The 55,261-nt window shown below is 60.5% G+C and carries 57 protein-coding genes (2 of these 57 only partly in view); 37 read left to right on the plus strand and 20 right to left on the minus strand.

What is annotated here, in order from left to right; genetic code table 11:
* From AC1RR7_RS27920 to AC1RR7_RS27950, 7 genes are all read left to right on the plus strand, one after another.
* Positions 1-191 carry the end of a protein-glutamate methylesterase/protein-glutamine glutaminase gene (locus AC1RR7_RS27920; RefSeq protein WP_192560100.1) on the plus strand. It extends 940 nt beyond the left edge of the window, so only the last 191 of its 1,131 coding nucleotides appear in the window; the start codon falls outside the window, past its left edge; the stop codon is at positions 189-191.
* Positions 191-931 (plus strand): flagellar motor protein, encoded by a 741-nt coding sequence (locus AC1RR7_RS27925; RefSeq protein WP_096822161.1) that lies wholly within the window; start codon positions 191-193, stop codon positions 929-931. Before AC1RR7_RS27920 ends, AC1RR7_RS27925 begins: the two co-directional genes overlap by 1 nt.
* Before the next feature lie 12 nt (positions 932-943).
* Positions 944-1,834 carry a flagellar motor protein MotD gene (motD, locus tag AC1RR7_RS27930; protein ID WP_096822160.1) on the plus strand — a complete coding sequence of 297 codons (891 nt, stop codon included), beginning with the start codon at positions 944-946 and terminating at the stop codon, positions 1,832-1,834.
* Between the two features lie 43 nt (positions 1,835-1,877).
* A complete protein-coding gene (locus AC1RR7_RS27935) occupies positions 1,878-2,666 on the plus strand; it encodes a ParA family protein (RefSeq protein WP_085710493.1) in 789 nt (262 codons plus the stop codon).
* 2 nt (positions 2,667-2,668) lie between these two features.
* Positions 2,669-3,634 carry a CheW domain-containing protein gene (locus AC1RR7_RS27940; protein WP_493158823.1) on the plus strand — a complete coding sequence of 322 codons (966 nt, stop codon included), beginning with the start codon at positions 2,669-2,671 and terminating at the stop codon, positions 3,632-3,634.
* A gap of 84 nt (positions 3,635-3,718) precedes the next feature.
* A complete protein-coding gene (locus tag AC1RR7_RS27945; RefSeq protein WP_007959223.1) occupies positions 3,719-4,204 on the plus strand; it encodes a chemotaxis protein CheW in 486 nt (161 codons plus the stop codon).
* Positions 4,205-4,600 carry a DUF2802 domain-containing protein gene (locus tag AC1RR7_RS27950; protein ID WP_102620347.1) on the plus strand — a complete coding sequence of 132 codons (396 nt, stop codon included), beginning with the start codon at positions 4,205-4,207 and terminating at the stop codon, positions 4,598-4,600.
* A gap of 64 nt (positions 4,601-4,664) precedes the next feature.
* Here the strand turns inward: AC1RR7_RS27950 and AC1RR7_RS27955 are convergent, their stop codons facing one another.
* Together AC1RR7_RS27955 and fliK are read right to left on the minus strand one after the other, a co-directional pair.
* Positions 4,665-4,994 (minus strand): EscU/YscU/HrcU family type III secretion system export apparatus switch protein, encoded by a 330-nt coding sequence (locus AC1RR7_RS27955; RefSeq protein ID WP_493158824.1) that lies wholly within the window; start codon positions 4,992-4,994, stop codon positions 4,665-4,667.
* On the minus strand, positions 4,991-6,568 hold the full coding sequence (gene fliK, locus AC1RR7_RS27960; RefSeq protein ID WP_493158825.1) for a flagellar hook-length control protein FliK: 1,578 nt from the start codon (positions 6,566-6,568) through the stop codon (positions 4,991-4,993). Before fliK ends, AC1RR7_RS27955 begins: the two co-directional genes overlap by 4 nt.
* Positions 6,569-6,765: 197 nt before the next feature.
* Here fliK and ccmA point away from each other — a divergent pair, with 197 nt between their 5' ends.
* The 10 genes from ccmA (at position 6,766) to AC1RR7_RS28010 (ending at position 14,146) form a co-directional block, all read left to right on the plus strand.
* Positions 6,766-7,401 carry a cytochrome c biogenesis heme-transporting ATPase CcmA gene (ccmA, locus tag AC1RR7_RS27965; protein ID WP_096822154.1) on the plus strand — a complete coding sequence of 212 codons (636 nt, stop codon included), beginning with the start codon at positions 6,766-6,768 and terminating at the stop codon, positions 7,399-7,401.
* Complete coding sequence (ccmB, locus tag AC1RR7_RS27970) at positions 7,398-8,066, plus strand: heme exporter protein CcmB (protein ID WP_096822153.1); 669 nt, start codon at positions 7,398-7,400, stop codon at positions 8,064-8,066. Before ccmA ends, ccmB begins: the two co-directional genes overlap by 4 nt.
* A 78-nt stretch (positions 8,067-8,144) precedes the next feature.
* Entirely contained in the window at positions 8,145-8,900 is a 756-nt protein-coding gene (locus tag AC1RR7_RS27975; RefSeq protein ID WP_096822152.1) for a heme ABC transporter permease, read from the plus strand.
* Positions 8,897-9,073: a heme exporter protein CcmD gene (gene ccmD / locus AC1RR7_RS27980; RefSeq protein ID WP_008055370.1), complete on the plus strand. Its 177-nt coding sequence runs from the start codon at positions 8,897-8,899 to the stop codon at positions 9,071-9,073. Before AC1RR7_RS27975 ends, ccmD begins: the two co-directional genes overlap by 4 nt.
* Entirely contained in the window at positions 9,070-9,525 is a 456-nt protein-coding gene (ccmE, locus tag AC1RR7_RS27985) for a cytochrome c maturation protein CcmE (RefSeq protein WP_096822151.1), read from the plus strand. The genes ccmD and ccmE overlap by 4 nt, the downstream gene beginning before the upstream one ends.
* A gap of 3 nt (positions 9,526-9,528) precedes the next feature.
* Positions 9,529-11,517 (plus strand): heme lyase CcmF/NrfE family subunit, encoded by a 1,989-nt coding sequence (locus AC1RR7_RS27990; RefSeq protein ID WP_102620350.1) that lies wholly within the window; start codon positions 9,529-9,531, stop codon positions 11,515-11,517.
* Entirely contained in the window at positions 11,514-12,050 is a 537-nt protein-coding gene (locus AC1RR7_RS27995; RefSeq protein ID WP_007959246.1) for a DsbE family thiol:disulfide interchange protein, read from the plus strand. The genes AC1RR7_RS27990 and AC1RR7_RS27995 overlap by 4 nt, the downstream gene beginning before the upstream one ends.
* The gene (locus tag AC1RR7_RS28000) at positions 12,047-12,517 is read left to right on the plus strand and encodes a cytochrome c-type biogenesis protein (protein WP_011333089.1); all 471 of its coding nucleotides are present in this window, start codon (positions 12,047-12,049) and stop codon (positions 12,515-12,517) included. Before AC1RR7_RS27995 ends, AC1RR7_RS28000 begins: the two co-directional genes overlap by 4 nt.
* The gene (ccmI, locus tag AC1RR7_RS28005) at positions 12,514-13,713 is read left to right on the plus strand and encodes a c-type cytochrome biogenesis protein CcmI (RefSeq protein WP_102620351.1); all 1,200 of its coding nucleotides are present in this window, start codon (positions 12,514-12,516) and stop codon (positions 13,711-13,713) included. The genes AC1RR7_RS28000 and ccmI overlap by 4 nt, the downstream gene beginning before the upstream one ends.
* 25 nt (positions 13,714-13,738) lie before the next feature.
* Complete coding sequence (locus tag AC1RR7_RS28010; protein WP_493065507.1) at positions 13,739-14,146, plus strand: hypothetical protein; 408 nt, start codon at positions 13,739-13,741, stop codon at positions 14,144-14,146.
* A 52-nt stretch (positions 14,147-14,198) separates the two neighbouring features.
* On the opposite strand, the gene AC1RR7_RS28015 is transcribed toward AC1RR7_RS28010, so the two are convergent.
* The 4 genes from AC1RR7_RS28015 to AC1RR7_RS28030 all read right to left on the minus strand — a co-directional run bounded on the left by AC1RR7_RS28015 (position 14,199) and on the right by AC1RR7_RS28030 (position 16,951).
* On the minus strand, positions 14,199-14,774 hold the full coding sequence (locus AC1RR7_RS28015; RefSeq protein WP_493158826.1) for a PIN domain-containing protein: 576 nt from the start codon (positions 14,772-14,774) through the stop codon (positions 14,199-14,201).
* Positions 14,771-15,238, minus strand: coding sequence for a helix-turn-helix domain-containing protein (locus AC1RR7_RS28020; RefSeq protein ID WP_096822147.1), 468 nt, complete (start codon positions 15,236-15,238; stop codon positions 14,771-14,773). The genes AC1RR7_RS28015 and AC1RR7_RS28020 overlap by 4 nt, the downstream gene beginning before the upstream one ends.
* Before the next feature lie 84 nt (positions 15,239-15,322).
* Positions 15,323-16,210 (minus strand): LysR family transcriptional regulator, encoded by an 888-nt coding sequence (locus AC1RR7_RS28025; protein WP_493158827.1) that lies wholly within the window; start codon positions 16,208-16,210, stop codon positions 15,323-15,325.
* Between the two features lie 21 nt (positions 16,211-16,231).
* A complete protein-coding gene (locus AC1RR7_RS28030; RefSeq protein ID WP_493158828.1) occupies positions 16,232-16,951 on the minus strand; it encodes an SDR family oxidoreductase in 720 nt (239 codons plus the stop codon).
* Positions 16,952-17,170: 219 nt separating this feature from the next.
* Here AC1RR7_RS28030 and AC1RR7_RS28035 point away from each other — a divergent pair, with 219 nt between their 5' ends.
* Complete coding sequence (locus tag AC1RR7_RS28035; RefSeq protein WP_096822144.1) at positions 17,171-17,383, plus strand: type II toxin-antitoxin system HicA family toxin; 213 nt, start codon at positions 17,171-17,173, stop codon at positions 17,381-17,383.
* Complete coding sequence (locus tag AC1RR7_RS28040) at positions 17,383-17,787, plus strand: type II toxin-antitoxin system HicB family antitoxin (RefSeq protein ID WP_096822143.1); 405 nt, start codon at positions 17,383-17,385, stop codon at positions 17,785-17,787. The genes AC1RR7_RS28035 and AC1RR7_RS28040 overlap by 1 nt, the downstream gene beginning before the upstream one ends.
* Positions 17,788-17,833: 46 nt before the next feature.
* On the opposite strand, the gene AC1RR7_RS28045 is transcribed toward AC1RR7_RS28040, so the two are convergent.
* On the minus strand, positions 17,834-19,021 hold the full coding sequence (locus AC1RR7_RS28045) for an MFS transporter (protein WP_096822142.1): 1,188 nt from the start codon (positions 19,019-19,021) through the stop codon (positions 17,834-17,836).
* Positions 19,022-19,264: 243 nt separating this feature from the next.
* On the opposite strand from AC1RR7_RS28045, the gene AC1RR7_RS28050 reads away from it, so the two are divergent.
* Positions 19,265-19,885, plus strand: coding sequence for a hypothetical protein (locus AC1RR7_RS28050; RefSeq protein WP_493158829.1), 621 nt, complete (start codon positions 19,265-19,267; stop codon positions 19,883-19,885).
* 255 nt (positions 19,886-20,140) lie between these two features.
* Here the strand turns inward: AC1RR7_RS28050 and AC1RR7_RS28055 are convergent, their stop codons facing one another.
* From AC1RR7_RS28055 to gcl, 8 genes are all read right to left on the minus strand, one after another.
* On the minus strand, positions 20,141-21,139 hold the full coding sequence (locus AC1RR7_RS28055; protein WP_102620357.1) for a sulfate ABC transporter substrate-binding protein: 999 nt from the start codon (positions 21,137-21,139) through the stop codon (positions 20,141-20,143).
* A 105-nt stretch (positions 21,140-21,244) separates the two neighbouring features.
* A complete protein-coding gene (locus AC1RR7_RS28060) occupies positions 21,245-22,069 on the minus strand; it encodes an ion transporter (RefSeq protein ID WP_102620358.1) in 825 nt (274 codons plus the stop codon).
* 21 nt (positions 22,070-22,090) lie between these two features.
* Positions 22,091-23,005: an urea transporter gene (locus AC1RR7_RS28065; RefSeq protein ID WP_096822138.1), complete on the minus strand. Its 915-nt coding sequence runs from the start codon at positions 23,003-23,005 to the stop codon at positions 22,091-22,093.
* Between the two features lie 145 nt (positions 23,006-23,150).
* Positions 23,151-24,566: a pyruvate kinase gene (gene pyk, locus AC1RR7_RS28070; protein WP_096822137.1), complete on the minus strand. Its 1,416-nt coding sequence runs from the start codon at positions 24,564-24,566 to the stop codon at positions 23,151-23,153.
* A complete protein-coding gene (locus tag AC1RR7_RS28075; RefSeq protein WP_493158830.1) occupies positions 24,563-25,837 on the minus strand; it encodes a glycerate kinase type-2 family protein in 1,275 nt (424 codons plus the stop codon). Before AC1RR7_RS28075 ends, pyk begins: the two co-directional genes overlap by 4 nt.
* A gap of 177 nt (positions 25,838-26,014) precedes the next feature.
* Positions 26,015-26,908, minus strand: a complete 894-nt coding sequence (locus AC1RR7_RS28080) for a 2-hydroxy-3-oxopropionate reductase (RefSeq protein ID WP_493158831.1) — start codon at positions 26,906-26,908, stop codon at positions 26,015-26,017.
* A gap of 43 nt (positions 26,909-26,951) precedes the next feature.
* Entirely contained in the window at positions 26,952-27,734 is a 783-nt protein-coding gene (gene hyi / locus AC1RR7_RS28085; protein WP_007959286.1) for a hydroxypyruvate isomerase, read from the minus strand.
* Between the two features lie 177 nt (positions 27,735-27,911).
* The gene (gcl, locus tag AC1RR7_RS28090) at positions 27,912-29,687 is read right to left on the minus strand and encodes a glyoxylate carboligase (RefSeq protein WP_102620361.1); all 1,776 of its coding nucleotides are present in this window, start codon (positions 29,685-29,687) and stop codon (positions 27,912-27,914) included.
* A gap of 268 nt (positions 29,688-29,955) precedes the next feature.
* Here gcl and AC1RR7_RS28095 point away from each other — a divergent pair, with 268 nt between their 5' ends.
* On the plus strand, positions 29,956-30,396 hold the full coding sequence (locus tag AC1RR7_RS28095; RefSeq protein ID WP_085710524.1) for a GlcG/HbpS family heme-binding protein: 441 nt from the start codon (positions 29,956-29,958) through the stop codon (positions 30,394-30,396).
* Positions 30,397-30,491: 95 nt separating this feature from the next.
* Positions 30,492-31,562 (plus strand): alpha/beta hydrolase-fold protein, encoded by a 1,071-nt coding sequence (locus tag AC1RR7_RS28100; protein WP_493158832.1) that lies wholly within the window; start codon positions 30,492-30,494, stop codon positions 31,560-31,562.
* 81 nt (positions 31,563-31,643) lie between these two features.
* Here AC1RR7_RS28100 and AC1RR7_RS28105 read toward each other — a convergent pair whose 3' ends face one another.
* Positions 31,644-32,249 (minus strand): TetR/AcrR family transcriptional regulator, encoded by a 606-nt coding sequence (locus AC1RR7_RS28105; protein WP_096822132.1) that lies wholly within the window; start codon positions 32,247-32,249, stop codon positions 31,644-31,646.
* A gap of 134 nt (positions 32,250-32,383) precedes the next feature.
* Here AC1RR7_RS28105 and AC1RR7_RS28110 point away from each other — a divergent pair, with 134 nt between their 5' ends.
* Positions 32,384-33,298, plus strand: a complete 915-nt coding sequence (locus AC1RR7_RS28110; RefSeq protein ID WP_102620363.1) for a DUF808 domain-containing protein — start codon at positions 32,384-32,386, stop codon at positions 33,296-33,298.
* Positions 33,299-33,362: 64 nt separating this feature from the next.
* Here AC1RR7_RS28110 and AC1RR7_RS28115 read toward each other — a convergent pair whose 3' ends face one another.
* Complete coding sequence (locus tag AC1RR7_RS28115; RefSeq protein ID WP_096822130.1) at positions 33,363-34,151, minus strand: MlaA family lipoprotein; 789 nt, start codon at positions 34,149-34,151, stop codon at positions 33,363-33,365.
* Positions 34,144-35,442, minus strand: coding sequence for a serine/threonine protein kinase (locus tag AC1RR7_RS28120; RefSeq protein WP_096822129.1), 1,299 nt, complete (start codon positions 35,440-35,442; stop codon positions 34,144-34,146). Before AC1RR7_RS28120 ends, AC1RR7_RS28115 begins: the two co-directional genes overlap by 8 nt.
* A 223-nt stretch (positions 35,443-35,665) precedes the next feature.
* Between AC1RR7_RS28120 and AC1RR7_RS28125 the strand changes: the two genes are divergently transcribed.
* Positions 35,666-36,037 (plus strand): hypothetical protein, encoded by a 372-nt coding sequence (locus tag AC1RR7_RS28125; RefSeq protein ID WP_102620364.1) that lies wholly within the window; start codon positions 35,666-35,668, stop codon positions 36,035-36,037.
* A 49-nt stretch (positions 36,038-36,086) separates the two neighbouring features.
* On the opposite strand, the gene AC1RR7_RS28130 is transcribed toward AC1RR7_RS28125, so the two are convergent.
* The gene (locus tag AC1RR7_RS28130) at positions 36,087-37,682 is read right to left on the minus strand and encodes a glycoside hydrolase family 17 protein (RefSeq protein ID WP_493158833.1); all 1,596 of its coding nucleotides are present in this window, start codon (positions 37,680-37,682) and stop codon (positions 36,087-36,089) included.
* 287 nt (positions 37,683-37,969) lie between these two features.
* Between AC1RR7_RS28130 and AC1RR7_RS28135 the strand changes: the two genes are divergently transcribed.
* From AC1RR7_RS28135 to AC1RR7_RS28145, 3 genes are all read left to right on the plus strand, one after another.
* Positions 37,970-38,821: a glycine betaine ABC transporter substrate-binding protein gene (locus AC1RR7_RS28135; protein WP_096822126.1), complete on the plus strand. Its 852-nt coding sequence runs from the start codon at positions 37,970-37,972 to the stop codon at positions 38,819-38,821.
* Between the two features lie 230 nt (positions 38,822-39,051).
* The gene (locus tag AC1RR7_RS28140) at positions 39,052-39,363 is read left to right on the plus strand and encodes a DUF485 domain-containing protein (RefSeq protein ID WP_096822125.1); all 312 of its coding nucleotides are present in this window, start codon (positions 39,052-39,054) and stop codon (positions 39,361-39,363) included.
* Complete coding sequence (locus tag AC1RR7_RS28145) at positions 39,360-41,018, plus strand: cation acetate symporter (protein ID WP_096822124.1); 1,659 nt, start codon at positions 39,360-39,362, stop codon at positions 41,016-41,018. The genes AC1RR7_RS28140 and AC1RR7_RS28145 overlap by 4 nt, the downstream gene beginning before the upstream one ends.
* Positions 41,019-41,871: 853 nt before the next feature.
* Here AC1RR7_RS28145 and gltA read toward each other — a convergent pair.
* On the minus strand, positions 41,872-43,161 hold the full coding sequence (gene gltA / locus AC1RR7_RS28150) for a citrate synthase (RefSeq protein ID WP_007959044.1): 1,290 nt from the start codon (positions 43,159-43,161) through the stop codon (positions 41,872-41,874).
* A gap of 364 nt (positions 43,162-43,525) precedes the next feature.
* On the opposite strand from gltA, the gene sdhC reads away from it, so the two are divergent.
* The 10 genes from sdhC to brnQ all read left to right on the plus strand — a co-directional run.
* Positions 43,526-43,900 carry a succinate dehydrogenase, cytochrome b556 subunit gene (gene sdhC / locus AC1RR7_RS28155; protein WP_055137330.1) on the plus strand — a complete coding sequence of 125 codons (375 nt, stop codon included), beginning with the start codon at positions 43,526-43,528 and terminating at the stop codon, positions 43,898-43,900.
* The gene (gene sdhD, locus AC1RR7_RS28160; protein ID WP_085710546.1) at positions 43,894-44,262 is read left to right on the plus strand and encodes a succinate dehydrogenase, hydrophobic membrane anchor protein; all 369 of its coding nucleotides are present in this window, start codon (positions 43,894-43,896) and stop codon (positions 44,260-44,262) included. Before sdhC ends, sdhD begins: the two co-directional genes overlap by 7 nt.
* A 3-nt stretch (positions 44,263-44,265) precedes the next feature.
* Positions 44,266-46,038 (plus strand): succinate dehydrogenase flavoprotein subunit, encoded by a 1,773-nt coding sequence (gene sdhA, locus AC1RR7_RS28165; protein WP_085608857.1) that lies wholly within the window; start codon positions 44,266-44,268, stop codon positions 46,036-46,038.
* Positions 46,039-46,049: 11 nt separating this feature from the next.
* Positions 46,050-46,754 carry a succinate dehydrogenase iron-sulfur subunit gene (locus AC1RR7_RS28170; RefSeq protein WP_493158834.1) on the plus strand — a complete coding sequence of 235 codons (705 nt, stop codon included), beginning with the start codon at positions 46,050-46,052 and terminating at the stop codon, positions 46,752-46,754.
* 259 nt (positions 46,755-47,013) lie between these two features.
* The gene (locus AC1RR7_RS28175; protein ID WP_096822973.1) at positions 47,014-49,845 is read left to right on the plus strand and encodes a 2-oxoglutarate dehydrogenase E1 component; all 2,832 of its coding nucleotides are present in this window, start codon (positions 47,014-47,016) and stop codon (positions 49,843-49,845) included.
* Between the two features lie 42 nt (positions 49,846-49,887).
* A complete protein-coding gene (odhB, locus tag AC1RR7_RS28180; protein WP_096822974.1) occupies positions 49,888-51,105 on the plus strand; it encodes a 2-oxoglutarate dehydrogenase complex dihydrolipoyllysine-residue succinyltransferase in 1,218 nt (405 codons plus the stop codon).
* A gap of 97 nt (positions 51,106-51,202) precedes the next feature.
* Positions 51,203-52,639 carry a dihydrolipoyl dehydrogenase gene (gene lpdA, locus AC1RR7_RS28185; RefSeq protein ID WP_085732276.1) on the plus strand — a complete coding sequence of 479 codons (1,437 nt, stop codon included), beginning with the start codon at positions 51,203-51,205 and terminating at the stop codon, positions 52,637-52,639.
* Between the two features lie 199 nt (positions 52,640-52,838).
* Positions 52,839-54,005: an ADP-forming succinate--CoA ligase subunit beta gene (gene sucC / locus AC1RR7_RS28190; protein ID WP_007919879.1), complete on the plus strand. Its 1,167-nt coding sequence runs from the start codon at positions 52,839-52,841 to the stop codon at positions 54,003-54,005.
* Positions 54,005-54,886, plus strand: a complete 882-nt coding sequence (gene sucD / locus AC1RR7_RS28195) for a succinate--CoA ligase subunit alpha (RefSeq protein WP_017127973.1) — start codon at positions 54,005-54,007, stop codon at positions 54,884-54,886. The genes sucC and sucD overlap by 1 nt, the downstream gene beginning before the upstream one ends.
* 329 nt (positions 54,887-55,215) lie before the next feature.
* A protein-coding gene (gene brnQ / locus AC1RR7_RS28200; protein ID WP_102620367.1) for a branched-chain amino acid transport system II carrier protein crosses the window boundary here: on the plus strand, positions 55,216-55,261 show its 5' portion. It continues 1,268 nt past the right edge of the window; the window shows 46 of its 1,314 coding nt (coding positions 1-46); it begins with the start codon at positions 55,216-55,218; its stop codon lies beyond the right edge, outside the window.

Below are 55,261 nucleotides of genomic sequence, written 5' to 3' on the forward strand. Positions count from 1 at the left end.
TGACCGGCATGGGCGCCGACGGCCGCGAAGGCGCACGCCTGCTCAAACAGGGCGGCAGCACGGTCTGGGCCCAGGATGAAGCCAGCTGCGTGATCTACGGCATGCCGATGGCCATCGTCAAAGCTGACCTCGCGGATGCGGTGTACGGCCTGGACGATATCGGCAAGCACATCGTCGAGGCGTGTATCTGATGGATGTTCTAAGCCTTATCGGGATCATCATGGCGTTTGTCGCCATCATCGGCGGCAACTACCTTGAAGGCGGCCACCTCGGCGCGCTGGCCAACGGCCCGGCGGCGCTGATCGTGCTGGGCGGCACCATCGGTGCCGCGCTGCTGCAATCTCCGATGAGCGCGTTCAAGCGCGCCATGCAGATCCTCGCCTGGATTTTCTTTCCGCCGCGTGTCGATCTGGCTGGCGGCATCGACCGCGTGGTCAACTGGAGTCTCACCGCCCGCAAGGAAGGCCTGCTGGGTCTGGAAGGCGTGGCGGATGCCGAGCCTGATGCCTACTCGCGCAAAGGCCTGCAACTGCTGGTCGACGGCGCCGAGCCGGAAGCGATCCGCAGCATCCTCGAAGTGGATTTCTACACTCAGGAAGCCCGCGACATCGAGGCCGCCAAGGTCTTTGAAAGCATGGGCGGCTACGCGCCGACCATCGGTATCATCGGTGCGGTGATGGGCCTGATCCACGTGATGGGCAACCTGGCCGATCCGACGCAACTGGGCAGCGGCATCGCCGTGGCGTTCGTTGCCACCATCTACGGTGTGGCCAGTGCCAACCTGATCCTGCTGCCGGTGGCAGCCAAATTGAAGTCAATCGCGTTGCGGCAGTCGCGTTATCGCGAAATGTTGTTGGAAGGCATTTTGTCGATCGCCGAAGGTGAAAACCCACGCTCCATCGAGTTGAAGCTTCAGGGCTTCATGGATTAAGGGACTAACCTCATGGCACGTCGTCGCCAACATGAAGAGCATGTAAACCATGAACGCTGGCTGGTTTCCTATGCCGACTTCATCACCTTGCTGTTCGCTTTTTTCGTGGTGATGTACTCCATCTCGTCGATCAACGAAGGCAAGTACAAGGTCATCTCCGAAGCGCTGATCGGGGTCTTCACCGACTCCGACCGCTCGCTCAAGCCGATCCCGATCGGCGACGAGCGACCGAAGACCGTGACCCCGGCCAAGCCGCTGGTCAAGGACGCCGAACAGGTCGATGCCGGTATCGCCGGTGCCAGCGATCCGCTGAAAAGCATCGCCGACGATATCAGCGCGGCGTTCGGCGACCTGATCTCCTCGAACCAGATGACCGTGCGCGGCAACGAGCTGTGGGTCGAGATCGAACTCAACTCCAGCCTGTTGTTCGGCAGCGGTGATGCGATGCCGAGCGACATCGCGTTCAACATCATCGACAAGGTTGCAGCGATCCTCAAACCGTTCGACAACCCGATCCACGTCGAAGGCTTCACCGACGATCAACCGATCCGCACCGCGCAGTACCCGACCAACTGGGAACTGTCCTCGGCGCGTTCGGCGAGCATCGTGCGGATGCTGGCGATGCAGGGCGTCAACCCTGGCCGTCTGGCCTCGGTGGGCTATGGCGAATTCCAGCCGGTGGCCAACAACGCCACGGCCGAAGGCCGGGCGAAGAACCGTCGCGTGGTGCTGGTGGTGTCGCGCAATCTCGATGTTCGTCGCAGCCTCACAGGCACCGGAACCGCCAATGCGCAACCGGATGCCGCGTTGAAGCGTGCTGGCACACAAACTGCACCGACCCCGGTCAAGACGCCGGGACGCGAGAGTGCCGTCAATTCTCCGTCGCCCGCATTAATACGCTGAGCCATGTCTCGGCCGAGCATCTCGGCCGGGAGGAACAATCCGAATGAGAGTCTGGGCAGTCGCCAATCAAAAGGGTGGTGTTGGTAAAACCACTTCTTCCATCGCTTTAGCCGGTTTGCTGGCAGAGGCGGGCAAACGCGTGGTCGTGGTCGATCTCGACCCGCACGGCTCGATGACCAGCTATTTCGGTTACGACCCCGACAGCCTGGAACACAGCAACTACGACCTGTTCCTGCACAAGGGCAGTGTGCCGCAAGGCCTGCCGGGCCAGTTGCTGCTGTCGACCAGCGATGAACGCATTTCCCTGCTGCCGTCCAGCACCGCGCTGGCCACCCTCGAGCGCCAGTCGCCGGGGCAGAGTGGCCTGGGCCTGGTGATCGCCAAGAGTCTGGCGCAGCTGTGGCAGGACTTCGATTACGCAATCATCGACAGCCCGCCGTTGCTCGGCGTGCTGATGGTCAACGCACTGGCCGCGAGCCAGCAACTAGTGATCCCGGTGCAGACCGAGCACCTGGCCGTCAAAGGTCTGGAGCGCATGGTCAACACCCTGGCGATGATCAACCGCTCGCGCAAACAGGCGCTGCCGTTCAGCATCGTGCCGACCTTGTTCGACCGCCGCACCCAGGCGTCGATGGGCACCTTGCGCGTGCTGCGCGACAAATTTCCCGAAGAGATCTGGCAGGGTTACATCCCGGTCGATACCCGTCTGCGCGACGCCAGCCGTGCCGGTGTCACGCCTTCGCAATTCGACGGCAAGAGCCGTGGCGTGCTGGCCTACCGCGCGCTGCTCAAGCATCTGCTGGCGCAACAACTCGTTCCGCAGGTGGCCTGAGCATGAATCGGCCGATCAAACTGACTTCGCGTCCGCAACTGGCTTTGCAGTCCTATCTGGACAGCTTGCTGGAGGATGTGACGGAAGAGATCCCGCAGGAAATCGAAGCGCCTGTCGAGGTGGTTGAAAGCACCGCCGAGCTCGATGAGTTCCAGGCCGCGGTGCTTGAAGAACAGGCCCGCGATGCGCAGAAAGCCGCCAGGCCTGCTACTCCGGTTGCAGCACCCGCCGCTGTGGTGGCCAAAGCGCCGGCACCGCTGATCAAGGAACCCGAGCCGGTGCGTGTGGTGTCGACCCTCGCGCCGCTGCTGCAAACCCAGCTTCTGCAAGCGCAACCCGAGCCGGCCCCGGTGGAGCCGCCCGCGCCGGTGCCAGTCGTTGCGCCGGTCGAGCAGGTCGTCGAGCAGGCATTGGTTGCGCCGCTAGTGGAAGTGCATCTGCCACCGAGCAATACACCGCCACCGGTAGAGACTGATGGTCGCCCGGCCTGGGCGTCGGAAGCGTTCGAATGCCTGTTGTTCGATGTCGCCGGGCTGACCCTGGCGGTGCCGCTGGTGTGCCTCGGCTCGATCTATTCGCTGGCCGGCCATGAGTTGACGCCGCTGTTCGGTCAGCCGGAATGGTTCCTCGGCATCCTGCCAAGCCAGGCGGGGAACCTGAAGGTGCTGGACACCGCACGCTGGGTCATGCCGGATCGCTATCGCGATGACTTCCGTCAGGGCCTGCAGTACGTGATTTCGGTACAAGGTTACGAGTGGGGGCTGGCGGTGCATCAGGTCAGTCGCTCGTTGCGTCTGGATCCGAATGAAATCAAATGGAGGACTCACCGAGGTCAGCGGCCATGGCTCGCGGGCACGGTGATTGAACACATGTGCGCCTTGCTCGATGTCTCCGCTCTGGCCGAGTTGATCGCCAGCGGTGGGGCAAAGCACATGTCCGGCAGTAAGCCGAACCACAAACCGACATGACACTTACATAACAGACACGCACCGGCATGCAATGCCGGCACACGAGACACACACCGCCATTGCGGTATTTCGAGGGGCTAGGGTATGAACGACAAGGCGACGGCGGCAAAGGGTTCCGAAGATCCGATCCTGCAATGGGTAACCTTCAAGCTGGACAATGAAACCTACGGCATCAACGTGATGCGCGTTCAGGAAGTCCTGCGCTACACCGAAATCGCGCCGGTTCCGGGTGCGCCAAGCTACGTGCTGGGCATCATCAACCTGCGCGGCAACGTGGTGACCGTGATCGACACCCGTCAGCGCTTCGGCCTGATGAGCGGCGAGATCAGCGACAACACCCGTATCGTCATCATCGAAGCCGACAAGCAGGTTGTGGGCATCATGGTCGACAGCGTCGCTGAAGTGGTTTACCTGCGTCAGTCGGAAATCGAGACCGCACCGAACGTCGGTAACGAAGAGTCGGCCAAGTTCATCCAGGGCGTGTGCAACAAGAACAACGAGTTGCTGATCCTGGTCGAGCTGGACAAGATGATGAGCGAAGAAGAATGGTCGGAACTGGAGAATATCTGATTGATTCTCGAGGTAGCGGTCATTGTCCTGTTCCTGTTCTGGGCAGGCACGCTGGCGATGTTTCTGGCGTACATCAAGGCGCAGCGCGTGATCGCTGCGCAACAGGCCCAGGGCGATGCGCTGCGTGATCAGCGCATCAAGGACCTGGCCAAGCGTGTCGACGATTACCAGAACGGCAACGTGCGCATGGGCGAAGCCCTGCACGAACTGCGCGCGGTCGTCGGCCCGATTCCGGACAAACTCGCCCAGCTCGAACAGCGCGATCCTTCCAGCCTGTCATTCGCTCAAGCGGCGAAACTGGTCGGGATGGGCGCGAGTGTCGATGAGCTGACGCAGTCCTGCGGGTTGACCCAGGCTGAGGCGGAGTTGATGCGCAAGTTGCACAGAAGCAGCTAAGCGCTTCACGCGGCAAGTCAAAACGAAAAATCGCAGTCATCGATGACTGCGATTTTTTTTGCCTTCAGTAATCGTCGCCGCGCTCGGTGACGTCTTTCTCGACCTTCGGTGAATTCGGGTCCTGTCCCGCCGGGAACTTGCCCTTGAGGTTCCAGGCAAACGCGATGATCTCGGCAATCGTGAGGTACAGCTCCTGCGGAATGCTGTCGCCCAGCTCCATTCGCGCCAGCAACTTCACCAGCTCGGCGTTCTCGTAGATCGGCACTTCATAGTCGCGGGCAATCCGCAGGATTTCTTCGGCCAGCTCTTCGTCGCCCTTGGCGGTGAGGGTCGGGGCGTGGCTGCCATCGTATTTGAGGGCGATGGCCTGGCGTGGAGCAGTGGAATCGTTCATGCGGTTTCGTCGACCCAGCGGTGTTCGAGACGGGTTTGGTTGCCTTGCGGCGGGGTGCCGAGGTGGCAGTCGAGATCGCCGACGTTGAGGCCCGAATCCAGCAGGCGCTGGCGCAGGGCGCTCAGGTTGTTTTCGATCAGGCTTGCCGTGAACGGCCGCTCGGCCCAGAGCTGACTCGACAGGCTGCCACTGATCAGTTGCGCCTGAATCTGCATCGGCCCCAGCGGTTCCATGTCGAAGGCCAGATCGACGCGCCACAGTTGTTGCTTGGTTTCGCGTTCGCTGTCACGGCGATCGTTCTGTTGCTCTTGCTGCGGAGCTTCCTCGCGTTGGAACTTGACCTGCAACGGCACGATGTCCTGCATATTGCGCATCGGGATTTCCAGTTGCCAGGTGCTGAGCAGTCGACCGTCGTCGGTCACGCCGGTCTGTTCCAGGCTCGACAGCTGATGGCTTTGCAGGCGCGAGACAGCGGCGGCCGCCAGGCGCAGCAGATGTTCCAGATCACCTTCACCTTCCAGGCTTTGCAGCAGCCGGTCCGGCAACGGGAAGCTGCTCGGCACCGGTTTGGCGCTGACCTGACCGAGCATGCCGAGGGCATTGCGCACGAAGCTCGGCATCGCCTGGGCCAGGGTGTTGGCGGCGATGATGGCGTTCAGATTGGTATTGCCGGGCAGGCCGGGGGTGAGTTGCGCGATCAGCTTGAGCAGATCGGCTTTCATGTCCGGGGTCAGCGTCGGGTTTTGCCCGGTCAACAGTTTGGCTTCAAGAAACGCGCCGCTGTTGAGCAGTGCCTGGGCCAGGCCTTTGGGCGTGGTCAGTTGCTCGACGTCCGGCAGATTGGCCAGCAGCCGGTCCACGGCGGCGCGCAGATCACTGGAGGTCTGATCGTCGGCGGGCGGCAGGCTCTGGAGCATTTTCAGCAAACCGTCCAGCGAGCCCTGGCGGCTCTGCTGGCTGACCAGTTGCTGACTGACCGCCAATTGTTCCTGGCGATTGCTCAGCGGCAGGAATTTCAGGGTCTGGGAATCCTGTACCAGCGCCGACAGCAGGGTGCCGATGCGTAACGGTTGCGGGCTGTCGAGGCTCAGGGTGCTGCCGGTCAATACCGTGTTGAGCAGGCTGACCGTCGAGCGGAACACCGTCGGCTGCCCCGGCACCTGCGGCAAGGCCTGATTCGTCAGCACTTTGCCTTGCAGCAGCGTGCCTACCGGCAATTGCGCGGTATCGATGCGGGTTAGGGTGGCGACAGCCGTGGCGATGGCCTGTTGCACGGTGACCGCCAGATTGCCCGCCGACGGCTGGGTGACGGCCAGGTTGGTGCCTTGCGGCAGCGGCAGGGGGCTGGTCGCCTGCACGGTGGTCTGACGGCCGCTGTCGAGGGTGACCTTGAGCAGCACCTGAAAGGCCTGGTCCGCAGGCTTGAGCGACAACACCTCGGCCTTGGCGCTCTGGCCGGCGGCAATCAGTCCATCCATCGGCGTCAACAGCTTGAGCAGCTCACCGCTGACCTGCAAACGTGAGTTCGCCGGTGTGGGTTGCGGGAGCGGGAGGATGTTCATTTCGCCTGTCATACGCGGACACAACCTGAGGAAAATGCGCTCGGGAGAGGGAGAGACGCCATGTATAATGCCGCCCGTCTTTCCGTTCGTTCAAAAAACATAGCAATTGTTTGACGCAGCTCTCTGGATTGAGCCGTCATTGCATTTATGCTGCAACTCTTTAACGGCCGCCCCAGAGCCGACTTGAACCGTATAAGGCCCGTGAACCCTTGACCAGTCCTGTCCTGCAAACCGTTGGCCTCGCGTGTGAGCGCGATCTCAGGCTGCTCTTCGAAAATCTCGAATTGAGACTGGCCAGTGGCGATATGGTGCAGATCAGCGGTCCCAACGGCAGCGGCAAGACCAGTCTCTTGCGTTTGCTGTCCGGACTGATGCAACCGACCGACGGTCAGGTGCTGCTCAACGGCAAACCGCTGAGCGAGCAACGCAGCGAACTGGCGCGCAACCTGCTGTGGATCGGCCATGCCGCCGGCATCAAGGACCTGCTCACCCCGGAAGAAAACCTCGCCTGGCTCTGCGCCCTGCATCAACCTGCCGAACGCGACGCGATCTGGCAGGCACTGGCGGCGGTTGGATTGCGCGGTTTCGAAGATGTTCCCTGTCATAGCCTGTCCGCCGGTCAGCAACGCCGCGTGGCGTTGGCGCGCCTTTACCTCGACAGCCCGCCGCTGTGGATTCTCGATGAACCGTTCACCGCGCTGGACAAGCAGGGCGTGGCGCAACTCGAAGAACACCTGGCCAATCACTGCGAGCAGGGCGGTCTGGTGGTGTTGACCACCCACCACACGCTGAGCCGGATGCCGGCCGGTTATCGCGACATCGATCTGGGGAATTGGGCGGTATGAGTGTGTTCGGCCTGCTGGTTGCCCGTGAATCCCGACTGCTGTTCCGCCGCCCGGCGGAGCTGGCCAATCCGCTGATTTTCTTCGCCATCGTCATCGCGTTGTTCCCGCTGGCCGTCGGACCGGAAACTCAAGTATTGCAAAACTTGTCCCCGGGGTTAGTCTGGGTGGCGGCTCTCTTGTCGGTCCTGCTCTCGCTGGACGGGCTTTTCCGCAGTGATTTCGAAGACGGATCCCTTGAACAGTGGGTCCTTTCGCCGCACCCCCTGCCACTTCTGGTATTGGCCAAGGTGCTGGCACACTGGCTTTTTTCCGGGCTGGCACTGGTTTTGCTCTCGCCGTTACTGGCGTTGATGCTCGGGTTGCCGGCTGCGTGTCTGCCGGTATTGCTGCTTTCGTTGTTGCTGGGTACACCGGTGCTGAGCTTGCTCGGCGCGGTGGGCGCGGCGCTGACGGTCGGTCTGAAACGCGGTGGCCTGTTACTGGCGCTGCTGATTCTGCCGTTGTACATCCCGGTGTTGATCCTCGGCAGTGGCGCCTTGCAGGCGGCACTGCAAGGCATGCCGGCGATGGGTTATCTGTTGTGGCTTGGCAGCCTGACCGCCCTGGCGATAACCCTGACACCCTTTGCAATAGCTGCTGGCCTGAAGATCAGCGTCGGCGAATAATGAGGTCTGGTTAAAATTTAACCAGCAAAGACCCTGAGACTGCTCACACCGATGAGCGGCACCCGTGATGGAAACAGTATGAACTGGACCTGGTTTCACAAGCTCGGCTCGCCCAAGTGGTTCTATGGCATCAGCAGCAGGCTGTTGCCGTGGTTGAGCATTGCCGCGTTGTTGCTGATCACCGTTGGCGTCGTCTGGGGCCTGGCCTTCGCGCCGCCGGACTATCAGCAAGGCAACAGCTTTCGCATCATCTACATCCACGTACCCGCTGCGATGCTCGCTCAGTCGATCTACGTGATGCTGGCGGTGTGCGGTGTGGTCGGGCTGGTGTGGAAGATGAAACTGGCCGACGTCGCCCTGCAATGCGCCGCACCGATCGGCGCGTGGATGACCGCCGTGGCGCTGGTCACCGGGGCGATCTGGGGCAAACCGACCTGGGGTTCGTGGTGGGTCTGGGACGCGCGGCTGACCTCGATGCTGATTCTGCTGTTCCTGTATTTCGGCGTGATCGCCCTGGGCAACGCCATCAGCAATCGCGACAGCGCCGCCAAGGCCTGCGCGGTGCTGGCCATCGTCGGCGTGATCAACATCCCGATCATCAAATACTCGGTGGAGTGGTGGAACACCCTGCACCAGGGCGCGACTTTCACCCTCACCGAAAAACCGGCGATGCCCGCCGAAATGTGGCTGCCGTTGCTGCTGACGGTGCTGGGTTTCTACTGTTTCTTCGGCGCCGTGCTGTTGCTGCGCATGCGCCTTGAAGTGCTCAAGCGCGAGGCCCGCGCCAGTTGGGTGAAAGAAGAAGTGCAGAACAGCCTGGAGGCCGCTCGATGAGTTTCGCGTCATTCGGCGACTTCCTCGCCATGGGTCATCATGGCCTGTATGTCTGGTCGGCCTACGGCATCTGCCTGGCAGTGCTGGCCCTCAACGTGGCGGCGCCGATCCTGGCCCGCAAGCGGTATCTGCAACAAGAGGCGCGTCGTCTGCGCCGGGAGAACGGCAAGTGAATCCGCTGCGAAAAAAGCGTCTGATCATCATTCTGGCGATTCTGGTCGGGGTCGGCGCTGCCGTCGGCCTGGCCCTGAGCGCCCTGCAGCAGAACATCAATCTGTTTTATACCCCGACCCAGATCGCCAACGGCGAAGCGCCGCAGGACACCCGCATCCGCGCCGGCGGCATGGTCGAGAAAGGTTCGCTGCAGCGCTCCTCGGACTCCCTGGACGTCAAATTCGTGGTCACTGACTTCAACAAGTCCGTGACCATCACCTACCGTGGAATCCTGCCGGACCTGTTCCGCGAAGGGCAGGGCATCGTCGCACTGGGCAAGCTCAACGCCGACGGCGTCGTGGTCGCCGATGAAGTGCTGGCCAAGCACGACGAGAAATACATGCCGCCGGAAGTGACCAAAGCACTGAAGGACAGCGGTCAATCCGCGCCAACCCCTGCGAAGGAGGGTTGATCGATGACATCCAGCATTTTCATTCCTGAGTTGGGCCATCTGGCCATGATCCTGGCGCTGTGTTTCGCGCTGGTGCAGGCCGTGGTGCCGTTGCTCGGTGCCTGGCGCGGCGACCGTCTGTGGATGGGCCTCGCCCAGCCAGCCGCGTGGGGGCAGTTCGCGTTTCTGTTGTTCGCCTTTGGCGTCCTGACCTACGCGTTCATGACCGACGATTTCTCCGTGGCTTACGTCGCGATGAACTCCAACAGCGCGCTGCCGTGGTACTACAAGTTCAGCGCGGTGTGGGGCGCCCACGAAGGGTCGCTGCTGCTGTGGGCCTTGATCCTCGGGGGCTGGACCTTCGCGGTGTCGGTGTTCTCCCGGCAACTGCCGCAAGTCATGCTCGCCCGCGTGCTGGCGGTGATGGGCATGATCAGCACCGGTTTCCTGTTGTTCCTGATCCTCACCTCCAACCCGTTTTCGCGGATCCTGCCGCAGATCCCGGCCGACGGTCGTGACCTCAATCCGTTGCTGCAGGATATCGGCCTGATCGTCCACCCGCCGATGCTGTACATGGGCTATGTCGGTTTCTCGGTGGCGTTTGCGTTCGCCATCGCCGCACTGCTCGGCGGCCGTCTCGATGCGGCATGGGCACGCTGGTCGCGTCCGTGGACGATTGTCGCCTGGGCTTTCCTCGGCATCGGCATCACCCTCGGTTCGTGGTGGGCTTACTACGAACTCGGCTGGGGCGGCTGGTGGTTCTGGGACCCGGTGGAAAACGCCTCGTTCATGCCTTGGCTGGTGGGCACGGCGCTGATCCACTCGCTGGCAGTCACGGAAAAACGTGGCGTGTTCAAGAGCTGGACGGTGTTGCTGGCAATTGCCGCCTTCTCCCTGAGCCTGCTCGGCACCTTCCTCGTGCGTTCCGGCGTGCTGACGTCGGTACACGCGTTTGCCTCCGATCCGGAGCGCGGCGTGTTCATCCTGATCTTCCTGCTGTTCGTGGTCGGTGGTTCACTGACGCTGTTTGCCTTGCGCGCGCCGGTGGTCAAGAGCCAGGTCGGTTTCAACCTGTGGTCTCGGGAAACCCTGCTGCTGGGCAACAACCTGGTGCTGGTGGTGGCTGCGTCGATGATCCTGCTCGGCACGCTGTATCCGCTGATTCTCGATGCCATCAGCGGCGCCAAGCTGTCGGTCGGTCCGCCGTATTTCAACGCGTTGTTCATTCCGCTGATGGCCTTGCTGATGGTGGTGATGGCGGTCGGTGTGATCGTGCGCTGGAAAGACACGCCGGTGAAATGGCTGGTCAGCATGCTCACTCCGGTGCTGCTGGGCAGCGTGGCGCTGGCCGTGGTGGCCGGTGTTGCCTATGGCGATTTCAACTGGGCGGTGCTGGCGACGTTCCTGCTGGCGGCCTGGGTGTTGCTGGCCGGCGTGCGCGACATCTTCGACAAGACTCGCCACAAAGGCCTGATCAAAGGTCTGCCAACTCTGACTCGCAGCTACTGGGGCATGCAACTCGCCCACCTCGGGATCGCCGTCTGCGCCCTGGGCGTGGTGTTGTCGAGCCAGAACAGTGCCGAACGCGACCTGCGTCTGGCGCCGGGCGAGTCGATGGAACTGGCCGGTTATCAGTTCGTGTTCGAAGGCGCCAAACATTTTGAAGGCCCGAACTTCACCTCCGACAAAGGCACCATCCGGGTGATCCGCGATGGCCGGGAAATCAGCGTGCTGCACCCGGAAAAGCGCCTGTACACCGTGCAGAGTTCGATGATGACCGAAGCCGGGATCGACGCCGGTTTCACCCGCGACCTCTACGTCGCACTGGGTGAACCGCTGGGCGATGGCGCCTGGGCAGTGCGGGTACACGTCAAACCGTTTGTGCGCTGGATCTGGTTCGGCGGCCTGCTGACCGGTTTCGGTGGTTTGCTCGCAGCGCTGGATCGGCGCTACCGGGTCAAGGTCAAAGCCAAGGTGCGTGAAGCGCTGGGCATGGAAGGAGCCGCTGCATGAGACGTTGGTTGATGCTGGTGCCATTGGCGATTTTCCTGCTGGTGGCCGTATTCCTTTATCGCGGTCTGTACCTGGATCCGGCGGAGCTGCCGTCGGCGATGATCAACAAACCGTTCCCGGAGTTTTCCCTGCCGGCGGTGCAGGGCGACAAGACCCTGACCAAGGCTGACATTCTCGGCAAACCGGCATTGGTCAACGTCTGGGGCACCTGGTGCATTTCCTGCCGGGTCGAGCACCCGGTGCTGAACAAACTCGCCGAGCGCGGCGTGGTGATCTACGGCATCAACTACAAGGACACCAACGCCGATGCGTTGAAGTGGCTGGCCGAGTTCCACAATCCGTATCAACTGGACATCCGCGACGACGAAGGCTCCCTGGGCCTGAACCTCGGTGTCTACGGCGCGCCGGAAACCTTCTTCATCGACGCCAAGGGCATCATCCGCGACAAGTATGTCGGGGTGATCGACGAGCAGGTCTGGCGGGAAAAACTGGCGGCCAAGTATCAGGCGCTGGTTGATGAGGCCAAGCCATGAAGCGCTTTTTAGCCGCCATGGTGTTGGGCTTGAGTCTGGCCGGTGTGGCCCACGCCGCCATCGACACCTACGAGTTCGCCAAAGAAGGCGATCGCGAGCGTTTCCGTGAGTTGACCAAGGAACTGCGCTGCCCCAAATGTCAGAACCAGGACATCGCCGATTCCAACGCGCCGATTGCCGCCGACCTGCGCAAAGAGATTTTCCGCATGCTCGGCGAGGGCAAGGACAATCAGCAGATCATCGACTTCATGGTCGACCGCTACGGTGATTTCGTGCGCTACAAACCGGCGCTCAATGCCAAGACCGCGCTGCTGTGGTTTGGCCCGGCCGGATTGTTGCTCGGCGGTTTTGTCGTCATCGCCGTGATCGTCCGCCGCCGTCGCGGGCAACGCGCCGAGACTCCGCAATCGCTGTCTCCTGAAGAGCGTCAGCGCCTCGACCAACTGTTGGATAAAAACCAAGAATGATTGATTTCTGGCTTGCCGCAGGGCTGTTGCTTCTGGTCGCCCTGAGTTTTCTGCTGATCCCCGTTCTGCGTGAACGTCGCGCCCAGCGTGAAGAGGATCGGACTGCCCTGAACGTCGCGCTGTATCAGGAACGTGTCGCCGAGCTGCAATCGCAGCAGGCCGAGGGTGTTCTCGATGCCGCGCAAATGGACAGCGGCCGTGCCGAAGCGGCACGGGAACTGCTGGCCGACACCGAAGGCGTGGCGCCGGCGCGGGTCTCGCGTCTGGGCAAACCGCTGCCGTTGCTGGCGGCCGTGCTGGTGCCGGTGTTGGGCCTCGGTCTCTATATGCATTTCGGTGCCGCCGACAAAGTCGAACTGACCCGGGAATTCGCCCAGGCGCCGCAGTCGATGGAAGAGATGACCCAGCGTCTGGAACGCGCCGTGGCCGCGCAACCGGATTCCGCCGAAGGCCTGTACTTCCTCGGTCGTACCTACATGGCTCAGGATCGTCCGGCGGACGCGGCGAAGATGTTCGAACGCGCCGCCAACCTGGCCGGTCGTCAGCCGGAACTGCTCGGCCAGTGGGCGCAGGCGCAGTACTTCGCCGATGGCAAGAAGTGGTCGGACAAGATTCAGGCCCTGACCGACGAAGCGCTGAAGGCTGATCCGAAAGAAGTCACCAGCCTCGGCCTGCTGGGGATCGCCGCGTTCGAAGGCGAGCGCTATCAGCAAGCCATCGACTACTGGAACCGTCTTCTGGCGCAACTGCCGCCGGAAGACAAATCCCGTGAGCCTCTGCAAGGCGGCATCGCCCGCGCCACTGAAAAACTTGAGGCTAGCGGCGGTAAGGTCGCCCAGGCTCCGGTCGCGAAAACCGCGCTGCTCAAGGTCAGCGTCGATCTGGCCGCCGAGCTCAAGGGCAAGGTGCAACCGGGTGACAGCGTGTTCATCTTCGCCCGTGCAGTGTCTGGCCCTCCAGCACCGTTGGCTGCCAAGCGACTGACCGTCGCCGACCTGCCGGTGACTGTCGAACTGGGCGATGCCGACGCAATGATGCCGCAATTGAAACTGTCGAACTTCCCCGAAGTCCAACTGGTTGCGCGCATCTCCCGAGCCGGTCAACCGACTGCCGGTGAGTGGGTCGGCCGCAGCGGGCCTCTGGCCAGCAGCACCACCGCGCCACAAAAACTGACCATCGACAGCCCGGACAAATAGCCGGAACCAACAGGAAAGCACCGCCATGAACGCCATCGCCCGAATCACAGTCCTCACACTGGCCCTGGGCTTGAGCGCATGTGCGGTGCAACGGCCGGAACCGACGACACGGCTGCCGCCGATCCCGCCGTCACAACCCGGCCCGACCCCGTCGACCACCCCGACGCCGGGCAAGCCGGGCATCCCGGCCAAACCCGCGAAACCGGCCCCACGCACCTCCGCCAGCTTCGCCCCGCCACCGGGCGGCAACAGCCACTGGGATCAGAAGCTGGGGGTGTACGTGCTGGATGACCAGACCAACACCTTCTACCGCCAGCGCACCTACTACCGCTGGAACAACGGCTGGAGCCGCTCGATCAGCCCGAACGGGCCGTGGGAAGAAACCAACATCCACGGTGTACCGGCGGGGTTGGGCAAGCAGTTCGGGGAGTAATGAAAAACGGCGATCTTTGGATCGCCGTTTTGCTGTGTGGGGTAATGAACTTTCAAAGGATCACGTGATAGCCGCTGAGTGCCTGGACCGACTTAACCAGGCCTTGTCGTTGCAGTAGATCAAGAAAGGTTTCGACGTCCATGGCAGGCATTTTCAGCTGGCGACGCTGCTTTGGGGCCGCAGCAACCACAGCTGCAGGATCAAGCCCAAAGAGGTTATCGACGAACTCGTCCGGATGCTGCGCCTCGATGCCGAAAGGCTCCAGCGTTTTGCATGGAAAGTCTTTCTGGTTGAAGGTCACTATCACACTTGCGCCGCAACGGATGGCCGCTGCCAGAACATGACGATCATCGCAGTCAGGCAACGTGAGTCCGGTAATCAGATCTTCATAGTCATGGACGCAGGCGTCGGGTATCGCTTGATCCATCAGGCCGGACGTACGATCCAGCTGTTCCATCGTCAGGTCAGGGCGGTTCTTCAGCAGATTGCGTTTCCATTCGCAGTGAATCTCCTGAGTCCATCTCGCCCGAAATCGTCCTGAGAGCGCAAGCCACATCAGAAAATCTCTCAAGGGAGCGGGGTACAAGACGCATGCATCGTATACAACTGTGAAAGAGGAATGCCTCACTCGTATCCTGTCCTTAACGCCTGGGCTTGTTCCGCGAGAAGCGCCATTGCCTGCTCGCTGGCGGTGGTGCGCCGGTTCTTATAGTCCATCAGATCGGCAAAGCGCACACGTCGGTGCTTGCCTGTTTTGTGGTAGGACAACTCGCCGCTTTCCAGCAGTTTTATGAGGTGTGGACGTGAGACGTTGAGCAGGTCGGCGGCTTCCTGGGTCGTCAATTCGGCATGCACCGGAACGACCTGGACCGCGTTGCCGGCTGCCAGCTCCGCCAGAATGTCGATCAGCAGGCGCAGGGCCGAGGTGGGAAGTTCGACGCGATGAGCTTCGTTCCGCTCGTCGAAAATCTGGATGTGCTGAGTCTCGAAATGGGTCGCGAGGTAAGCAGCCAGAGCGCGCTGTCCTTCAATGGCGGCTTTTACTTCGCGTTCTACAGGGAGGCTGATCGAGGGATGGATAACGGTCGACATGGCGAGTCCGGCTTTGGGAATGAGGAATGCCGGAACGTTATTCGAAATAAGCGAAAATCGCAATAAACGAAACGAATGCTGGTTTTACGACATTTCCGCCAACACCCCCTGCACATATTCAACAAACGCCCGTGCCTTTGCGCTGGCCATCCGTCCCGTCGGAAACACCGCCCACAATTCCTGCTTCGGCAACACCCAATCGCTCATGACAGCCTTCACTGCGCCACTGGCCAGTTCCGGCGCAAACATCCACTCCGAGCCCAGCCCCAGGCCCTGATGGGCGAGAACCGCCTCACGCAAACCTTCGGCAGCACTGACACGCAGGCGGCCATAGACGGTCACGGACTGTTCTTCGCCATCCTTGTTGAAATGCCAGGTCGCGCCACCGCCGCGGTTGTAGATGACGGCGCGATGTTGAGGCAGATCGGCAGGGCAGGCGGGTTCACCGTGACTGGCGAAGTAGGCCGGAGTGCCCAGCACGACGCGCCGGCATTCGGCGATCTTGCGTACGGTCAGGCCGGAGTCGCTGAGCGGGCCCAGGCGCAGGGCGATGTCGATGCCTTCTTCCACGAGGTTGATGTTCTGGTCGTCGAGCAGCAGGTCGACATTGAGCTGCGGGTGTTGATCGAGGAACGGCCCCAGGTGTGGAACCACATGCATCCGGCCGAAGGTCACGGCGGTGCTGATGCGCAGGTTGCCACTCAGGCCGCTGGCGGCGCCGCGAGCTGCATTGTCGGCCTCGTCGGCTTCTTCGAGGGTGCGTTTGGCCCGTTCGAAAAACGCCAGCCCGGCTTCGGTCGGCGTCAGGCCTCGGGTCGAACGCAACAGCAGGCGCACGGCGAGTCGGGTTTCGAGTTGGGCGATGGTTTTCGACACGGCCGGCTGACCGATATTCAGCCGCCGGGCGGCAGCGGAAAACGAGCCGGTTTCCACGACGTAGACAAAGGTTTCCATGGCGGCGAGGCGGTCCATCGGGTGTCCTTGTGCCAGTGATCAGAACGCGGCTTTGCCCACCGAGGCGCCGCCGTCGACAAACAAGGTCTGCCCGGTGATGAATCCGCTTTGCTCGGACAACAGAAAGGCAATGGCCGAAGCGATCTCTTCCGGTTGCCCGAGACGGCCCATCGGCACCCCGGCCAGATACCGCGCTTCACCTTCGCTGCCCGGCGGGTTGTTGGCGCGAAACAGTTCGGTCTCGGTCGGCCCCGGCGCGACGGCGTTGACGGTAATCCCGGTCTGCGCCAGTTCCAGCGCCCACGAGCGCGTGAAACTGACCAGCGCCGCTTTCGCCGCCGCATACGCGGTGCGCTGAGCGATACCGAGCACGGTCAGACTGGAAATGTTCACCACCCGGCCCCAGCCGCGCATGCGCATGCCCGGCAACAACGCCTGAGTCGCCTGCAAGGCCGAATGCAGGTTGACCCGCATCACATCGTCGAACGCATCGAGATCGATATCCCCCAACGCTTGCGGCCGCACCAGCCCGACATTGTTCACCAGTCCGTCGAACTCATAAGTGCGCGCCAGATCCGCCAGCACTTCACCGGCGAGCTTGCGATCACTCAGGTCCAGCGGAAACAGGATCCCCGGAAAGCTCAGGTCCGGCTGGCGGGCAATCCCCACCACCCGATGCCCGGCCCGATCCAGATGCTCGGCCAGCGCCCGCCCGATACCCTTGCTGGCGCCGGTGATGAGGAAGGTACGACGGGTCATGGCAACTCCTTGGGGGACGGACTGTTCGGGCAGTTTTGATGGGGTAAGGGTGCTGAGTGTAATGCGGGTTGTGCGTGGCGTCCTCTAACGGCATGAGGCGATTGCAACGGTTCTGGAAAACACGCTGCAACATTACCGAACGTCGTCCTGCGAATTTCTGTGCTTGAGTAAATATAACTCTAGGGTTACTTTTGTTTGGCCGAAGCAAGGAGACGCTTGGTGCAGAGCAGGTTATTGATCAAGGAGCTGGAGGAGGCAGGCTGGACGCTGGATCGGGTTACCGGCAGTCATCACATCTTCACGCACCGTTACAACCCTTACACGATTCCCGTTCCTCACCCGAAAAAGGATTTGCCGGTCGGAACGGTCAAGAGCATCAGGAGGCGTGCCGGGTTGCACAACCCGCCAGCCAGTTACAAAGGAGATCCGTAATGCAATATCCAATCTGCATCGAGTGGGGCGACGAGAACACCGCCATCGGTATTCAGATCCCCGATATTCCCGGCGCTGTGACGGCCGGAGATACGTTTGAGGATGCCTACAACGCTGCCGTCGAGATTGCACACATCATGCTGCAGGAGATTGCAGCGGAAGGTGATTCGATTCCGATGCCGACTTCTGCGGCTGCTCATCGCAACAATCCAGAGTTCGCGGACATGGGTTGGGGCATGCTGGAGCTGGACATCTCGCCCTACATGGGCAAGACCGAAAAGGTCAATGTGACACTGCCCGGTTACGTCATCCAGCGGATTGACCGCTACGTGCGAGAACATAATGTCAAAAGCCGCTCTTCCTTTCTGGCGGATGCCGCCATGGAAAAACTGGTTCGGCATTGAGCATCAGGCACTGTCGGATCAGCGATCCGACAGTGCCTTCAAGTTTCTAGGCAGTCGCCAAAACACCCTTTTGCGAAACACTCAAGAACCGCACCAGCGCCAGTAACGGGAACACGCTGCCGACGATCACGATCCACAGCCAGCCGCCGTGCTCATACACCGCGCTGGCGATCGATGAGCCGAAGGCACCGCCGATGAAGATGCTGGTCATGTACAGCGCGTTGAGGCGACCGCGGCTTTTGGCGTCGAGGGAGTAGACCGCGCGCTGGCCGAGTACCATGTTCATTTGCACGCAGAAGTCGAGCACGACGCCGGTCACGGCCAGGCCTATCACGCTGTAGGCCGGGTGGATGAAGGCGGGCAGGAAGCTCAGGCTGGCGAACAGCATGGCCAGCAGCGAGGCGACGCGAGTGTGGCCGGCGTCGGCCAGGCGTCCGCTGATCGGCGCGGCAATCGCACCGATGGCGCCGACCAGGGCGAAGATCGCGATTTCACTCTGGGACAGGCCATGGTTGCGCGCCAGTTCCAGTGGCACGGCGGTCCAGAACAGGCTGAAGGTGGCGAACATGCAGGCCTGGTAGAACGCCCGCTGACGCAGCACCGGTTGCTTGCGCAGCAGTGTCCACAACGATCCGAGCAACTGGCCGTAGGAAGCGCTGTGATCCGGCTGGCGTTTGGGCACGGTCAACGCCAGCACCACGCTGATTGCCGCCATCAACCCTGCCGCGATCATGAACATCGCCCGCCAGCCAAAATGGTCGGCGACTACGCTCGACACCGGACGCGCCAGCAGAATGCCCAACAGCAGGCCGCCCATGATTCCGCCGACGACACGTCCGCGAGATTCCTCCGGCGCCAGGTGCGCCGCCAAGGGCACCAGCACCTGCACCGACACCGAACTGAAACCTACCAGCAACGAAATCAGCAGGAACACATTGGGCTGATCGGTGAACGCCGCCCCGAGCAGACTGGCAATCGCCACCACCGTGGTGATGATCATCAAGCGGCGGTTTTCCAGCAGATCCGCCAGCGGCACCAGGAAGAACAGGCCCAGCGCATAACCGATCTGGGTCAGCGACACGATGAAACTGGCCATGGTGTCGGTCAGGCCGATGTCCGGGGCAATCAGGCCGATGATCGGCTGGGCGTAGTAGATGTTGGCAACGATGGCGCCGCAGCAGAAAGCGAACAGCAGCACCATGCCTCGGGTCATTGCGTGAGTTGTGGCGGTCATAGGGTTTCTCGATCCAGCGAAAAGGAATGCGGTGAGGCTAAGGGACGAACCGGGCCGGCGGTAGAAGCCTTGGATCGATATCAGTTATTCCGTTGCGGAATAGGTGGCGGCCGGTGAGGTGTCGTCCATCGGCGAACCTTGCGTCCGACCGGGGAGGGGCGATGATACATTCACTTACATCTTGTTCGATAGCGTGCTTATGTTGTCAGTGGATTTCCACCTGCAAACAACCGGAGGATTGCGATGTTTCGTCAGCTGCTTCGCCACACCACGACTCTTGCATTGATCGGCGTGCTCAGCGCCGGCAGCGTCTACGCCGGTGACGCCCCGGGGATGCGCATTGGCGTGCGCGGCGAAATCACCGGGGTCAGCCCCGAGTCGCTCAAGGTTCACGTCAACAGCGGTGAAAACGTGGTGGTTCAGTTGACCCCGGACACCAAGGTCCGCGCGGTTACCCTGGCCAATATCGAAGACATCAAGCCCGGCAGTTACATTGGCTCGGCAGCCATTCCCCAGGAGGATGGGACACTCAAGGCGTTGGAGGTGCATGTCTTCCCGCCGGAGTTGGCGGGCAGCGGCGATGGCCATCGGCCGTTCGACCTGGCCAAGGGCAGCAGCATGACCAATGGCAGCGTCGGCGATCTGGTGGTGAGCAACGGCCGGGTGCTGACCGTCAATTACAAGGGCGGCCAGCAGAAGATTCTCGTGCCGGAGGACGTGCCGATCGTCAACCTGACGCCGGGCGATCGCAGCCTGCTCAAGGTTGGCGTGAAGATCGTCACCTTCGTGACCCAGAGCGCGGACGGCACGTTGACCGCGCAATCGATCTCGGCGGGCAAGGATGGCGTGAAACCGCCGATGTAAAAGCCCCTCACCCTAGCCCTCTCCCAGAGGGAGAGGGGACTGATTGGGGGATGCATGAGAGGTACGCCGACCTGAACGTGCTGTGGTGAATCCATAATCGATAAGGTCTTTCAGGTCGATGTAACTCGCCAGACACCTCGGTAGGCCCCCTCTCCCTCCGGGCGGTCCGACGTTTCGGGAGGGCTGGGGTGAGGGTAAAGCGGCCACAAAAAAAGGCGACCACTGAGGGTCGCCTTTTTCACGCCAGCCTAAACTCTACTGCCCGCTATAAATCTGGTCGAAGATCCCGCCATCGTTGAAGTGGGTCTTCTGCACGGTGCGCCAGTCGCCGAAGGTCTTCTCGACCGACAGGAAGTCGACTTTCGGGAAGCGGTCGGTGTATTTGGCCAGTACCGCCGGGTCACGTGGACGCAGGTAGTTGGCGGCAGCGATTTCCTGGCCTTCCGGCGACCACAGGTACTTCAGGTATTCCTCGGCGGCTGCGCGGGAGCCTTTCTTCTCGACCACTTTGTCGACCACCGACACAGGCGGCTCGGCTTCGGCGGAGACGCTTGGGTAGATGACTTCGAACTGGTCGCGGCCGAATTCGCGGGCGATCATTTCGGCTTCGTTTTCGAAGGTTACCAGCACGTCGCCGATCTGGTTGGTCATGAACGTGGTAGTCGCGGCGCGGCCACCGGTGTCCAGCACTGGCGCTTGCTTGAACAGCTTGCCGACGAAGTCTTTCGCCTTGTTCTCGTCACCGCCGTTTTTCAGCACGTAGCCCCAGGCGGACAGATAGGTGTAGCGGCCGTTGCCCGAGGTTTTAGGGTTCGGCACGATCACCTGCACGCCGTCCTTGAGCAGGTCCGGCCAGTCTTTCAGGGCTTTCGGGTTGCCTTTGCGGACGATGAACACGGTGGCCGAGGTGAACGGCGCGCTGTTGTTCGGCAGACGGGTGACCCAGTCCTTCGGCACCAGTTGACCGTTGTCCGCCAGGGCGTTGATGTCGGTGGCCATGTTCATGGTAATGACGTCAGCCGGCAGGCCGTCGATGACCGAGCGCGCCTGTTTGCTTGAGCCACCGAAAGACATCTGCACGGTGATGCTCTCTTTGTGTTCGGCCTGCCAGTGTTTCTGGAACGCAGCGTTGTAGTCCTTGTAGAAATCGCGCATCACGTCGTAGGAAACGTTGAGCAGAGTCGGTGCGGCTTGAGCGACGCTACCGAAGGCAAGACCAGCGGCGAGAAGTGAGGCGCCAAAGAGTTTTTTCACTGCGCATTCCTTGTTCTGTAGGGGGTGTCTTTACAAAGATGAGGCCATTTGCCAGCGACTATAGCGGGGCGCGCATAGTCACTTAAAGATTAAAAAGAACTTTGCTTATTCCATTTTCTTGAACAGCGCATTGCCACAACGGGAGCAGAACGACGCTTCCTGTTCATGGCTGTTTTTTGTGCACACCGGGCAGTCGTGCTGCAACTGACCCCCGCGCATGGCCGTGGCCAGTTCAGCGGTGAAAATCCCGGTGGGCACGGCGATGATCGAGTAACCAGTCACCATCACCAGCGACGAAATCACCTGGCCGAGAACGGTCTTGGGCACGATGTCGCCGTAACCCACGGTGGTCAGGGTCACGATAGCCCAATAGATGCCTTTGGGAATGCTGGTGAAACCGTGCTCCGGGCCTTCGACCACGTACATCAAGGTGCCGAACACCGTGACCAGGGTGCAGACGCTGAGCAGGAACACGAGGATTTTCTGCTTGCTGCCGCGCAGGGCGTCGAGCAGGTAATGCGCCTGTTTCAGGTACGGGCCGAGCTTGAGTACGCGGAAGATCCGCAGCATCCGGATCACCCGGATGATCAGCAGGTACTGGGCATCGCTGTAATACAGCGCGAGGATGCCGGGCACGATCGCCAGCAAGTCCACCAGCCCGTAGAAACTGAAGGCGTAGCGCAGCGGTTTGGGCGAGCAGTACAGGCGCAGCAGGTACTCGCCGAGGAAGATGACCGTGAAGCCCCATTCGATGTACGCCAGCACATTGGCGTAGTTCTGGTGGACGTCGTCGATGCTGTCGAGGATCACGATCACCAGACTGGCGAAGATGATCAGCAGCAGGGTCTTGTCGAAACGGCGGCCAGCCACCGTGTCGGTCTGGAAAATGATCACGTACAGGCGATCACGCCACGTGTTGTTACCGTTCATGCACATCGCCTTGGCCATCAATCAGCGCAGCCTAGGTTGATTCTCCCCGTTAGCGCAAGGCGCGGCGTTGATCTGCGGTTGGCGCATCAGGCGAATGCCGGTGCGCAGCAGCCAGCAGGCGAGAATGAAGGGCGCCGTGAGGGTCGCCAGACCCAGGGCGCTGAACAGTGGCGTCAACAACAGTGCCAGGCCGATGCCGAACAACGGCAGCCACGGTTGCTGGCGTTGTGCGCTGAAGGCGAGGGCGGCGAGCACCGCGTTGTAGCCGCCCAGACCCAGCAGCGCGACCTGGCTGTCGTGGTGCAACAGGCTGGAACCCAGGCCAATCACCGAAGCCAACAGCGCCCAGGCGAAGGCTCGGCGATCGGCGATCAGCAAACCGGCAGCGATCAATCCACCGGCCAACGGATGGTCGAGGAACATCACCTGACCAAAGCCTTTCAGGGCGGCACCAAGCAGGTTCAGGGTGTTCAGTTCAAGTGCTGGCGCCGGCGTCGAAGGCTCGGCGAAACACAGGAACACCCAGCTCAGCAACACGAACGGCGCGGTGTAGGCGGGCAGGTATTCAGTGAGGCGTGCGCGTTTGAGCCACTGCTGCGTGATCATCGCACTCAGGCCACCGGCCGCCAGAATCAGCGGCGGCAGCATTGGCGACCAGGGGAAATACAGGCTCAGCAACAGGCCGACCAGGACGCCGTTGTAGCTGAACAGTCCGGCCTGGCGATCCGCCTTGGCATAGTTGCGGCGTTGCGCGGTGAGCAAACCGGCGACCGCGCCGAGCAGCGCGCCGGCGAACAGCACCGGCGCGGTGAATAAAATGGCCAAAAGGCACAGGAGTCCACACAGCGGATGGCGCTGGAGGAATATCTGACTGAAGCCGTTGAGCAAAGCCTCGGCCCAGTCGGGGCAGTGGGTGTTGAAATGGTTGGCAGGCATGTCTGGAGAATCTGGGCAGTGGGGAAATCAAAAGGTCTTGCTTGAAGCTGTGGCGAGGGAGCTCGTATCCGGTGAATGCGGTGTCTCTTGTGGAAACCGTCATGCCGAGCGACGGGAGCACGCTCCCTCGCCACACAGGTGTTACTTAAATCAATGTTTCGATCCGCAGCGAATTAGTCGACCCCGGTTGCCCAAACGGCACACCCGCGGTGATCAGCAACGTATCGCCACGCTCGGCCATTCCTTGAGCCTGAGCGATTTCCAGCGCGGTCGAGCACACCTCATCCACCTGACGCAGGCGATCATTGACCACCGAGTGAATGCCCCACGCCACGCTCAAGCGGCGGGCGGTCTGCAGGTTCGGTGTCAGGTTGAGGATCGGCGCCTTTGGCCGCTCCCGCGCCGCACGCAGACTCGATGCACCGGACTCGCTGTAATTGACCAGTACCGCCACCGGCAGCACGTTGCTGATGCGACGGATCGCGCAACTGATCGCATCGGACACGGTCGCTTCGGCTTTCGGCCGGCTGACGTCGAGTTGGGTCTGGTAATCCGGACCGTTCTCCACCTGGCGGATGATCTTGCTCATCATCTGCACGGCTTCCAGCGGGTACTCGCCGGACGCGGTTTCGGCCGACAGCATCACCGCGTCGGCGCCTTCGGCCACGGCGTTGGCCACGTCGGTGACTTCGGCGCGGGTCGGCGCCGGGGAGAAGCGCATCGATTCGAGCATCTGCGTCGCCACCACCACCGGTTTGCCGAGCTGGCGGCATGTGGTGATGATGTTTTTCTGGATCTGCGGCACGCTCTCGGCCGGCACTTCCACGCCGAGGTCACCGCGAGCCACCATGATCGCGTCGCTCAGTTCGGCGATTTCGCGCAGTTGCTCCACGGCTGACGGCTTCTCGATCTTCGCCATCAGGAACGCCTTGTCGCCGATCAGTGCGCGGGCTTCGATAATGTCCTGCGGACGCTGCACGAACGACAGCGCGACCCAGTCCACACCCAGCTCCAGACCGAAGCTCAGGTCGCGGCGATCCTTGGTGGTCAACGGGCTCAGGTCGAGCACCGCTTGCGGCACGTTCACGCCTTTGCGATCCGACAATTCGCCGCCATTGAGCACGGTGGTGTCGATCGCATCGGTGTATTTGGTGACGACGCGCAGACGCAGTTTGCCGTCATCCAGCAGCAGGTCCATCCCGGCTTCCAGCGCGGCGATGATCTCCGGATGCGGCAGGTTCACCCGGCGTTCGTCGCCCGGCGTCGCGTCCAGATCAAGGCGGAACGCCTGACCGCGATGCAACTGAACCTTGCCGTCAGCGAACTTGCCGACCCGCAGCTTCGGCCCTTGCAGGTCCATCAGGATCCCGAGCGGATAGTTGAGCTGGCGCTCGACTTCGCGGATCCACTGATAGCGCTTGGCGTGGTCGGCGTGATCGCCGTGGCTGAAGTTGAGGCGGAAGATATTGACCCCGGCCTCGACCAGCTCGCGGATGTCTTCGATGCCGTCGACGGCAGGCCCGAGGGTGGCGAGGATTTTGACCTTTTTATCAGGCGTCATGATTTAGAGCTCTCGAGGATCAGGATGGCGCGGAAGTCGTTGACGTTGGTGCGGGTCGGCTCGGTGACGATCAGCGCATCGAGCGCCTCGAAGTAGCCGTAACCGTTGTTGTTATCCAGCTCGTCGCTGGCGCTCAGGCCCAGGGCGGCGGCGCGGGCGTAGCTGTCCGGGGTCATGATCGCGCCGGCGTTGTCTTCCGAGCCGTCGATGCCGTCGGTGTCACCGGCCAAGGCATAGACGCCCGGCTGGCCCTTGAGGCTGTCGGTGAGGCTGAGGAGGAACTCGGCGTTGCGTCCGCCACGGCCATTGCCGCGCACGGTCACGGTGGTTTCGCCGCCTGAGAGAATCACGCACGGCGCCGCCAGCGGCTGGCCGTGATGAATGATCTGGCGGGCGATGCCGGCGTGGACTTTCGCCACTTCGCGGGATTCGCCTTCCAGGTCGCCGAGGATCAGTGTGCTGAAACCGGCCTGACGGCATTTCACCGCTGCGGCATCCAGCGATTGCTGAGGTCGGGCGATCAACTGGAAGTGACTGCGGGCCAGGCTCGGATCACCGGGTTTGACGGTTTCCGATTCCGGGCTTTGCAGCCAGCTGCGCACCGATGCCGGAATCTCGATGCCGTAGCGCTTGATGATCGCCAGCGCTTCGGCGCTGGTGCTCGGGTCGGCCACGGTCGGGCCGGAGGCGATGACCGTGGCGAGGTCGCCCGGTACATCGGAAATCGCATAGGTATAAATAGTCGCCGGCCAGCAGGCCTTGCCCAGGCGTCCGCCCTTGATCGCCGAGAGGTGCTTGCGCACGCAGTTCATCTCGCCGATGGTCGCGCCGGATTTGAGCAGGGCTTTGTTGATCGACTGCTTGTCGGCCAGGGTGATGCCTTCGGCCGGCAGCGCCAGCAGGGCAGAGCCACCGCCGGACAGCAGGAAAATCACGCGGTCGTCTTCGGTCAGGTTGCTGACCAGTTCCAGCACACGTTTGGCCACGGCCAGACCGGCAGCGTCCGGCACCGGGTGCGCGGCTTCGACCACTTCGATTTTTTCGCACGGGGCGCCGTGACCGTAGCGGGTCACCACGAGGCCCGAGACTTCACCTTCCCAGCATCGCTCGACCACTTGCGCCATGGCGGCGGCGGCCTTGCCGGCGCCGATGACGATCACGCGACCGCTGCGATCGGCAGGCAGATGGGCTTCGAGGACCTGGTTCGGATGGGCCGCGTCGATGGCTGTGGCAAACAGCTCGCGCAGCAGTTGTTGCGGATCGACCGACATGGCGGGCTCCCAATCTTATTGTTCTTGGTTAGTGCAGGTGATCGTTCCCACGCTCTGCGTGGGAATGCCTCAATGGACGCTCTGCGTCCGCTTCGGCAGGGACGCGGAGCGTCCCGGGCTGCATTCCCACGCGGACGGTTCGACGCCTCGACGTGGAAACGAGCGACGGGGCAGGGCTTACTTCTTGTCGCGAATCGAGAAGTTGGCCATGTGTTCCAGGCCCTTGATCAGCGCCGAGTGGTCCCAGTTGCTGCCACCGATGGCCGCGCAGGTGCTGAACACTTGCTGGGCGTTGGCGGTGTTCGGCAGGTTGATGTTCAGCTCCTTGGCGCCTTGCAGGGCCAGGTTCAGGTCCTTCTGGTGCAGGCTGATGCGGAAGCCCGGATCGAAGGTGCCTTTGATCATGCGCTCGCCGTGTACTTCGAGGATCTTCGAGGACGCGAAACCGCCCATCAGCGCTTCACGCACCTTGGCCGGATCGGCACCGTTTTTCGAAGCGAACAGCAGGGCTTCGGCGACGGCCTGAATGTTCAGGGCGACGATGATCTGGTTCGCGACTTTGGCGGTCTGACCGTCGCCATTGCCACCGACCAGGGTGATGTTCTTGCCCATGGCCTGGAACAGCGGCAGTGCGCGTTCGAAGGCATCGGCGTCGCCACCGACCATGATGCTCAGGGTCGCAGCCTTGGCACCGACTTCACCACCGGACACTGGAGCGTCGAGGTATTGCGCGCCTTTTTCGTTGATCTTCGCCGCGAAAGATTTGGTGGCGGTCGGCGAGATCGAGCTCATGTCGATCACCACCTTGCCTTTGCCGATGCCGGCAGCGACGCCGTCGGCGCGGAACAGCACGTCATCGACCTGCGGGGTATCCGGCACCATGACGATGATGAATTCAGCTTCCTGCGCCACTTCGCGCGGGTTGGCCAGGGCGACGGCGCCAGCGGCGACCAGGTCGGCAGGGGCGGCGTCGTGGTGCGCCGACAGGAACAGGCTGTGACCGGCTTTCTGCAGGTTCGCCGCCATTGGGTGGCCCATGATGCCGGTGCCGATGAATCCGATTTTAGCCATGAGAAATTCCTCTTGTTTTTGTCTTGCTCAAGCAAATAGGGGGTCAGATCGCGTTGTGGGTCTTCAGCCAGCCGAGGCCCGCTTCAGTGGTGGTCAGCGGTTTGTACTCGCAGCCGACCCAGCCCTGATAACCGATGCGATCGAGGTGTTCGAACAGGAAGCGGTAGTTGATTTCGCCAGTGCCCGGTTCGTTGCGGCCCGGGTTGTCGGCGAGCTGCACATGGTTGATCTCGGCCAGGTGCGATTGCAGGGTCCGGGCCAGATCGCCTTCCATGATTTGCATGTGATAGATGTCGTATTGCAGGAACAGGTTGGCGCTGCCGACCTGCTCGCGAATCGACAGGGCCTGCGCCGTGTTGTTCAGGTAGAAACCCGGGATGTCGCGGGTGTTGATCGCTTCCATCACCAGTTTGATACCGACGGCTTGCAGCTTGTCGGCGGCGTACTTGAGGTTGGCGACGAAAGTCTTTTCAACGGTGGCATCGTCCACGCCTTGCGGACGGATACCGGCCAGGCAATTGACCTGGGTGTTGCCCAGCACCTGTGCGTAGGCGATGGCCAGATCGACCCCGGCGCGGAATTCTTCGACCCGGTCCGGCAGGCACGCGATACCGCGCTCGCCCTTGGCCCAGTCACCGGCCGGCAGGTTGAACAGCACTTGGGTCAGACCGTTGGCGTCGAGTTTGGCCTTGATTTCGGCAGAGCTGAAATCGTAGGGGAACAGGTATTCAACACCGCTGAAGCCAGCCTTGGCGGCGGCGTCGAAACGGGCAAGGAAATCCTGTTCGGTGAACAGCATGGACAGGTTGGCTGCGAAACGCGGCATGGTGGTCTCCTAAAACGGTTTTGACGCGGGTGGTCAGACTAAACCCAATCAGTCCCCTCTCCAGAGGGAGAGGGTTAGGGTGAGGGGGGAATCAGGGTTGGCCCAAAATTCCCCGAACGACACAAAATCGCTCCCTTACCCCAGCCCTCTCCCGGAGGGAGAGGGAGCCAGTTACGTTCAGTCGAGCAACGAAATCGCCGTTGGCGCATCGTTGCCGACCAGCGCCAGGTCTTCGAATTCGTTGACGGCGTTGATCTCGGTACCCATGGAGATGTTGGTCACACGCTCCAGAATGATCTCGACGATCACCGGCACCTTGAACTCTTCGATCATCTGTTCGGCCTTGCGCAGGGCAGGGGCGATTTCAGACGGTTCGAACACACGCAGCGCCTTGCAGCCCAGGCCTTCGGCAACCGCGATGTGGTCGACACCGTAACCATTGAGTTCCGGCGCGTTCAGGTTATCGAAGGACAGCTGCACGCAGTAGTCCATTTCGAACCCGCGCTGGGCCTGACGGATCAGCCCCAGGTACGAGTTGTTCACCACGACGTGGATGTACGGCAGATTGAACTGAGCGCCGACCGCCAGTTCCTCGATCATGAACTGGAAGTCATAGTCCCCCGACAGGGCCACGACTTTACGGTTCGGATCGGCCTTCACCACGCCCAGCGCTGCCGGAATGGTCCAGCCCAACGGGCCGGCCTGGCCGCAGTTGATCCAGTGACGCGGCTTGTAGACGTGCAGGAACTGCGCGCCGGCAATCTGCGACAGACCGATGGTGCTGACGTAGCAGGTGTCCTTACCGAACACCTGGTTCATTTCTTCATACACGCGCTGCGGCTTGACCGGCACGTTGTCGAAGTGGGTCTTGCGTTGCAGGCTGGACTTGCGCTGCTGGCAGTCTTGCAGCCATGCACTGCGGTTTTTCAGTTTGCCGGCGGCTTGCCATTCACGAGCGACTTCGATGAACACGGTCAGCGCGGCGGCAGCGTCGGAAACGATGCCCAGGTCCGGGGTGAACACGCGGCCGATCTGGGTGCCTTCGATGTCGACGTGAATGAACTTGCGACCTTCGGTGTACACGTCGACCGAACCGGTGTGACGGTTGGCCCAGCGGTTACCGATGCCCAGCACCACGTCGGATTTCAGCATCGTGGCGTTGCCGTAACGGTGCGAAGTCTGCAGACCGACCATGCCGACCATCAGCGGGTGATCGTCCGGAATGGTGCCCCAGCCCATCAGGGTCGGGATGACCGGGATGCCGGTCAGCTCGGCGAACTCCACCAGCAGGTCGCTGGCGTCGGCATTGATGATGCCGCCACCGGCCACCAGCAATGGACGCTCGGCCTGATCGAGCAGTGCCAGGGCCTTTTCAACCTGCACGCGAGTCGCGCTTGGCTTGGCCAGCGGCAGTGGCTGGTAGGCGTCGATGTCGAATTCGATTTCAGCCATCTGCACGTCGAACGGCAGGTCGATCAGCACCGGGCCCGGACGGCCGGAGCGCATTTCAAAGAAGGCTTTCTGGAACGCGTAAGGCACCTGGCCCGGCTCCAGAACGGTGGTTGCCCACTTGGTTACTGGCTTGACGATGCTGGTGATGTCGACCGCCTGGAAGTCTTCCTTGTGCATACGGGCGCGGGGGGCTTGCCCTGTGATGCAGAGGATCGGGATCGAGTCCGCGGAGGCGCTGTACAGGCCGGTGACCATGTCGGTGCCGGCAGGACCGGAAGTACCGATGCACACGCCGATGTTGCCGGCCTTGGTGCGGGTGTAGCCCTCGGCCATGTGCGAGGCGCCTTCAACGTGGCGAGCAAGGACGTGATCGATGCCACCGACTTTCTGCAGGGCGGAATACAGCGGGTTGATTGCAGCGCCCGGAATGCCAAAAGCGGTATCAACCCCTTCACGGCGCATCACCAGAACGGCGGCTTCGATTGCTCTCATTTTGCTCATGGTTTTGTGCCTCTTTACGTTTTGTAATTGTATACAAGTGGCTTTGCGCAGAGTGTATTCACGGCGGACGGCGCAGGTCAATCCATTTTCTCAAGCGGCTGTTTCATTCGTCGGAAGCCTGTTCTGCTGTGGCTTTTCGTCGCATGGAGCGCTTTTCGAGAATTATTGTATACAAAAAAATAATTCATTGTGTTCTATTTGTTGCATCGGGCTGCGGCACAAACGCGCAGCCCAACGGCTTTCCCAATAACAAAATGAGGACGGCACCATGAGCGCTTTAACCTTGAAAGTCGCAGTCAACCTGGTCAACGAAGCCATCAGCGCAGGGCGGGCGATCTCCGCCGCGCCGCTGACCATTGCAGTACTGGATACCGGCGGCCACCTGGTCACCTTGCAACGCGAAGACGGCGCCAGTCTGCTGCGCCCGAACATCGCCATCGGCAAAGCCTGGGGCGCCATCGCCCTGGGCAAGGGCTCGCGCCTGCTGGCGCTGGACGCGCAACAACGCCCGGCCTTCATCGCCGCGCTCAACAGCATGGGGCAGGGCAGCGTCGTGCCGGCACCGGGTGGTGTGTTGATTCGTGATCAGGCGGGGAACGTGCTGGGAGCGATCGGCATCAGCGGCGATCTGTCGGATGTCGATGAGCAAGTGGCGATCAAGGCTGTGGAGGCCCTGGATCTGCGGGCGGATGCGGGGGTGGCGGCCTGACGGGAACTGAATCATCCCCGTTGGTATTGAGGTGATGACGAATCGGGGTGGCGTCGATAGACTGCCGCCCCGTTTTTGTATCAAGGAAGATCAGCGTGAAGACGCTACTTGGCTTTTCTCTGGCCACGGCCATGACCCTCATCACTCCCTTTCTGCACGCCGCCGAACCGCTGGACGCCGAAGACATCGCGTTCCAGGCGCTGAGTCCGGTGGTTACTGCGCTGATCAATGCCGACGATGTTCCTGAATTGATGGCGCGGGCCGAGAAGCTCGAAGACACCGATACCTTGCAGGCCATTGCGGTTTATCTCGCGGCCACTCGTGAAGACCCCAAGCAGATGCTCGCGCCTTATCAGGTTGCCGCGCTGTTTGCCCGCCGTGGCGACGACAAACTGGCCTTGCGCTTCCTGCAAGAGGCTGACGATCGTGGCATGTGGTTCGGCCCATTGCTGGCCGGCGACGAGGATTTTTCCGACCTGCGCGAGACCGCCACCTACAAAGCCGTATTGGCCAGTGCGCAGCAGCGCTACAAGACCATCGCTCCCGGCAAGGTCGGCGCCATTTCAGTGCTCAACCCGTCGGCGGATATTCCCGCGCCCAAGGCGTGCCGTCCGGTGGTGGTCTGGCTGCACGGCTACGGTATCAACGGCGAGCTCGACGAGAGCTACCAACCACTCGCTGATACCGGGGCCATTATCCTTGGCATCAACGGTACCGAGATGATCAATGCGGTGGACAGCTTCCGCTGGATCGGCCCGGGCTTTGAAGGCACCCATCAGACGGTGCAGAACGGCTTGAACCAATTGGCGGCGCAGCAATGCATCGATCGCAAGCACGTCTACCTGATGGGCTTCTCTCAAGGTTCACAACACGCGGGCGCCTTGCTGGCGCAACATCCGGATGACTACGCGGGTGCTCTGTTGCTGTCACCTGGCGGCCGGCAGCCGACACCGACGGTGAGCAAGGCGCACGGCAAAAGGGTGTTTGTGATCAACGGCAAGATGGAAGGGTCGGGCAATCGGCAGATGGCCACGGACTTCCGCAAACTGTTCAGTGACGGCAACGAAGTCAAATCCCGTACCCATGAAGGCGGGCATTCCTTCCCGGACGACTGGAGCACCTCCTTGCCGCAAGCGCTGCGCTGGTTGATGGGTAGCGACGCCTGAAACAAAAAAATCGCAGGTCTGGCCACGTCTTCAGGACGCTTTGGCCAGGCCTGCGATTTTTTTTGCGTGTGTGTCGCGCTGTCAGTCCGGTTCGCAGCCCTTGAGGACCAACCGGATGATGGTTTGCGCCGCGGCTTCATAGTCGGCTTCGTCGAGCTTTTCCTTGCCGGTCACGGCGGAGATCTGCCAGTCGAAGTCGGCGTAGGTCTGGGTCGCGGCCCAGATGCTGAACATCAGGTGATTAGGGTCGATCGGGGCGATCTGGCCGCGGTCGATCCAGCTCTGGATGCAGTCGATGTTGTGCTTGGCCTGGCTGTTCAGCTGCTCGACCAGGTCGGCGCTCAGGTGCGGGGCGCCGTGCATGATTTCGCTGGCGAACACCTTCGAGGCAAACGGCAGGTCGCGGGAGATGCGGATCTTCGAGCGGATGTAGCCGCTCAGCACTTCGCTCGGTACGCCGTCCGGGTTGAACGGAGTCGAGGCCTGCAGGATCGGCACGATGATGCTTTCCAGAACCTCGCGGTAGAGGTTTTCCTTGGACTTGAAGTAGTAGTAGACGTTGGGCTTGGGCAATCCCGCCTTGGCGGCGATGTCGCTGGTTTTGGTCGCAGCGAAGCCCTTGTCGGCGAACTCCTCACTGGCGGCACGCAGGATCAGTTCTTTGTTGCGCTCGCGGATTGTGCTCATAAACCCGGTGGTTCCTTGCCTGTACTGGCGGTTGCGCATGGTAGCACCGGCCTCGCGCGGCGCTCAACAATGCCCCGTGTGGTCTGCAGTCGCGGTATGCTGCGCGGCATTATTCACATAAGGAAACAAGATTCATGGCAGGAAGCAGTTTGCTGGTGCTGATCGACGACATCGCCACCGTTCTGGATGATGTGGCGTTGATGAGCAAAATGGCCGCCAAGAAGACCGCCGGGGTGCTCGGCGATGACTTGGCGCTCAATGCCCAGCAGGTCTCGGGCGTGCGCGCCGAGCGGGAAATTCCCGTGGTGTGGGCGGTAGCCAAGGGCTCGTTCGTCAACAAACTGATCCTGGTGCCGTCAGCGCTGGCCATCAGTGCCTTTGTGCCGTGGCTGGTGACGCCGCTGTTGATGGTTGGCGGCGCGTATCTGTGCTTCGAGGGCTTCGAGAAACTCGCGCACCCGCTGCTGCACGGCAAGGACGAAGATCAGGCCGAGCATGCGCAGTTGACTGAAGCGGTGGCCGATCCTGCAACCGATCTGGTGGCCTACGAGAAGGACAAGATCAAAGGCGCAATCCGCACCGACTTCATCCTCTCGGCGGAAATCATTGCCATCACCCTCGGCACCGTGGCCGAGGCTTCACTGACGCAGCAAGTGATCGTGATGTCGGGTATCGCCATCGTCATGACCGTGGGCGTTTATGGCCTGGTGGCCGGCATCGTCAAACTTGATGACCTCGGCCTGTGGCTGACCCAGAAACCCGGCGCTGCGGCGAAACGCATCGGCAACGCGATCCTGCGCGCCGCGCCTTACATGATGAAAGGCCTGTCGGTGATCGGCACGGCGGCGATGTTCCTGGTTGGCGGCGGCATCCTGACCCATGGCGTACCGGTGGTGCATCACTGGATCGAGAGCATGGGGGCTGCGGCGGGCAGCGTAGGGTTTGCTGTACCCGTGTTGCTCAATGGCGTGGCGGGGGTTGTCGCGGGTGCGGTGGTGCTGGCTGTTGTATCGGTCGTCGGCAAGCTCTGGAAAGCGCTGAAGGGCTGATTTACGGCTCAATGAAAAAGGCCATTCGATTCGCATCGAATGGCCTTTTTTGTGGCTGCCGGTTTTACTCGGCGATCTGCAGTTTGCGCGATTCGGTGTACACGTAGCGCACCTTCTCGTACTCGAACGGCGAGTTCATCTGACCGTAGCGGAAGTGGGTCTGATAGCGCTTGTCGACTGCACGCAGGGCCCAGATTTCCGGGTGGTTTTCGCTGACTTTCGACACGTTCAGGTAGTTGATCGCCGATTCGGCGGTGTAGTCCACGGCGAGGCCGGCGGTGTCGCGGATGTTCGACGGGCCGAGGATCGGCAGCACGAAGTAGGCGCCGCCCGGTACGCCGTAGAAACCCAGGGTCTGGCCGAAGTCTTCGCTCTGGCGCGGCAGGCCCATGGCGGTGGCCGGGTCCCACAGGCCGGCGATGCCGATGGTGGTGTTGAGCAGCAGGCGCGCGGTGGTTTCCATCGAACGCTTGCCCTTGAACTGCAACAGGCTGTTGACCAGGTTCGGCACGTCGCCGAGGTTGTTGAAGAAGTTGCTCACGCCGGAACGCACGAAACCGGGTGTGACGTAGCGATAGCCGTCGACCACCGGCAGGAACACCCATTGGTCGAAGCGGTAGTTGAAGTGGTAGACCCGACGGTTCCACGATTCCAGCGGGTCATACACGTTCAGCGCGTTGAGCGTCGAGCGCTCGAACTCGCGCTGGTCCAGCCCCGGGTTGAACTTGAGTTTGGACAGCGGCTCCTTGAAGCCGTCACTGTCGACTACCACGGGTGCGTTGGCTTTGCTGTTGTCGGCCTGGGCCACGCCTGCACAGAGTAACGCTGCAAACAGCAGGAGATATTTAGCCACGGAAGAACTCCAGCATGGCGTCGCTGTTGACGCGGTAGTTAAGGTTGCCGCAATGGCCGCCCAGTGGATAAACCGTCAGGCGATCGCCGAAGGTCTTGCGCAGGAAACCGAGGTCGCCCGGGCCGAGGATCACGTCGTCGGCGTTGTGCATCACGGCGATTTTCGGGCTGTCGTGCAGGTAGTCCTTGAGGGCATACAGGCTGACCTGATCGATCAGTTGCAGCAGGCTGCCGCCATCGGTGCGGGCGCGCCACATCGGGATCACCTGTTCGGTGAGGTAGCAGTCGAAGTCACATTGCAGCGCACGCTTGAGGAACGGCGTGAGGCTGGTGCCTTCGGTGATCGGGAATTTCGGCGGGGTGATCAGGCCGCGACGGTTGATCAGGTCCGAGGTGAAGGCAATGTCCGCCGCCGAGAAGCGGAACGAGGTGCCGATCAGCATCGCCATCTGTTCGTTGCTCAGGTGCTGCTTGGACTGTTGGAAGTCATAGAGCAGGGCATCGTTGAGATCGATGTAGCCTTTCTGCTGGAAGTAACGGGTCAGCTTGCCCAGCACCAGTTCATAGAACGTGGTGCTGTTGTTGATGCCCTTGACCTCGGTCTGCACCAGCTTGTCGAGGTTGGTGACCGAGGTGTAGAGGTTGACCGGCGGGTTCAGCAACAGGACTTTCTTGAAGTTGAAGCTGCGACGGGTTTCGTCCAGGTGGGCGACGAACGCCGCGTCCAGCGCACCGAGGCTGTAGCCGCTGAGGTAATAGTCGGTGACCGGCAGTTTCGGGTTCTGAGCACGCACGGCCTGCATCACCCGGTACATGTCTTCGGCGTCTTCCTTGGTCACGCCGGGGGTGGCGAAACGCGAGGCGGCGCTCATGAAGTCGAAACTGGTCGGGGAGGACAGCTGCACCACGTGGTAGCCGGCCTTGTAGTAGAGCTTTTTCAGGTACTCGTTGAGGGTGCTGTCATAGCGTGCGCCGGTGCCGGCGATCAGGAAGATCAGCGGGGCGGCCTTGTCCTGGGTGGCGATGCGATACGTCAGTTTTTTCACCGGCCAGAAATTGTCCGGCAGGATGAATTCGCGTTCCGGGCGCAGGGTGACGCTGCGGTCGGTCTGATTGATGTCATCGTCCGACGGCAACTCCGGACGCAGGTCCGGCGGCGTGGTGGCGATGGTCGCTTCGAACGGGTTGGTCAGGGGATAGCCATAACTGGCGGCGTCGATATCCACCGCCAGCGCGGACGCACTCAGAATAAGGCCGCCCAGCAGGGCGACGAAGCGCAAGGATCGGAGCATGACTGAATCCCTTAAAGGAAGGTGCCGAATGAGGTTCGCAGGCTATGACCACTGGGTTTGCGCCAAAGTGCCACGCATCGGCACCAATCAGACGGAATTCGGGGTAATAGTAGCCGGACGATACACTTTGCACGGATTGAATGACCAGTTAAGAGTTGTTAGTTCTTGCACAAGGCTGGCAGGCGATTAAGCTGGCCGCCGATTTCATCGTTTGGAGTGTTCCATGTCCCGCCGCTTGCCCGTGATTCTGCTGCTCGTTCTTTTGCCGTTATGGCTGGCCGCCAGTTATGGCGCGCGTTTTGGCTTCATGGAGGACGCGCAGTGGGTGGGCATCTGCGTGGATGAAGCGAGTCGTTGGGAGTGCTCGGTGCGCTCGAACCTTGGCCTGATGATTCATTTCCAGATGCTGGGCTGGGCGGCGATCGCGGCTGCGGTGATCGGTTTTGTCGTGCCGGGGCGGGCAGGGTGGTGGCTGGCGGTGCTGGCGCTGGTGTTCGGGTTTCCGGCGCTGGCTTTGTACAACACCACGCTGGCGGTGTTTGCGGTAGTGATTGCCGGGTTGCGGCTGGTGCGGGAATCGCGCGACGCCAGGTAGTCATGCATCGCGGGCTCGCCCGCGATGCAGTACTTTCAGGTGCTGAAGGTCAGCCTTTGCGAACCCGCAGGCAGCGCCATAGCGCGGCCACCATCAGCACACTGACCAGCGCCCAGCCCCAGGCCTGCTGATTCTGCAGACCTTCACGGTACAACTGCGGCGCAATGCACGCACCGATGATGAAGGTCAGCAGGGCAATCTCCCGGCGGGCCACCGGCACCGGACGGCACAGGTAAACCAGTGCCGGCAGAATGAACGCCGCACTCGCAAAGCTGCGATAGCGTGGATCGAACACCATCTCCAGCGCCATCACCGCACCCGCGAAACCGACGGCAGCGGCCAGCCAGCCGGCGTGTCGTTCGAAGGCGTTGAAGGCGCGCTCACGCCAGCCGTTGCGGGCGCTCAAGGTCAGCGCGGCGTGTGCCAGCACCAGCAAATTCAACGCAGTCAGCAAACCGACCCACACCCATTCGCTGGCGAACCGCGTGGTCAGCCATGCCAGGTTGCCCCAGGCGCCGATCGAGCACGCGGCGAGGGCGCCGAGCAATGGCAGCACCAGCGCTGAACGTGTCGTGCGAATCCGACCGCCAAGCATCAACGTGCCGACAAAGATCAGACCACCGAGCGCCAGCCAGCGCGACCAGTCGGGTACGTTCGACACCGGCCCGGCCAGTACGCCTTTGTCCTGACGATCGGCATCGAACAGTCCCCAGTAACCGCCGACCGCGCCTTCGCTGCCGCGCTTCCACGGCTGGTCGAACGCTTCGATCAGGTTGTAATGCCAGCCCTGCTGTTCGGCGAGGGTGACAAAACCACGAATGAACTTGGCTTCGTTGACCCTGCTCGGCAACGCGGTCTCACGCTGGCGGCCTTCGCTCGGCCAGCCGGTTTCGCCAATCATCACGTCCTTGGGCGCGAACTTGTTGCCGAACACCTGACGCACCTCCGCTACGTGTTGCAGGGCGGCGTCGATGTTCGACGGATCATCTTCCCAGTACGGCAGCAAGTGAATGGTCAGGAAATCCACCGCCGGCGCGACTTCCGGGTGCTTGAGCCAGAACTCCCAGACATCGGCGTAGGTCACTGGCTGCTTGATATGGCGCTTGACCTTGTTGATCAGCTTCGCCAATTGCGCCCCGGTGACTTCCTTGCGCAGCAGGGCTTCGTTGCCGACGATCACCGCGCTGACCACATCCGGGTTGGCGTTGGCCGAGGCGATCAGCAGATCGACTTCTTTCTCGGTGTCCACCGGGTTGCTGTTGACCCAGGCACCGATCATCAGCTTCAAACCATGCTTGCGCGCCAGATCAGGCAGGGCTTCGAGGCCGGTCATGGAATAGGTGCGGATGCATTCGAAACGAGTCGCGAGCAGGGCGAGATCGGCGTCCATGCGCTCCGGGCGCAGTCGGAACGGTACGTCGAACGGCGACTGATCCTTGTCGAACGGGGTGTAGGAGGCGCACTGCAACTTGTGGGTCGGGGTGGCGACGTCCGGCAGGATCACCGGTTTGCCGAGGCCGTACCAGAAGCCGCAAAGCGCAAACAGGCCAAGCAGGCAGGCGAACAGATAAGGAAGAAAAGGGAAGCGGGAGGATGCGGACATGGTCAGGCCGAGTGGCTGCAAAGCGACGCATGTTACCTGCATTTATAGAGGGGTTGGTGGCCCGCATGATTTTGACATGCAAAGTTTGGGCGGATTGTCTGGCGCCAATTATTCAGGCGCAGTTAATGGCTTTCTGATGTCGTTTCTCGTTGCTTCGAGGTCGCTGGCAGAGCAGGTCGCTGAGTGCGTCAGGTTGATGATCGAACTCATCAGTACTCCGCTGATGTTCGAACGAGTTTGCGGTCAGGCGTGATGGGGGCGCTGTGCACCATAACAATACGTTGACGATGCCCGGCATCCGTCGGGCGCAGCATTTCGGGGAAGTAACGATGAAGATGCGACGACTTTTAGGCGCAGGTGCCGCTCTGGTGCTTGCGATGAGCTCCACTTTCGCCAGCGCTGAAAAACAGACCCTGAACATCGGTTACGTTGACGGCTGGTCCGACAGCGTGGCGACCACCCACGTGGCGGCCGAGGTGATCAAACAGAAACTCGGCTATGACGTGAAGCTCCAGGCCGTCGCTACCGGGATCATGTGGCAGGGCGTTGCCACCGGCAAACTCGACGCCATGCTGTCGGCCTGGCTGCCTGTGACCCACGGCGAATACTGGACGAAGAACAAGGATCTGGTCGTCGATTACGGCCCGAACTTCAAGGACGCGAAAATCGGCCTGATCGTGCCGGAGTACGTCAAAGCCAAGACCATTGAAGACCTGAAGACCGACGACAGCTTCAAGAAGCGCATCGTCGGCATCGACGCCGGTTCAGGCGTGATGCTCAAGACCGATCAGGCGATCAAGGATTACGACCTGACCGGCTATCAACTCAAGGCCAGTTCCGGCGCCGGCATGATTGCCGAGTTGACCCGTGCCGAGAAAAAGAACGAATCCATTGCCGTGACCGGTTGGGTGCCGCACTGGATGTTCGCCAAGTGGAAACTGCGCTTCCTCGACGACCCGAAAGGCGTGTATGGCGCAGCTGAAACCGTGAACAGCATCGGCAGCAAGGAACTGGCGACCAAGGCGCCGGAAGTGGCCAAGTTCCTGAAGAACTTCCAGTGGGCGTCGAAAGACGAAATCGGCGAAGTCATGCTGGCGATTCAGGACGGTGCCAAACCTGACGCAGCGGCCAAGGATTGGGTGGCCAAACACCCGGATCGCGTGGCTGACTGGACCAAGTAATATAAGTCGAAGCGTCTAGTCTGCGCTTCCCAGGGCCGCCCGGCGTCACAGCCGGGTGGCCTTTTTTATGGCGCTTCTTTTTATAGGGAAAGTGGGCCGTTTTCGGGCGGTCTGGAAATTGGCAAAAACGCCATGGCGTTCTACTACTAAGGTCGTCTGGAAGCCGGCTCGCAGCCGCATAGAGTGGCTATGTTCCAAAAATAAAAATCTGTGCTGCGAGGATAAAAACAATGAACGACAGCATTTACCTCTCTATTCAGAACAGCCCGCGCTTCAAGGAGCTGGTGAAAAAAAGGGAAAGGTTCGCCTGGATACTCTCGGCGATCATGCTAGGGCTCTACTCCGGATTCATCCTGCTGATCGCGTACGGGCCACAAGTGCTCGGGACCAAAATCAGTGCCGGTTCATCGATCACTTGGGGCATCCCCATCGGTGTCGGGCTGATTGTCTCGGCCTTCGTCCTGACCGGCATCTACGTACGCCGCGCCAATGGCGAGTTCGACGACCTGAACAATGCGATTCTCAAGGAGGCTCAGCAATGATCCGGCGTCTACTGGCTCTTTTGAGCATCGCAGCGTTCGCTCCGGCCGCCTGGGCCGCTGACGCCCTGACCGGCGAAGTCCACAAACAACCGCTCAACGTTTCCGCGATCGTCATGTTCGTGGTGTTCGTTGGCGCGACCCTGTGCATCACCTACTGGGCCTCCAAACGCAACAAGTCGGCTGCCGATTACTATGCGGCAGGCGGCAAGATCACCGGTTTCCAGAACGGTCTGGCGATTGCCGGTGACTACATGTCGGCGGCGTCTTTCCTGGGGATTTCCGCGCTGGTGTTCACTTCCGGTTACGACGGCCTGATCTACTCGATCGGCTTCCTGGTGGGTTGGCCGATCATTCTGTTCCTGATCGCCGAACGTCTGCGCAACCTGGGTAAATACACCTTTGCCGACGTGGCGTCCTACCGCCTCGGGCAAACCCAGATCCGCACGCTATCGGCCTGCGGCTCGCTGGTGGTGGTGGCGTTCTACCTGATCGCGCAAATGGTCGGTGCCGGCAAGCTGATCCAGCTGCTGTTCGGTCTCGACTACCACGTTGCGGTGATTCTGGTCGGTATCCTGATGTGCCTCTACGTGCTGTTCGGCGGCATGCTGGCGACCACCTGGGTGCAGATCATCAAGGCCGTGCTGTTGCTGTCCGGTGCCTCGTTCATGGCGCTGATGGTGATGAAGCACGTCAACTTCGACTTCAACACCCTGTTCTCCGAAGCCATCAAGGTTCACGCCAAGGGCGAAGCGATCATGAGCCCCGGCGGTCTGGTGAAAGACCCGATCTCGGCGTTCTCCCTCGGTCTGGCACTGATGTTCGGTACCGCTGGCCTGCCACACATCCTGATGCGCTTCTTCACCGTGAGCGATGCGAAAGAAGCCCGTAAGAGTGTGCTGTACGCAACCGGTTTCATTGGCTACTTCTACATCCTGACCTTCATCATCGGCTTCGGCGCGATCCTGCTGGTCAGCACCAACCCGGCGTTCAAGGATGCAGCGGGCGCTCTGCTCGGCGGCAACAACATGGCGGCGGTGCACCTGGCCAACGCCGTGGGCGGCAGCATCTTCCTCGGCTTCATCTCGGCGGTGGCGTTTGCAACCATTCTGGCGGTAGTGGCGGGTCTGACCCTGGCCGGTGCTTCGGCGGTGTCTCACGACCTGTACGCCAGTGTGATCAAGAAAGGCAAAGCCAACGACAAGGATGAGATTCGCGTTTCGAAGATCACCACCATCGCACTGGGCATCCTGGCCATCGGCCTGGGCATTCTGTTCGAAAGCCAGAACATTGCGTTCATGGTCGGCCTGGCGTTCTCCATCGCGGCGAGCTGTAACTTCCCGGTGCTGCTGCTTTCGATGTACTGGAAGAAGCTGACCACTCGTGGCGCGATGATTGGCGGCTGGCTGGGTCTGGTGAGTGCGGTGGGGCTGATGATTCTTGGCCCGACCATCTGGGTGCAGATTCTGCATCACGAGAAGGCGATTTTCCCTTACGAGTATCCGGCGCTGTTTTCTATGATCATTGCGTTTATCGGGATCTGGTTCTTCTCGGTTACCGATAAATCGGCGGCGGCAGAGAATGAGCGTGCGCTGTTCTTCCCGCAGTTTGTGCGTTCGCAGACGGGGTTGGGGGCTAGTGGGGCGGTTTCGCACTGAGGCATCTAGGTTGAATATGTAGGTTGAGTTGGATGGAAATGCCCTGGTCGAGAGATTGGGGCGTTTTTTTGTGGGCGGTTTTTGATTGAGTACATATCCGTTGCTGCGGTAACGGCTTCCTAGGGTTCCGCCCTTACGGCGGGTCACTTTTGGCAAACGCCCCAAAAGTAACCAAAAAGTCTAGGCCCCGGCGTTCGGCACCTCGCTTTGGCTCGGTGTTCCTTCGTTCCGGGATTGATCCGGGGGCATCGCCTACGGTTTGCTTCGCTGCACCTCCTCTCGATGTGTTTGGCTTCGCCAAACGGTCGCTGCGCTCCCACCCCCGGATCAATCCCTCCACTCAGCCTGCCGATGGGGCCAAAAGATCAAAAGCTTTTCTCGAGCTAACGCTCATCGTGGTGAGTGGTGAGTGGTGAGTGGCGAGGGGCTCTTGATCTGGCTTTGCTCTGGCTTTGGCTTTTGATTTTTTGCCCCTTCGGCAGGCCGAGCGGAGGTGTTCATCAGGGGGTAGGCGCGCAGCGCCGTGCGGCGAAGCCGCATACATCGAGAGGAGGTGCAGCGAAGCAAACCGTAGGCGATGCCCCCTGATGGACACCGTAGCGAGGGAGCACTGAGCCTAGGCGAAGTGCCGTACGCCGGGGGCCAAGCCTTTTGGTTCCTTTTTGGCGTTTGAAAAAGGGACTCGCTGTAAGAGCGAAACCGCCAGCGGCAGCACCCGAAGAAACGGATATGTACACAATCAACTAAGAACCCAGTCGGCCCGAAGGCCGCTGAGATATCCCAAACAAAAACGGCCCCCATTCACATGGAGGCCGTTCCCGTTACAACTTAAGACGTTATCGCAAGACAGGTCTTATTTGCGGTCTTCCAGCTTGGTAATGTCACGCGACTCGTAGCCGGTGTACAGCTGACGCGGACGGCCAATCTTGTACGGGCTGGAGAGCATTTCCTTCCAGTGCGAGATCCAGCCGACAGTACGTGCCAGGGCGAAGATCACGGTGAACATGCTGGTCGGAATGCCGATCGCCTTGAGGATGATCCCCGAGTAGAAGTCGACGTTCGGGTACAGCGAGCGTTCGATGAAGTACGGGTCGGTCAGGGCGATCTCTTCCAGGCGCATGGCCAGTTCGAGTTGCGGATCGTTCTGGATGCCCAGTTCCTTCAACACTTCGTCGCAGGTCTGCTTCATCACGGTCGCACGTGGGTCGCGGTTCTTGTAGACGCGGTGACCGAAGCCCATCAGCTTGAACGGATCGTTCTTGTCCTTGGCCTTGGCGATGAACTTGTCGATGTTCGAGACATCGCCGATTTCATCGAGCATGGTCAGCACGGCTTCGTTCGCACCGCCGTGGGCAGGGCCCCACAGTGCGGCGATACCGGCGGCGATACAGGCGAACGGGTTGGCGCCCGAGGAACCGGCCAGACGCACGGTGGAGGTCGAAGCGTTCTGCTCGTGGTCGGCGTGGAGGATGAAGATCCGGTCCATGGCCTTGGCGAGTACCGGGCTGATCGGTTTGATCTCGCACGGGGTGTTGAACATCATGTGCAGGAAGTTTTCCGCGTACGACAGGTCGTTGCGCGGGTACATCATGGGTTGGCCCATGGAGTACTTGTAAACCATCGCGGCCAGGGTCGGCATCTTGGCAACCAGGCGGATCGCGGAGATTTCGCGATGCTGCGGGTTATTGATGTCGAGGGAGTCGTGGTAGAAGGCCGAGAGGGCGCCGACTACACCACACATGACGGCCATCGGGTGGGCGTCACGGCGGAAGCCGTTGAAGAAGGTTTTCAGCTGCTCGTGAACCATGGTGTGGTTCTTCACGGTGCCGACGAACTGGGCCTTTTGCTCTGCAGTCGGCAGTTCGCCGTTCAGCAGCAGGTAGCAGGTCTCCAGGTAGTCCGACTTTTCAGCCAGTTGTTCGATCGGGTAGCCGCGGTGCAGCAGGATGCCGTTGTCACCATCGATATAGGTGATCTTCGATTCGCAGGAAGCGGTCGACATGAAACCGGGGTCGAAAGTGAAGCGGCCCGTGGCCGTCAGGCCCCGAACATCGATTACATCGGGACCAACGGTGCCGGTTAAAATGGGCAGCTCGACGGGGGCTGCGCCCTCGATGATCAACTGCGCTTTTTTGTCAGCCATGTGGCCTCCTATTTATGCTTGAAATCATCAGACAGACCCCCCACGCAGGGCCCGCACCACTATAGTGAGATAAATTCGAATGTCAATTTGCCTAAAGTCTTGCTCCAGAAGGCTTTAACCGCACTTTTTCCTCGAAATTGCCTGCCATTTACGCCTTTTATACAACTTGTGCAATCAGCTATTGGGGGTAGGCGATTGCGTTGTCATTAGTAGCCTAACTGTCTATACTCGGCGACCGACCGCCAAGGGCTTTTGGGCTTGCTTTCATTGGGGGTCGCATCCCTGGGTGGTGGTTACCTGACCAGTGCACTCCCCAACAACTTTGCCCTGATTGTTAGGGGCTCTTCAGTGTGAAAAAAAAGCCGTGAAAAGCCAACGACCTGTAAACCTAGACCTAAGGACCATCAAACTCCCCATCACCGGCGTTACGTCGTTTCTTCACCGTGTTTCCGGCATCATCCTCTTCCTGGGCCTTGGCATCATGCTTTATGCATTGGGCAAATCCCTGGGTTCCGAGGAAGGTTATGTCGAGGTGAAGGCATGCTTGACCAGCCCGCTGGCCAAGTTCGTAGCATGGGGCCTCCTGTCCGCTCTGCTGTATCACCTGGTTGCCGGTGTGCGCCACTTGATCATGGACATGGGCATCGGTGAGACGCTGGAAGGCGGCCGCCTGGGCTCGAAAATTATCATCGCCGTTTCCGTGGTGCTGATCGTTCTGGCAGGAGTTTGGATATGGTAACCAGCGTTACGAACCTTTCGCGTTCGGGCCTCTATGACTGGATGGCACAGCGTGTGTCTGCGGTTGTTCTCGCGGCTTATTTCATCTTCCTGATCGGCTACCTCGCCGCTCACCCGGGCATTGGCTATGAACAATGGCATGGCCTGTTCGCCCACAACGGAATGCGTATCTTCAGTCTGCTGGCACTGGTTGCCCTGGGCGCTCACGCCTGGGTCGGCATGTGGACCATCGCGACCGACTACCTGACGCCGATGGCGCTGGGCAAGTCCGCGACTGCAGTACGTTTCCTTTTCCAGGCAGTATGCGGCGTTGCGATGTTCGCTTACTTCGTCTGGGGTGTGCAGATTCTCTGGGGTATCTGAGTCATGGCTAACATTCCAACGATTTCTTTCGACGCCATCATTATTGGTGGTGGCGGTGCCGGCATGCGCGCTGCGCTGCAGCTGGCACAGGGTGGTCACAAGACTGCCGTGATCACCAAGGTCTTCCCGACCCGTTCGCACACTGTATCCGCCCAGGGCGGCATCACCTGCGCCATCGCGTCCGCTGACCCGAACGATGACTGGCGCTGGCACATGTACGATACCGTCAAGGGTTCCGACTACATCGGTGACCAGGACGCTATCGAATACATGTGTCAGGAAGGCCCGGCTGCCGTTTTCGAGCTGGACCACATGGGTCTGCCGTTCTCGCGTACCGAGCAAGGCCGTATCTACCAGCGTCCGTTCGGCGGTCAGTCGAAGGATTACGGTAAAGGCGGGCAGGCTGCCCGTACTTGCGCCGCTTCCGACCGTACCGGTCACGCGCTGCTGCACACCCTTTATCAGGGCAACCTGAAAGCCGGTACCACGTTCCTGAACGAGTACTACGCTGTCGACCTGGTGAAAAACCAGGAAGGCGAATTCGTCGGTGTGATCGCAATCTGCATCGAAACCGGCGAAACCACCTACATCCGCGCGAAAGCCACCGTACTGGCGACCGGCGGTGCAGGTCGTATCTATGCATCCACCACCAACGCCCTGATCAACACCGGTGACGGCGTCGGCATGGCTCTGCGTGCTGGCGTGCCGGTACAAGACATCGAAATGTGGCAGTTCCACCCGACCGGCATCGCCGGCGCCGGTGTACTGGTTACAGAAGGCTGCCGTGGTGAAGGTGGTTACCTCATCAACAAGCACGGCGAGCGTTTCATGGAGCGTTACGCTCCGAACGCCAAAGACCTGGCTGGTCGTGACGTGGTTGCCCGTTCGATGGTTAAAGAAATCATCGCCGGCAACGGTTGCGGTCCGAATGGCGACCACGTAATGCTCAAACTCGACCACCTGGGCGAGGAAGTGCTGCACAGCCGTCTGCCAGGCATCTGCGAACTGTCGAAGACGTTCGCTCACGTTGACCCGGTAGTTGCTCCGGTTCCGGTTGTTCCGACTTGCCACTATATGATGGGCGGCGTTGCCACCAACATTCATGGCCAGGCGATCACCCAGGACGCCGAAGGCGTGGATCAGATCATTCCTGGTCTGTTCGCGGTCGGTGAAGTGGCTTGCGTATCGGTTCACGGCGCCAACCGTCTGGGCGGCAACTCGCTGCTCGACCTGGTGGTCTTCGGTCGCGCTGCCGGCCTGCACCTCGAAAAAGCGCTGACTGACGGCATCGAATACGATGACGCCACCGAAGCCGACATCGAAGCTGCACTGTCGCGCCTGAACGCACTGAACAACCGTACCGACGGCGAAGACGTCGCTACCCTGCGTCGCGAGCTGCAAAGCTGCATGCAGAACTACTTCGGTGTATTCCGTACCGGCGAATACATGCAGAAAGGTATTGCCCAGCTGGCGGATCTGCGCAAGCGCATCGCGAATGTGAAGATCAACGATAAGTCGCAGGCGTTCAACACTGCACGTATCGAAGCGCTGGAACTGCAAAACCTGCTGGAAGTGGCTGAAGCTACCGCCATCGCTGCCGAAGTGCGTAAAGAGTCCCGCGGCGCTCACGCCCGTGAAGACTTCGAAGATCGTGACGACGAAAACTGGCTGTGCCACACCCTGTACTTCCCGGGTGACAAGCGCGTCACCAAGCGTGCCGTGAACTTCTCGCCGAAGACTGTTCCGACTTTCGAACCAAAAGTCCGGACTTATTAAGGGTGACCGCCATGTTGCAAGTCAGTGTTTATCGTTACAACCCTGATCAGGACGCTGCGCCGTTCATGCAGGAATTCCAGGTCGATACCGGTGGTAAAGACCTGATGGTGCTGGACGTGCTGGCCCTGATCAAAGAGCAGGACGAGGGTTTCTCCTATCGTCGCTCTTGCCGTGAAGGTGTCTGCGGCTCCGACGGCATGAACATCAACGGCAAGAACGGCCTGGCGTGCATCACGCCGCTGTCCGCTGTCGTCAAAGGTAACAAGTTGATCGTTCGTCCTCTGCCAGGTTTGCCGGTTATCCGTGACCTGGTTGTCGATATGAGCATCTTCTACAAGCAATACGAGAAGGTTAAGCCATTCCTGCAGAACGACACGCCGGCTCCGGCCATCGAGCGTCTGCAGTCCCCTGAAGAGCGTGAAAAGCTCGACGGTCTGTACGAGTGCATCCTGTGCGCCTGCTGCTCGACCTCTTGCCCGTCCTTCTGGTGGAACCCGGACAAGTTCCTGGGTCCAGCTGCCCTGCTGCAAGCGTACCGCTTCCTGGCAGACAGCCGTGACACCGAGACGTCCGAGCGTCTGGCGTCCCTCGATGACCCGTTCAGCGTCTTCCGCTGCCGGGGCATCATGAACTGCGTCAACGTATGTCCGAAAGGCCTGAACCCGACTAAGGCCATCGGTCACATCCGTAACATGCTGCTTTCGAGCGGCGTGTGATTCAGAAGCTGTAAAAGTAGTACTGCTTCACCGTAGAGGCTGTGGCGCGGGCTTCAACCCGCGCCAGGGCTATAACCAGAGCAACAGCCATAAGCTGCGGCTCTTATTTTGAAGAAATGAGACAAGCAGGGGCATCCGGGCTGGTACCCGGACTATCAGTGTGATCCTAAGTGGCTTGTTTTGGTCGCTGCATTCGGACTTCTGCAAGTTTGCTCGGTGTCGACACCGATGGTGTTCCCCTAACCGAGGGTGACCAAGCATGCAAGAAAGCGTGATGCAGCGCATGTGGAACAGCGCCTACCTTTCAGGTGGAAACGCTGCCTATGTGGAAGAGCTTTATGAGCTCTACCTGCACGACCCTAACGCTGTGCCAGAAGAGTGGCGCACCTACTTTCAGAAGCTGCCCGCCGACGGCGGCTCTGCCACCGATGTTTCGCACTCCACAATTCGCGATCATTTCGTGCTGCTGGCAAAGAACCAGCGCCGCGCCCAACCGGTTTCCGCCGGCAGCGTGAGCAGTGAGCACGAGAAGAAGCAAGTTGAAGTGCTGCGATTGATCCAGGCCTACCGTATGCGTGGCCACCAGGCAGCCCAGCTTGACCCGCTGGGACTGTGGCAGCGTCCTGCACCTGCAGACCTGTCGATCAATCATTACGGCTTGACCAATGCCGATCTTGATACGACCTTCCGTGCCGGCGACCTGTTCATCGGCAAAGAGGAAGCGAGCCTACGCGAAATTCACGAAGCGTTGCAGCAGACATATTGCCGCACCATCGGCGCTGAATTTACGCATATCACCGATTCCGTGCAGCGCCAGTGGTTCCAGCAGCGTCTGGAAAGCGTACGTGGCCGTCCGACCTACTCCGCCGACATTCAGAGCCACCTGCTCGAGCGCGTCACCGCCGGTGAAGGTCTGGAAAAATACCTGGGTACCAAATACCCGGGCACCAAGCGTTTCGGTCTGGAAGGCGGCGAAAGCCTGATTCCGATGCTCGACGAACTGATCCAGCGTTCCGGTTCCTACGGCACCAAGGAAGTCGTCATCGGCATGGCCCACCGTGGCCGTCTGAACGTGCTGGTCAACACCTTCGGCAAGAACCCGCGCGAGCTGTTCGACGAGTTCGAAGGCAAGAAGAAGGTCGAGCTGGGTTCCGGTGACGTTAAATACCACCAGGGCTTCTCGTCCAACGTGATGACCGCCGGCGGTGAAGTTCACCTGGCCATGGCGTTCAACCCGTCCCACCTGGAAATCGTTTCCCCGGTGGTTGAAGGTTCGGTTCGCGCCCGTCAGGATCGTCGTAACGACCCTACCGGCGAGAAGGTTCTGCCGATCTCTATCCACGGTGACGCTGCATTCGCAGGTCAAGGCGTGGTGATGGAAACCTTCCAGATGTCGCAGACCCGCGGTTTCAAGACCGGCGGTACCGTGCACATCGTGATCAACAACCAGGTTGGTTTCACCATCAGCAACCCGCTGGACTCGCGCTCCACCGAGTACGCGACCGACGTTGCGAAAATGATCCAGGCGCCGATCCTCCATGTGAATGGTGATGATCCGGAAGCCGTATTGTTCGTGACCCAGCTGGCCATCGACTACCGCATGCAGTTCAAGCGTGACGTGGTGATCGACCTGGTCTGCTACCGTCGTCGCGGCCACAACGAAGCTGACGAGCCAAGCGGCACCCAGCCTCTGATGTATCAGCAGATCACCAAGCAGCGCACCACTCGTGAGCTGTACGCTGATCGCCTGACCCAGGGCGGTGTGCTCGACGTTGAGCGTGTTCAGGCGAAAGTCGACGAATACCGCAACGCGCTGGACAACGGTCTGCACGTAGTGAAATCGCTGGTCAAAGAGCCGAACAAAGAGCTGTTCGTGGACTGGCGTCCGTATCTGGGCCACGCCTGGACTGCGCGTCACGACACTCGCTTCGATCTGAAGACCCTGCAGGAACTGTCCGCCAAGCTGCTGGAAATTCCGGAAGGCTTCGTGGTTCAGCGCCAGGTCGCGAAGATCTACGAAGACCGTCAGAAGATGCAAGCCGGCGGCCTGCCGATCAACTGGGGTTACGCCGAAACCATGGCGTACGCGACCCTGGCGTTCGAAGGTCACCCGATTCGCATGACCGGTCAGGACATCGGCCGCGGTACGTTCTCGCACCGTCACGCTGTTCTGCACAACCAGAAAGATGCCGGCACCTACATTCCGTTGCAGAACCTGTACGACGGTCAGCCGCGCTTCGACCTGTACGATTCGTTCCTGTCGGAAGAAGCCGTACTGGCGTTCGAATACGGTTACTCGACCACCACGCCGAACGCGCTGGTGATCTGGGAAGCCCAGTTCGGCGACTTCGCCAACGGTGCGCAGGTTGTTATCGACCAGTTCATCACCAGTGGCGAGCACAAGTGGGGCCGTCTCTGCGGTCTGACCATGCTGCTGCCGCACGGCTACGAAGGTCAGGGCCCTGAGCACTCCTCGGCACGTCTTGAGCGTTACCTGCAGCTGTGCGCCGAGCACAACATTCAGGTGTGCATGCCGACCACGCCGGCCCAGATCTACCACTTGCTGCGTCGTCAGGTGATTCGCCCGCTGCGCAAGCCACTGGTAGTGCTGACTCCGAAGTCGCTGCTGCGTCACAAACTGGCAATCTCGACGCTGGAAGATCTGGCCGAAGGTTCGTTCCAGACCGTTATCCCGGAAGTCGATGCACTGGACCCGAAAAAGGTCGAGCGCGTTGTTCTGTGCAGCGGCAAGGTCTACTACGACCTGCTGGAAAAACGCCGTGCCGAAGGCCGCGAAGATATCGCCATCGTGCGTATCGAGCAGCTGTACCCATTCCCTGAGGACGACTTGAAAGAAGTCCTGGCTCCTTACACCAACGCCAAAGCGGCTGTCTGGTGCCAGGAAGAGCCGATGAACCAGGGCGCCTGGTACTGCAGCCAGCACCACCTGCGTCGCAGCATCAGCAACCTCAACAAATCTCTCGTACTTGAGTACGCGGGCCGTGAGGCTTCTGCTGCACCAGCATGTGGTTACGCATCGATGCACGCCGAGCAGCAGGAAAAACTGCTGCAAGACGCGTTTACCGTTTAACGCCTTCGCGCACCTGAAACCGAATTTAAGGAACCACAGACAATGGCTATCGAGATCAAAGCCCCCACTTTCCCGGAATCGGTTGCCGATGGCACCGTTGCCACCTGGCACAAGCAACCGGGCGACGCCGTCAAGCGTGACGAACTGATCGTCGACATCGAAACCGACAAGGTTGTCCTGGAAGTGCTGGCTACCGCCGACGGCGTGCTGGGCGCAATCGTCAAGGGCGAGGGCGACACCGTCCTGTCCGACGAAGTCCTGGGCTCCATCGTTGAAGGCGGCGCTGCTGCTGCCGCTCCGGCTGCCGCTGCTGCACCGGCCGCTGCTGCCGCTGCTCCAGCTGCCGGCGCTGACGAAGACGCTATCGCTGCTCCTGCCGCTCGCAAGCTGGCCGAAGAGAACGGCATCAACCTGGCTTCCGTAAAAGGCACTGGCAAAGACGGCCGTGTGACCAAGGAAGACGTGGTTGCCGCTGTTGAAGCCAAGAAAGCCGCTCCGGCTGCTGCGCCTAAGGCTGCTGCTCCGGCCGCTGCCGCTCCTGTGTTCGCTGCTGGCGACCGCGTCGAGAAGCGCGTTCCGATGACCCGCGTTCGCGCTACCGTGGCCAAGCGTCTGGTAGAAGCTCAGTCGAACATGGCGATGCTGACCACTTTCAACGAAGTCGACATGACCGAAGTCATGGCGCTGCGTTCGAAGTACAAGGATCTGTTCGAGAAGTCCCACAACGGCGTACGCCTGGGCTTCATGTCGTTCTTCGTGAAGGCTGCCACCGAAGCGCTGAAACGCTTCCCGGCTGTCAACGCTTCGATCGACGGCGGCGACATCGTTTACCACGGCTACGCCGACGTTGGTGTTGCTGTTTCCAGCGACCGCGGTCTGGTGGTTCCGGTTCTGCGTAACGCCGAACTGATGAGCCTGGCTGAAATCGAAGGCGGCATCGCCACTTTCGGCAAGAAAGCCCGTGACGGCAAACTGTCGATGGACGAGATGACCGGCGGTACCTTCACCATCACCAACGGTGGTACCTTCGGTTCGATGATGTCGACTCCGATCGTCAACCCGCCGCAGGCAGCGATTCTGGGCATGCACAACATCATCCAGCGTCCGATGGCCATCAACGGTCAGGTCGTTATTCGTCCGATGATGTACCTGGCACTGTCCTACGATCACCGTCTGATCGATGGCAAAGAAGCTGTGACTTTCCTGGTGACCATCAAGAACCTGCTGGAAGATCCGGCTCGTCTGTTGCTGGATATCTGATAGAAGCAGTCACGCGCTGCAAGCTTCAAGCTGCAAGAGAACGCAGCCTGGCTTGCAGCGCGCGGCTTGAAGCTTTTCGCTAAAGAGGATTTTTTGAATGTCGCAGAAATTTGACGTAGTAGTGATCGGTGCGGGCCCTGGCGGCTACGTGGCTGCCATCAAGGCCGCGCAACTCGGTCTGAGCACTGCCTGCATCGAGAAGTACACCGATGCTGAAGGCAAGCAAGCCCTGGGCGGCACCTGCCTGAACGTAGGCTGCATTCCTTCCAAGGCGCTGCTGGACAGCTCCTGGAAATACAAGGAAGCGAAAGAAAGCTTCAACGTCCACGGTATCTCGACCGGCGAAGTCAAAATGGACGTCGCTGCGATGGTTGGTCGCAAGGCTGGCATCGTCAAGAACCTGACCGGCGGTGTTGCCACCCTGTTCAAGGCCAACGGCGTTACTTCGATCCAGGGCCACGGCAAACTGCTGGCCGGCAAGAAAGTCGAAGTCACCAAGCCAGACGGCTCGGTTGAAGTCATCGAAGCCGAAAACGTCATCCTGGCTCCAGGTTCGCGTCCGATCGACATTCCACCGGCTCCGGTCGATCAGAAAGTCATCGTTGATTCGACTGGCGCTCTGGAATTCCAATCCGTACCCAAGCGTCTGGGCGTGATCGGCGCTGGCGTGATCGGTCTGGAACTGGGTTCGGTCTGGTCGCGTCTGGGTGCAGAAGTGACTGTCCTGGAAGCCCTGGACACCTTCCTGATGGCAGCGGACACCGCTGTTTCCAAGGAAGCGCTGAAAACCCTGACCAAACAAGGTCTGGACATCAAACTGGGCGCTCGCGTGACCGGCTCGAAAGTGAACGGCGACGAAGTCGTTGTGAACTACACCGATGCCAACGGCGAACAGACCATCACTTTCGACAAGCTGATCGTAGCCGTTGGTCGCCGTCCGGTGACCACTGATCTGCTGGCTGCCGACAGCGGCGTGACCCTGGACGAGCGCGGTTTCGTGCACGTTGACGATCACTGCGCCACCACCGTACCGGGCGTATTCGCCATCGGTGACGTGGTTCGCGGCATGATGCTGGCTCACAAAGCCTCGGAAGAGGGCATCATGGTTGTCGAGCGCATCAAGGGCCACAAGGCTCAGATGAACTATGACCTGATCCCTTCGGTTATTTATACTCACCCGGAAATCGCATGGGTGGGTAAAACCGAGCAGGCCTTGAAAGCTGAAGGCGTTGAAGTTAACGTCGGCACCTTCCCGTTCGCAGCATCCGGCCGTGCCATGGCCGCCAACGATACCGGTGGTTTCGTCAAGGTCATCGCCGATGCCAAGACTGACCGCGTATTGGGCGTGCACGTGATTGGCCCGAGCGCTGCAGAACTGGTTCAGCAGGGCGCGATCGGTATGGAATTCGGCACCAGCGCTGAAGACCTGGGCATGATGGTTTTCTCCCATCCGACCCTGTCTGAAGCCTTGCACGAAGCAGCTCTGGCAGTGAATGGCGGCGCCATCCACATTGCCAACCGCAAGAAGCGTTAAGACACAATAAGAAACCACGGCGGTACGGCCCGTCGTGAGCCTTGCGTGCAAGACTCACCGCGGAATGTCCGCTGGACGCAGCCTTGCGTAGCTGCACCGGGTATCCGGAAAGGCTACGCAAGCAGCAGTCACAGGTGGCGCGGCACTCATCAAGAGCGCAGCGCCGAATGCGCAGTACCTAACGAAGACGGTAAAAAGCATGAATCTTCACGAGTATCAGGGTAAGCAGCTGTTCGCTGAATACGGCCTGCCAGTTTCCACTGGTTATGCAGTAGACACCCCGGAAGCAGCAGCAGAAGCTTGCGACAAAATCGGCGGCAGCGAGTGGGTTGTCAAAGCCCAGGTCCACGCCGGTGGTCGCGGTAAAGCGGGCGGCGTAAAGCTGGTTCGCAGCAAAGAAGACGCCAAAGCCTTCGCACAGCAGTGGCTGGGCAAGCGTCTGGTGACTTACCAGACTGACGCCAATGGCCAGCCAGTCACCAAGATCCTGGTTGAATCGTGCACTGATATCGCTAAAGAGCTGTACCTGGGCGCTGTCGTTGACCGTTCGAGCCGTCGCATCGTGTTCATGGCCTCCACCGAAGGTGGCGTGGACATCGAGAAAATCGCTCACGACACTCCAGAAAAAATTCTGAAAGCCACTATCGATCCGCTGGTTGGCGCTCAGCCATTCCAGGGTCGCGAGCTGGCATTCCAGCTGGGTCTGGAAGGCAAGCAGGTTGCTCAGTTCGCCAAGATCTTCGTAGGTCTGGCCAAGCTGTTCAAGGATCACGACCTGGCTCTGCTGGAAGTGAACCCGCTGGTGATCAAGGCTGACGGCGATCTGCACTGCCTGGACGCCAAGATCAACATCGACGCCAACGCAATGTACCGTCAGCCTAAGCTGAAGACTTTCCACGATCCGTCGCAGGACGATCCGCGCGAAGCGCACGCTGCCAAGTTCGAACTGAACTACGTAGCGCTGGAAGGCAACATCGGCTGCATGGTGAACGGTGCCGGCCTGGCCATGGGTACCATGGACATCGTCAACCTGCACGGCGGCAAGCCAGCCAACTTCCTCGACGTAGGTGGTGGTGCTACCAAAGAACGCGTTACCGAAGCATTCAAAATCATTCTGTCCGACACCAACGTCGCTGCAGTACTGGTTAACATCTTCGGCGGCATCGTTCGTTGCGACATGATTGCCGAAGGCATCATCGGTGCAGTGAAAGAAGTCGGCGTGAAAATCCCGGTTGTTGTTCGTCTTGAAGGCAACAACGCTGAACTGGGCGCTAAAGTACTGGCAGAAAGCGGTTTGAACATCATCGCTGCTACCAGCCTGACCGACGCTGCTCAACAAGTCGTTAAAGCTGCGGAGGGCAAGTAATGAGCGTCCTGATCAATAAAGACACCAAAGTTATCTGCCAGGGTATTACCGGTTCGCAAGGTAGCTTCCACACCCAGCAAGCCATCGAATACGGCACCAAGATGGTTGGCGGCGTAACTCCAGGCAAAGGCGGCACCGAGCACCTGGGCCTGCCAGTGTTCAACACCGTGAAAGACGCCGTAGCTGCCACTGGCGCCACCGCCAGCGTGATCTACGTTCCGGCTCCTTTCTGCAAGGACTCGATCCTGGAAGCAGCTTTCGGCGGCATCAAGCTGATCGTCTGCATCACCGAAGGCATTCCTACCCTGGACATGCTGGACGCTAAAGTTAAGTGCGACGAGCTGGGTGTCATCCTGATCGGCCCTAACTGCCCAGGCGTGATCACCCCAGGCGAATGCAAGATCGGCATCATGCCAGGTCACATTCACTTGCCAGGCAAGGTCGGTATCGTTTCCCGTTCCGGCACCCTGACCTACGAAGCTGTTAAGCAGACTACTGACGCCGGTTTCGGTCAGTCGACTTGCGTCGGCATCGGTGGTGACCCGATCCCGGGTTCGAACTTCATCGACATCCTGAAGCTGTTCCAGGAAGACCCGAAGACCGAGGCGATCGTGATGATCGGCGAGATCGGCGGTTCGGCTGAAGAAGAAGCGGCTGCCTACATCAAGGCTCACGTGACCAAGCCGGTTGTTTCCTACATCGCTGGTGTGACTGCTCCTCCGGGCAAGCGCATGGGCCATGCTGGCGCAATCATCTCCGGCGGCAAAGGCACTGCAGACGAGAAATTCGCTGCTCTGCAAGACGCAGGCGTGAAAACCGTGCGTTCGCTGGCGGACATCGGCAAGGCCCTGGCCGAGCTGACTGGTTGGGCTGTCAAGTAAGCCTCGCGCTTAGCTGACGCTTTACCAAACAAAGGCCACCTTCGGGTGGCCTTTGTCGTTTCTGATGTTTGTTTGACGATAGCGATTTATAGGCTCTCGCCCAATAACATGCAAAAACGCGACACAGACACGTCGCGTATCGGATAGTTCGCCCTCAAACAGTGCGTTTGTCAGACAAATTCGTTAGGCTAGCAGCCATTTTTGCGTCTGCCGCCCACAAGGCATGCAACGCGCTAAACGGGTCAGTCCCATACGGATTGACAGCATTTCCCTAACCCCACAGGGAAATCCCCCTCTAAATTCCGATTCAGTAGTGTGGTATTTCCTTAATGAAAGTTTTGAAAGGTCAGGACATCCTGGCACTTGGCTTTATGA

Source organism: Pseudomonas sp. GW821-FHT11G12 (assembly GCF_058808055.1).

What these genes read in the sequence shown, in the direction of transcription:
- AC1RR7_RS27925 (WP_096822161.1), top strand. Translation starts at nt 191, where the DNA reads ATGGATGTTCTAAGCCTTATCGGGATCATCATGGCGTTTGTCGCCATC.
- motD (WP_096822160.1), top strand. Translation starts at nt 944, where the DNA reads ATGGCACGTCGTCGCCAACATGAAGAGCATGTAAACCATGAACGCTGG.
- AC1RR7_RS27935 (WP_085710493.1), top strand. Translation starts at nt 1,878, where the DNA reads ATGAGAGTCTGGGCAGTCGCCAATCAAAAGGGTGGTGTTGGTAAAACC.
- AC1RR7_RS27940 (WP_493158823.1), top strand. Translation starts at nt 2,669, where the DNA reads ATGAATCGGCCGATCAAACTGACTTCGCGTCCGCAACTGGCTTTGCAG.
- AC1RR7_RS27945 (WP_007959223.1), top strand. Translation starts at nt 3,719, where the DNA reads ATGAACGACAAGGCGACGGCGGCAAAGGGTTCCGAAGATCCGATCCTG.
- AC1RR7_RS27955 (WP_493158824.1), bottom strand. Translation starts at nt 4,994, where the DNA reads ATGAACGATTCCACTGCTCCACGCCAGGCCATCGCCCTCAAATACGAT.
- fliK (WP_493158825.1), bottom strand. Translation starts at nt 6,568, where the DNA reads ATGACAGGCGAAATGAACATCCTCCCGCTCCCGCAACCCACACCGGCG.
- ccmB (WP_096822153.1), top strand. Translation starts at nt 7,398, where the DNA reads ATGAGTGTGTTCGGCCTGCTGGTTGCCCGTGAATCCCGACTGCTGTTC.
- AC1RR7_RS27975 (WP_096822152.1), top strand. Translation starts at nt 8,145, where the DNA reads ATGAACTGGACCTGGTTTCACAAGCTCGGCTCGCCCAAGTGGTTCTAT.
- ccmD (WP_008055370.1), top strand. Translation starts at nt 8,897, where the DNA reads ATGAGTTTCGCGTCATTCGGCGACTTCCTCGCCATGGGTCATCATGGC.
- AC1RR7_RS27990 (WP_102620350.1), top strand. Translation starts at nt 9,529, where the DNA reads ATGACATCCAGCATTTTCATTCCTGAGTTGGGCCATCTGGCCATGATC.
- AC1RR7_RS27995 (WP_007959246.1), top strand. Translation starts at nt 11,514, where the DNA reads ATGAGACGTTGGTTGATGCTGGTGCCATTGGCGATTTTCCTGCTGGTG.
- AC1RR7_RS28000 (WP_011333089.1), top strand. Translation starts at nt 12,047, where the DNA reads ATGAAGCGCTTTTTAGCCGCCATGGTGTTGGGCTTGAGTCTGGCCGGT.
- ccmI (WP_102620351.1), top strand. Translation starts at nt 12,514, where the DNA reads ATGATTGATTTCTGGCTTGCCGCAGGGCTGTTGCTTCTGGTCGCCCTG.
- AC1RR7_RS28010 (WP_493065507.1), top strand. Translation starts at nt 13,739, where the DNA reads ATGAACGCCATCGCCCGAATCACAGTCCTCACACTGGCCCTGGGCTTG.
- AC1RR7_RS28020 (WP_096822147.1), bottom strand. Translation starts at nt 15,238, where the DNA reads ATGTCGACCGTTATCCATCCCTCGATCAGCCTCCCTGTAGAACGCGAA.
- AC1RR7_RS28025 (WP_493158827.1), bottom strand. Translation starts at nt 16,210, where the DNA reads ATGGACCGCCTCGCCGCCATGGAAACCTTTGTCTACGTCGTGGAAACC.
- AC1RR7_RS28030 (WP_493158828.1), bottom strand. Translation starts at nt 16,951, where the DNA reads ATGACCCGTCGTACCTTCCTCATCACCGGCGCCAGCAAGGGTATCGGG.
- AC1RR7_RS28040 (WP_096822143.1), top strand. Translation starts at nt 17,383, where the DNA reads ATGCAATATCCAATCTGCATCGAGTGGGGCGACGAGAACACCGCCATC.
- AC1RR7_RS28045 (WP_096822142.1), bottom strand. Translation starts at nt 19,021, where the DNA reads ATGACCGCCACAACTCACGCAATGACCCGAGGCATGGTGCTGCTGTTC.
- AC1RR7_RS28050 (WP_493158829.1), top strand. Translation starts at nt 19,265, where the DNA reads ATGTTTCGTCAGCTGCTTCGCCACACCACGACTCTTGCATTGATCGGC.
- AC1RR7_RS28060 (WP_102620358.1), bottom strand. Translation starts at nt 22,069, where the DNA reads ATGAACGGTAACAACACGTGGCGTGATCGCCTGTACGTGATCATTTTC.
- AC1RR7_RS28065 (WP_096822138.1), bottom strand. Translation starts at nt 23,005, where the DNA reads ATGCCTGCCAACCATTTCAACACCCACTGCCCCGACTGGGCCGAGGCT.
- pyk (WP_096822137.1), bottom strand. Translation starts at nt 24,566, where the DNA reads ATGACGCCTGATAAAAAGGTCAAAATCCTCGCCACCCTCGGGCCTGCC.
- AC1RR7_RS28075 (WP_493158830.1), bottom strand. Translation starts at nt 25,837, where the DNA reads ATGTCGGTCGATCCGCAACAACTGCTGCGCGAGCTGTTTGCCACAGCC.
- AC1RR7_RS28080 (WP_493158831.1), bottom strand. Translation starts at nt 26,908, where the DNA reads ATGGCTAAAATCGGATTCATCGGCACCGGCATCATGGGCCACCCAATG.
- hyi (WP_007959286.1), bottom strand. Translation starts at nt 27,734, where the DNA reads ATGCCGCGTTTCGCAGCCAACCTGTCCATGCTGTTCACCGAACAGGAT.
- gcl (WP_102620361.1), bottom strand. Translation starts at nt 29,687, where the DNA reads ATGAGCAAAATGAGAGCAATCGAAGCCGCCGTTCTGGTGATGCGCCGT.
- AC1RR7_RS28095 (WP_085710524.1), top strand. Translation starts at nt 29,956, where the DNA reads ATGAGCGCTTTAACCTTGAAAGTCGCAGTCAACCTGGTCAACGAAGCC.
- AC1RR7_RS28105 (WP_096822132.1), bottom strand. Translation starts at nt 32,249, where the DNA reads ATGAGCACAATCCGCGAGCGCAACAAAGAACTGATCCTGCGTGCCGCC.
- AC1RR7_RS28110 (WP_102620363.1), top strand. Translation starts at nt 32,384, where the DNA reads ATGGCAGGAAGCAGTTTGCTGGTGCTGATCGACGACATCGCCACCGTT.
- AC1RR7_RS28120 (WP_096822129.1), bottom strand. Translation starts at nt 35,442, where the DNA reads ATGCTCCGATCCTTGCGCTTCGTCGCCCTGCTGGGCGGCCTTATTCTG.
- AC1RR7_RS28125 (WP_102620364.1), top strand. Translation starts at nt 35,666, where the DNA reads ATGTCCCGCCGCTTGCCCGTGATTCTGCTGCTCGTTCTTTTGCCGTTA.
- AC1RR7_RS28130 (WP_493158833.1), bottom strand. Translation starts at nt 37,682, where the DNA reads ATGCAGGTAACATGCGTCGCTTTGCAGCCACTCGGCCTGACCATGTCC.
- AC1RR7_RS28135 (WP_096822126.1), top strand. Translation starts at nt 37,970, where the DNA reads ATGAAGATGCGACGACTTTTAGGCGCAGGTGCCGCTCTGGTGCTTGCG.
- AC1RR7_RS28140 (WP_096822125.1), top strand. Translation starts at nt 39,052, where the DNA reads ATGAACGACAGCATTTACCTCTCTATTCAGAACAGCCCGCGCTTCAAG.
- AC1RR7_RS28145 (WP_096822124.1), top strand. Translation starts at nt 39,360, where the DNA reads ATGATCCGGCGTCTACTGGCTCTTTTGAGCATCGCAGCGTTCGCTCCG.
- gltA (WP_007959044.1), bottom strand. Translation starts at nt 43,161, where the DNA reads ATGGCTGACAAAAAAGCGCAGTTGATCATCGAGGGCGCAGCCCCCGTC.
- sdhD (WP_085710546.1), top strand. Translation starts at nt 43,894, where the DNA reads ATGGTAACCAGCGTTACGAACCTTTCGCGTTCGGGCCTCTATGACTGG.
- sdhA (WP_085608857.1), top strand. Translation starts at nt 44,266, where the DNA reads ATGGCTAACATTCCAACGATTTCTTTCGACGCCATCATTATTGGTGGT.
- AC1RR7_RS28170 (WP_493158834.1), top strand. Translation starts at nt 46,050, where the DNA reads ATGTTGCAAGTCAGTGTTTATCGTTACAACCCTGATCAGGACGCTGCG.
- AC1RR7_RS28175 (WP_096822973.1), top strand. Translation starts at nt 47,014, where the DNA reads ATGCAAGAAAGCGTGATGCAGCGCATGTGGAACAGCGCCTACCTTTCA.
- odhB (WP_096822974.1), top strand. Translation starts at nt 49,888, where the DNA reads ATGGCTATCGAGATCAAAGCCCCCACTTTCCCGGAATCGGTTGCCGAT.
- lpdA (WP_085732276.1), top strand. Translation starts at nt 51,203, where the DNA reads ATGTCGCAGAAATTTGACGTAGTAGTGATCGGTGCGGGCCCTGGCGGC.
- sucC (WP_007919879.1), top strand. Translation starts at nt 52,839, where the DNA reads ATGAATCTTCACGAGTATCAGGGTAAGCAGCTGTTCGCTGAATACGGC.
- sucD (WP_017127973.1), top strand. Translation starts at nt 54,005, where the DNA reads ATGAGCGTCCTGATCAATAAAGACACCAAAGTTATCTGCCAGGGTATT.